The sequence below is a fragment of the Terrimonas sp. genome (assembly GCF_003075435.1).
Lineage (GTDB): Bacteria > Bacteroidota > Bacteroidia > Chitinophagales > Chitinophagaceae > Agriterribacter.
In genome coordinates this window covers 1-57,671 of sequence record NZ_QCZJ01000018.1, presented here as the reverse complement: position 1 = coordinate 57,671, position 57,671 = coordinate 1, and the positions used below count along the sequence as shown (strand labels likewise).

At 39.5% G+C, this 57,671-nt stretch carries 60 protein-coding genes and 1 tRNA gene (1 of these 61 running past the window's edge); 42 read left to right on the top strand and 19 right to left on the bottom strand.

Annotated features, from left to right (window positions below; genetic code table 11):
• A protein-coding gene (locus DC498_RS17960; RefSeq protein WP_116875532.1) for a toll/interleukin-1 receptor domain-containing protein crosses the window boundary here: on the top strand, window positions 1-361 show its 3' end. It extends 671 nt beyond the left edge of the window; only the last 361 of its 1,032 coding nucleotides appear in the window; its start codon lies off the left edge, out of view; the stop codon is at window positions 359-361.
• Window positions 362-414: 53 nt separating this feature from the next.
• Here the strand turns inward: DC498_RS17960 and DC498_RS17955 are convergent, their stop codons facing one another.
• Window positions 415-1,338, bottom strand: a complete 924-nt coding sequence (locus DC498_RS17955) for an SPFH domain-containing protein (protein WP_116875583.1) — start codon at window positions 1,336-1,338, stop codon at window positions 415-417.
• A 130-nt stretch (window positions 1,339-1,468) separates the two neighbouring features.
• Between DC498_RS17955 and DC498_RS17950 the strand changes: the two genes are divergently transcribed.
• Window positions 1,469-2,446: a YpdA family putative bacillithiol disulfide reductase gene (locus DC498_RS17950; protein WP_116875531.1), complete on the top strand. Its 978-nt coding sequence runs from the start codon at window positions 1,469-1,471 to the stop codon at window positions 2,444-2,446.
• Between the two features lie 47 nt (window positions 2,447-2,493).
• On the opposite strand, the gene DC498_RS17945 is transcribed toward DC498_RS17950, so the two are convergent.
• The 3 genes from DC498_RS17945 to DC498_RS17935 all read right to left on the bottom strand — a co-directional run bounded on the left by DC498_RS17945 (window position 2,494) and on the right by DC498_RS17935 (window position 5,094).
• Entirely contained in the window at window positions 2,494-2,991 is a 498-nt protein-coding gene (locus tag DC498_RS17945; protein ID WP_116875530.1) for a hypothetical protein, read from the bottom strand.
• A 438-nt stretch (window positions 2,992-3,429) separates the two neighbouring features.
• Window positions 3,430-4,041 carry a 7-carboxy-7-deazaguanine synthase QueE gene (locus DC498_RS17940; protein ID WP_116875582.1) on the bottom strand — a complete coding sequence of 204 codons (612 nt, stop codon included), beginning with the start codon at window positions 4,039-4,041 and terminating at the stop codon, window positions 3,430-3,432.
• A gap of 180 nt (window positions 4,042-4,221) precedes the next feature.
• Window positions 4,222-5,094: a bifunctional 5,10-methylenetetrahydrofolate dehydrogenase/5,10-methenyltetrahydrofolate cyclohydrolase gene (locus tag DC498_RS17935; RefSeq protein ID WP_116875529.1), complete on the bottom strand. Its 873-nt coding sequence runs from the start codon at window positions 5,092-5,094 to the stop codon at window positions 4,222-4,224.
• Window positions 5,095-5,151: 57 nt separating this feature from the next.
• Between DC498_RS17935 and DC498_RS17930 the strand changes: the two genes are divergently transcribed.
• Both DC498_RS17930 and DC498_RS17925 read left to right on the top strand, forming a co-directional pair.
• Window positions 5,152-6,339 (top strand): pyridoxal phosphate-dependent aminotransferase, encoded by a 1,188-nt coding sequence (locus DC498_RS17930; protein WP_116875581.1) that lies wholly within the window; start codon window positions 5,152-5,154, stop codon window positions 6,337-6,339.
• 64 nt (window positions 6,340-6,403) lie between these two features.
• Window positions 6,404-7,348, top strand: a complete 945-nt coding sequence (locus DC498_RS17925; RefSeq protein WP_116875528.1) for a hypothetical protein — start codon at window positions 6,404-6,406, stop codon at window positions 7,346-7,348.
• Between the two features lie 31 nt (window positions 7,349-7,379).
• Here DC498_RS17925 and DC498_RS17920 read toward each other — a convergent pair whose 3' ends face one another.
• The 3 genes from DC498_RS17920 to DC498_RS17910 form a co-directional block, all read right to left on the bottom strand.
• Window positions 7,380-7,691 carry a DUF3467 domain-containing protein gene (locus tag DC498_RS17920; protein WP_116875527.1) on the bottom strand — a complete coding sequence of 104 codons (312 nt, stop codon included), beginning with the start codon at window positions 7,689-7,691 and terminating at the stop codon, window positions 7,380-7,382.
• Window positions 7,692-7,764: 73 nt separating this feature from the next.
• Window positions 7,765-9,810: a ComEA family DNA-binding protein gene (locus DC498_RS17915; RefSeq protein ID WP_116875526.1), complete on the bottom strand. Its 2,046-nt coding sequence runs from the start codon at window positions 9,808-9,810 to the stop codon at window positions 7,765-7,767.
• Window positions 9,807-10,634: a hypothetical protein gene (locus tag DC498_RS17910; protein ID WP_116875525.1), complete on the bottom strand. Its 828-nt coding sequence runs from the start codon at window positions 10,632-10,634 to the stop codon at window positions 9,807-9,809. The genes DC498_RS17915 and DC498_RS17910 overlap by 4 nt, the downstream gene beginning before the upstream one ends.
• Window positions 10,635-10,861: 227 nt before the next feature.
• Between DC498_RS17910 and leuC the strand changes: the two genes are divergently transcribed.
• The 4 genes from leuC to leuB all read left to right on the top strand — a co-directional run bounded on the left by leuC (window position 10,862) and on the right by leuB (window position 15,788).
• Complete coding sequence (leuC, locus tag DC498_RS17905) at window positions 10,862-12,274, top strand: 3-isopropylmalate dehydratase large subunit (RefSeq protein ID WP_116875524.1); 1,413 nt, start codon at window positions 10,862-10,864, stop codon at window positions 12,272-12,274.
• Window positions 12,275-12,359: 85 nt separating this feature from the next.
• Window positions 12,360-12,956: a 3-isopropylmalate dehydratase small subunit gene (gene leuD, locus DC498_RS17900; RefSeq protein WP_116875523.1), complete on the top strand. Its 597-nt coding sequence runs from the start codon at window positions 12,360-12,362 to the stop codon at window positions 12,954-12,956.
• A gap of 73 nt (window positions 12,957-13,029) precedes the next feature.
• Window positions 13,030-14,601 (top strand): alpha-isopropylmalate synthase regulatory domain-containing protein, encoded by a 1,572-nt coding sequence (locus DC498_RS17895; protein ID WP_240628044.1) that lies wholly within the window; start codon window positions 13,030-13,032, stop codon window positions 14,599-14,601.
• 116 nt (window positions 14,602-14,717) lie between these two features.
• Window positions 14,718-15,788, top strand: a complete 1,071-nt coding sequence (gene leuB, locus DC498_RS17890; RefSeq protein WP_116875522.1) for a 3-isopropylmalate dehydrogenase — start codon at window positions 14,718-14,720, stop codon at window positions 15,786-15,788.
• A gap of 74 nt (window positions 15,789-15,862) precedes the next feature.
• On the opposite strand, the gene DC498_RS17885 is transcribed toward leuB, so the two are convergent.
• Together DC498_RS17885 and DC498_RS17880 are read right to left on the bottom strand one after the other, a co-directional pair.
• A complete protein-coding gene (locus tag DC498_RS17885) occupies window positions 15,863-16,312 on the bottom strand; it encodes a DUF1573 domain-containing protein (RefSeq protein ID WP_116875521.1) in 450 nt (149 codons plus the stop codon).
• A gap of 10 nt (window positions 16,313-16,322) precedes the next feature.
• Entirely contained in the window at window positions 16,323-16,778 is a 456-nt protein-coding gene (locus DC498_RS17880) for a DUF1573 domain-containing protein (protein ID WP_116875579.1), read from the bottom strand.
• A 172-nt stretch (window positions 16,779-16,950) separates the two neighbouring features.
• Between DC498_RS17880 and DC498_RS17875 the strand changes: the two genes are divergently transcribed.
• From DC498_RS17875 to DC498_RS17850, 6 genes are all read left to right on the top strand, one after another.
• Window positions 16,951-17,445 (top strand): TlpA family protein disulfide reductase, encoded by a 495-nt coding sequence (locus DC498_RS17875; RefSeq protein WP_116875520.1) that lies wholly within the window; start codon window positions 16,951-16,953, stop codon window positions 17,443-17,445.
• A 46-nt stretch (window positions 17,446-17,491) separates the two neighbouring features.
• Window positions 17,492-18,421, top strand: a complete 930-nt coding sequence (gene mdh, locus DC498_RS17870; RefSeq protein ID WP_116875519.1) for a malate dehydrogenase — start codon at window positions 17,492-17,494, stop codon at window positions 18,419-18,421.
• A 184-nt stretch (window positions 18,422-18,605) separates the two neighbouring features.
• Window positions 18,606-19,175 (top strand): hypothetical protein, encoded by a 570-nt coding sequence (locus tag DC498_RS17865; protein WP_116875518.1) that lies wholly within the window; start codon window positions 18,606-18,608, stop codon window positions 19,173-19,175.
• A 128-nt stretch (window positions 19,176-19,303) separates the two neighbouring features.
• On the top strand, window positions 19,304-19,579 hold the full coding sequence (locus DC498_RS17860) for a hypothetical protein (RefSeq protein WP_116875517.1): 276 nt from the start codon (window positions 19,304-19,306) through the stop codon (window positions 19,577-19,579).
• Window positions 19,580-19,722: 143 nt separating this feature from the next.
• Window positions 19,723-20,913, top strand: a complete 1,191-nt coding sequence (locus DC498_RS17855; RefSeq protein WP_116875516.1) for a DUF1624 domain-containing protein — start codon at window positions 19,723-19,725, stop codon at window positions 20,911-20,913.
• Between the two features lie 423 nt (window positions 20,914-21,336).
• Window positions 21,337-23,901: a glycoside hydrolase family 78 protein gene (locus DC498_RS17850; RefSeq protein WP_206197678.1), complete on the top strand. Its 2,565-nt coding sequence runs from the start codon at window positions 21,337-21,339 to the stop codon at window positions 23,899-23,901.
• Between the two features lie 9 nt (window positions 23,902-23,910).
• On the opposite strand, the gene DC498_RS17845 is transcribed toward DC498_RS17850, so the two are convergent.
• From DC498_RS17845 to DC498_RS17820, 6 genes are all read right to left on the bottom strand, one after another.
• Window positions 23,911-24,438, bottom strand: a complete 528-nt coding sequence (locus tag DC498_RS17845; RefSeq protein ID WP_116875514.1) for a hypothetical protein — start codon at window positions 24,436-24,438, stop codon at window positions 23,911-23,913.
• A gap of 67 nt (window positions 24,439-24,505) precedes the next feature.
• Window positions 24,506-24,982, bottom strand: coding sequence for a GNAT family N-acetyltransferase (locus DC498_RS17840; protein WP_116875578.1), 477 nt, complete (start codon window positions 24,980-24,982; stop codon window positions 24,506-24,508).
• Between the two features lie 159 nt (window positions 24,983-25,141).
• Complete coding sequence (locus DC498_RS17835; RefSeq protein ID WP_240628043.1) at window positions 25,142-26,200, bottom strand: glycosyltransferase family 9 protein; 1,059 nt, start codon at window positions 26,198-26,200, stop codon at window positions 25,142-25,144.
• 122 nt (window positions 26,201-26,322) lie between these two features.
• Window positions 26,323-27,555 (bottom strand): MFS transporter, encoded by a 1,233-nt coding sequence (locus DC498_RS17830; RefSeq protein WP_116875513.1) that lies wholly within the window; start codon window positions 27,553-27,555, stop codon window positions 26,323-26,325.
• A gap of 12 nt (window positions 27,556-27,567) precedes the next feature.
• Window positions 27,568-28,536, bottom strand: a complete 969-nt coding sequence (locus DC498_RS17825; RefSeq protein ID WP_116875512.1) for a DedA family protein — start codon at window positions 28,534-28,536, stop codon at window positions 27,568-27,570.
• Between the two features lie 110 nt (window positions 28,537-28,646).
• Window positions 28,647-30,119 (bottom strand): dicarboxylate/amino acid:cation symporter, encoded by a 1,473-nt coding sequence (locus tag DC498_RS17820; RefSeq protein WP_116875511.1) that lies wholly within the window; start codon window positions 30,117-30,119, stop codon window positions 28,647-28,649.
• Between the two features lie 162 nt (window positions 30,120-30,281).
• On the opposite strand from DC498_RS17820, the gene DC498_RS17815 reads away from it, so the two are divergent.
• The gene (locus DC498_RS17815; protein ID WP_116875510.1) at window positions 30,282-31,925 is read left to right on the top strand and encodes an amino acid permease; all 1,644 of its coding nucleotides are present in this window, start codon (window positions 30,282-30,284) and stop codon (window positions 31,923-31,925) included.
• A 198-nt stretch (window positions 31,926-32,123) separates the two neighbouring features.
• Here the strand turns inward: DC498_RS17815 and DC498_RS17810 are convergent, their stop codons facing one another.
• Entirely contained in the window at window positions 32,124-32,885 is a 762-nt protein-coding gene (locus DC498_RS17810) for a 3-keto-disaccharide hydrolase (RefSeq protein WP_240628042.1), read from the bottom strand.
• 297 nt (window positions 32,886-33,182) lie between these two features.
• Between DC498_RS17810 and hisG the strand changes: the two genes are divergently transcribed.
• The 8 genes from hisG to DC498_RS17770 all read left to right on the top strand — a co-directional run bounded on the left by hisG (window position 33,183) and on the right by DC498_RS17770 (window position 41,664).
• The gene (gene hisG / locus DC498_RS17805; RefSeq protein ID WP_116875508.1) at window positions 33,183-34,034 is read left to right on the top strand and encodes an ATP phosphoribosyltransferase; all 852 of its coding nucleotides are present in this window, start codon (window positions 33,183-33,185) and stop codon (window positions 34,032-34,034) included.
• A gap of 16 nt (window positions 34,035-34,050) precedes the next feature.
• On the top strand, window positions 34,051-35,328 hold the full coding sequence (hisD, locus tag DC498_RS17800; RefSeq protein ID WP_116875507.1) for a histidinol dehydrogenase: 1,278 nt from the start codon (window positions 34,051-34,053) through the stop codon (window positions 35,326-35,328).
• 18 nt (window positions 35,329-35,346) lie between these two features.
• Window positions 35,347-36,402 carry a histidinol-phosphate transaminase gene (gene hisC / locus DC498_RS17795; protein ID WP_116875506.1) on the top strand — a complete coding sequence of 352 codons (1,056 nt, stop codon included), beginning with the start codon at window positions 35,347-35,349 and terminating at the stop codon, window positions 36,400-36,402.
• A 99-nt stretch (window positions 36,403-36,501) separates the two neighbouring features.
• The gene (locus DC498_RS17790) at window positions 36,502-36,921 is read left to right on the top strand and encodes a c-type cytochrome (protein ID WP_116875505.1); all 420 of its coding nucleotides are present in this window, start codon (window positions 36,502-36,504) and stop codon (window positions 36,919-36,921) included.
• Between the two features lie 346 nt (window positions 36,922-37,267).
• Window positions 37,268-38,410, top strand: a complete 1,143-nt coding sequence (hisB, locus tag DC498_RS17785) for a bifunctional histidinol-phosphatase/imidazoleglycerol-phosphate dehydratase HisB (protein ID WP_116875504.1) — start codon at window positions 37,268-37,270, stop codon at window positions 38,408-38,410.
• A gap of 337 nt (window positions 38,411-38,747) precedes the next feature.
• A complete protein-coding gene (locus tag DC498_RS17780) occupies window positions 38,748-41,183 on the top strand; it encodes a TonB-dependent receptor (protein ID WP_116875576.1) in 2,436 nt (811 codons plus the stop codon).
• A gap of 66 nt (window positions 41,184-41,249) precedes the next feature.
• Window positions 41,250-41,326 (top strand) — tRNA-Pro (locus tag DC498_RS17775).
• An 86-nt stretch (window positions 41,327-41,412) separates the two neighbouring features.
• On the top strand, window positions 41,413-41,664 hold the full coding sequence (locus DC498_RS17770) for a hypothetical protein (protein WP_116875503.1): 252 nt from the start codon (window positions 41,413-41,415) through the stop codon (window positions 41,662-41,664).
• 2 nt (window positions 41,665-41,666) lie between these two features.
• Here DC498_RS17770 and DC498_RS17765 read toward each other — a convergent pair whose 3' ends face one another.
• On the bottom strand, window positions 41,667-41,873 hold the full coding sequence (locus tag DC498_RS17765; RefSeq protein WP_116875502.1) for a hypothetical protein: 207 nt from the start codon (window positions 41,871-41,873) through the stop codon (window positions 41,667-41,669).
• A gap of 220 nt (window positions 41,874-42,093) precedes the next feature.
• On the opposite strand from DC498_RS17765, the gene DC498_RS17760 reads away from it, so the two are divergent.
• The 19 genes from DC498_RS17760 to DC498_RS17665 all read left to right on the top strand — a co-directional run bounded on the left by DC498_RS17760 (window position 42,094) and on the right by DC498_RS17665 (window position 55,221).
• Window positions 42,094-42,450 carry a hypothetical protein gene (locus DC498_RS17760; RefSeq protein WP_116875501.1) on the top strand — a complete coding sequence of 119 codons (357 nt, stop codon included), beginning with the start codon at window positions 42,094-42,096 and terminating at the stop codon, window positions 42,448-42,450.
• Between the two features lie 49 nt (window positions 42,451-42,499).
• On the top strand, window positions 42,500-42,739 hold the full coding sequence (locus tag DC498_RS17755; RefSeq protein WP_116875500.1) for a hypothetical protein: 240 nt from the start codon (window positions 42,500-42,502) through the stop codon (window positions 42,737-42,739).
• Window positions 42,740-42,783: 44 nt separating this feature from the next.
• A complete protein-coding gene (locus tag DC498_RS17750; protein WP_116875499.1) occupies window positions 42,784-43,071 on the top strand; it encodes a hypothetical protein in 288 nt (95 codons plus the stop codon).
• Between the two features lies 1 nt (window position 43,072).
• The gene (locus DC498_RS17745; RefSeq protein ID WP_116875498.1) at window positions 43,073-43,357 is read left to right on the top strand and encodes a hypothetical protein; all 285 of its coding nucleotides are present in this window, start codon (window positions 43,073-43,075) and stop codon (window positions 43,355-43,357) included.
• 592 nt (window positions 43,358-43,949) lie between these two features.
• Window positions 43,950-44,165, top strand: coding sequence for a helix-turn-helix domain-containing protein (locus DC498_RS17740; RefSeq protein WP_116875497.1), 216 nt, complete (start codon window positions 43,950-43,952; stop codon window positions 44,163-44,165).
• Entirely contained in the window at window positions 44,158-44,436 is a 279-nt protein-coding gene (locus DC498_RS17735; RefSeq protein WP_116875496.1) for a hypothetical protein, read from the top strand. The genes DC498_RS17740 and DC498_RS17735 overlap by 8 nt, the downstream gene beginning before the upstream one ends.
• A gap of 273 nt (window positions 44,437-44,709) precedes the next feature.
• Window positions 44,710-45,915 (top strand): Lin1244/Lin1753 domain-containing protein, encoded by a 1,206-nt coding sequence (locus DC498_RS17725; RefSeq protein WP_116875494.1) that lies wholly within the window; start codon window positions 44,710-44,712, stop codon window positions 45,913-45,915.
• A gap of 143 nt (window positions 45,916-46,058) precedes the next feature.
• On the top strand, window positions 46,059-48,101 hold the full coding sequence (locus DC498_RS17720; RefSeq protein ID WP_116875493.1) for a hypothetical protein: 2,043 nt from the start codon (window positions 46,059-46,061) through the stop codon (window positions 48,099-48,101).
• Window positions 48,102-48,184: 83 nt separating this feature from the next.
• Window positions 48,185-49,282: a hypothetical protein gene (locus DC498_RS17715; RefSeq protein ID WP_116875492.1), complete on the top strand. Its 1,098-nt coding sequence runs from the start codon at window positions 48,185-48,187 to the stop codon at window positions 49,280-49,282.
• Window positions 49,279-52,011, top strand: coding sequence for a hypothetical protein (locus DC498_RS17710; protein ID WP_116875491.1), 2,733 nt, complete (start codon window positions 49,279-49,281; stop codon window positions 52,009-52,011). Before DC498_RS17715 ends, DC498_RS17710 begins: the two co-directional genes overlap by 4 nt.
• 3 nt (window positions 52,012-52,014) lie before the next feature.
• Entirely contained in the window at window positions 52,015-52,257 is a 243-nt protein-coding gene (locus tag DC498_RS17705; protein ID WP_116875490.1) for a hypothetical protein, read from the top strand.
• A 17-nt stretch (window positions 52,258-52,274) separates the two neighbouring features.
• Complete coding sequence (locus DC498_RS17700; protein ID WP_116875489.1) at window positions 52,275-52,580, top strand: hypothetical protein; 306 nt, start codon at window positions 52,275-52,277, stop codon at window positions 52,578-52,580.
• A 72-nt stretch (window positions 52,581-52,652) separates the two neighbouring features.
• Window positions 52,653-52,988, top strand: coding sequence for a hypothetical protein (locus DC498_RS17695; protein ID WP_133176886.1), 336 nt, complete (start codon window positions 52,653-52,655; stop codon window positions 52,986-52,988).
• Between the two features lie 29 nt (window positions 52,989-53,017).
• Entirely contained in the window at window positions 53,018-53,284 is a 267-nt protein-coding gene (locus DC498_RS17690; RefSeq protein ID WP_116875487.1) for a hypothetical protein, read from the top strand.
• A complete protein-coding gene (locus tag DC498_RS17685; protein WP_133176885.1) occupies window positions 53,253-53,801 on the top strand; it encodes a hypothetical protein in 549 nt (182 codons plus the stop codon). The genes DC498_RS17690 and DC498_RS17685 overlap by 32 nt, the downstream gene beginning before the upstream one ends.
• Window positions 53,802-53,865: 64 nt before the next feature.
• Complete coding sequence (locus tag DC498_RS17680) at window positions 53,866-54,171, top strand: hypothetical protein (protein ID WP_116875485.1); 306 nt, start codon at window positions 53,866-53,868, stop codon at window positions 54,169-54,171.
• A gap of 107 nt (window positions 54,172-54,278) precedes the next feature.
• Entirely contained in the window at window positions 54,279-54,716 is a 438-nt protein-coding gene (locus tag DC498_RS17675) for a hypothetical protein (protein WP_206197677.1), read from the top strand.
• Window position 54,717: 1 nt separating this feature from the next.
• Window positions 54,718-54,972: a hypothetical protein gene (locus tag DC498_RS17670; protein ID WP_116875483.1), complete on the top strand. Its 255-nt coding sequence runs from the start codon at window positions 54,718-54,720 to the stop codon at window positions 54,970-54,972.
• Between the two features lie 6 nt (window positions 54,973-54,978).
• The gene (locus tag DC498_RS17665) at window positions 54,979-55,221 is read left to right on the top strand and encodes a hypothetical protein (protein WP_116875482.1); all 243 of its coding nucleotides are present in this window, start codon (window positions 54,979-54,981) and stop codon (window positions 55,219-55,221) included.
• Window positions 55,222-55,233: 12 nt separating this feature from the next.
• Here DC498_RS17665 and DC498_RS26215 read toward each other — a convergent pair whose 3' ends face one another.
• Together DC498_RS26215 and DC498_RS17660 are read right to left on the bottom strand one after the other, a co-directional pair.
• The gene (locus tag DC498_RS26215; protein WP_165813883.1) at window positions 55,234-55,407 is read right to left on the bottom strand and encodes a hypothetical protein; all 174 of its coding nucleotides are present in this window, start codon (window positions 55,405-55,407) and stop codon (window positions 55,234-55,236) included.
• 391 nt (window positions 55,408-55,798) lie between these two features.
• Window positions 55,799-57,232 (bottom strand): tyrosine-type recombinase/integrase, encoded by a 1,434-nt coding sequence (locus DC498_RS17660; protein WP_116875481.1) that lies wholly within the window; start codon window positions 57,230-57,232, stop codon window positions 55,799-55,801.
• Window positions 57,233-57,671 lie beyond the last annotated feature (439 nt).

The following is a 57,671-nucleotide window of genomic DNA, read 5'->3' as shown; positions in this document are numbered from 1 at the left end:
TAAATCCAATCCGAATATAGTTGTTAAAGACCCTGAACCGGTGCAGGAAGAGAAAATTGCTGATATTCCCGCAAACGTGGGTGGTGCATGGTATGATGCTGCTAATCAATATACCATGTACATTACTCAATCAGGTAATACGCTGGAACTGAAAAGTGTAAGTGTGGCTGGTATTACTACAGGAGAAGGCGTGGGGACTATTGATGGCAACAACATTAACTTTAAAGTTCAACTTTATAATGTTGGCGTTATATCCGGCTCAGCCGCCGTTCCGGGGGATAATAATGTTTTAAACGGAAAATTTATAATCACCAATAATGGGGCTTCATATACAGAACCCTTTTACTGGACCAGGCAGTAAAAGGGTTCTTATTATTTTCATTTAAGGTTATGCACACACCCGGAAAGAGAAACTTACTGCTTATCCGGGTTCATTAAACTCAATATCTGTTTCATTGTTTTTTGCATACCCTCGCTGCTGCCATCCAGGAAAATGGTATTGCCTTTACCAACTTCAGCAAAGTTTTTAATGGCTTCAGTCCACATGCTGAATAGAATTACATTAGTGTCAAGGTTTGCCTGTTTCATTTGCTCCGCAGCCTGGCTCATACCTTTTGCTACTTCTTCGCGGAATAACGCCACACCCTGTCCACGAAGCTGTGCTGCCTGTCTTTCTGCTTCTGCAGCTATTTTAATGGCATTACCTTCTGCCTCCGCAGATTTTGTTTTGGTGATGAGCAAAGCCTGCCCTTCATTTTCAGCAGCAGCTTTCAGGTTATTGCTGGCAACCACTTTACTCATACTATCCAGGATCATTTTATCAAAAGTAATATCATTGATCTGGAGGTCTAATAAATGATAGCCCCAGTCTTCCAGCAGGTGGTCGATTTGCTCCTTTACATATTCCACAATTTCTTTGCGTAGCCCTAATATTTCTGCCTGCTTTTTTGTAGCAACAAAGGAGCGTATTGTTCCTTCAATGGTTCTGGTGAGCGCCTGCATAAGGTCACGCTCGCTGATAAATTTAAAGGCTACTTTTTTTATGGTTTCTTCTTCCGCGTTTTGTACGGCATACAGCAGCATGCTTTTAAAGTACACATTTGCCTGGTCAGATGTTACGGCCTGAAATTCCATTTCAACCGAACGGTTTTGTATAGAAACACGACGGTATATCTGTTCTAATAGAGGGATTTTAAAATTCAATCCGGGCTTAAGTATACGCCTGTATTTTCCAAACATGGTAATAACTGAAATAGTGCCCTGGTTAACGGTAACCAAACCACTAAAAATGATGATGATAATAACCAGTATCCAGGCATAGTTAAAAAATTCGCTCATAAAAGGGGTTTTAATAAGTTGAAAATAGCGTTTTTTTTGATCATACCTTTGCAAACAATATTGATTGCAACCTATAGGCGCTCCCTGCATAGGTTTACAGGAATTATTTTAATCTAAAAGAGGATATTACATGAAGCTTGATATTATCATTATTGGCGGAGGACCTATAGGACTGGCCTGTGCACTGCAAGCTAAGAAGCACGGCCTGGAATATTGTGTACTTGAAAAAGGTTGTCTTGTTAATTCGCTTTACAATTATCCCTATAACATGACATTCTTCTCTACATCTGAAAAGCTGGAGATAGGAGGAGTGCCGTTTGTTTCCATCGCTTCAAAACCTACCCGCAACGAAGCATTAGAATATTACAGGCGTGTTACTTTGGCTAATGACCTGAATGTACGCCTGCAGGAAAAGGTACAATCTATTGTGCCTGTAAACGGAGGTTATGAAATCACTACAACAAGAGAAAAGTATATTTCAACATACATCGTTATTGCAACCGGGTTTTATGATTTGCCGGTATTGATGAATATACCCGGAGAAACGCTGCCTAAAGTAACCCATTACTACAAGGAGCCTCATTTTTACGCTATGCAAAAAGTAGTGGTGGTGGGCGCTAATAATTCCGCGGTAGACGCGGCGTTGGAAACCTATCGCAAGGGAGCAGATGTAACAATGGTTATTAAACAAAATGAAATAGGAAAAAGGGTTAAATATTGGGTGAAGCCTGATATAGAAAACCGGATCGCCGAAGGAAGCATCAAAGCTTTTTTCAATTCAACTTTATCAGCTATTTATGAAGACAGGGTTGATATAAAAACACCTGACGGTATGGTTACCATTCCGAATGATTATGTAATTGCTGCAACAGGTTATCAACCGCAATTTGATTTTTTGAAAAAGGCAGGCATTACTTTATCTGATGATGACATATTAAAACCGACATATGATCCATTAACTATGGAAAGTAATATGAAAAATATCTACCTGGCCGGTGTGGTTTGCGGGGGCATGGATACACATACCTGGTTTATTGAAAACTCAAGGGAACATGCGGATATTATTATAGCTGATATCGCAGGTAAACAGAGAGCAGCCGCAATATAAATTTGTAAAAAGTATAACGGGTTTTGTGATTCTTCAACTTTTGTAACCTATCTCACTAAGGTTGCATCAAAAATGTGCAAAGCTTCATTGCTTATGCCATCAAATGAATTACAGCCATAAAAGGAAAATATATTTTTCCCTTCATAGGTTTGTAAAGACATTTCCGCATAGCTGTTTATATTTTCGGAATAGTCTTTTGCTTTCCCGGTAAAATAATATTCAATATGGTCATTTGCCTGGCTGACTTTAAACAACCTCATTTCATAAGTTTTATATTTCAAATCAGAAGAAATATTGGAAATGATTTCCAGTTGATTTTTTTCAATATACTTAATTGAAAATGTTCCTTCCTGGTTTTCTATAGCTTTTTGCTGTATGGTTTCGCTATTTGTTTTTGACCAGGAAAATGCACCTCTGTATTCGCCGATGATGTTTCTGCTTTCGTTGTATTCTATCGGATGTAATGCTGTGTCAGTAGCACTGTTTTCTTTTTTGCATGAAAAGAAAGTAAACGAGAACAACGTGATAAAAAGAAATGTTTTCATGGATCAGAATAAATGTTGGACAAGTAAACGGGGGTATATATTGCATATTGTAATGGCGATTTCCTCTTCTTTAACCCTGATATTTGCTTATCGAAAGTATAGCGCATCTTAACCGGAATTTTTAACTATCCGGCGAAATAACAAGAGCATAATATTTTTTGCGGAATATGTATTTTATCGGATGATAAAAGCTGCCGGGTACATTTTCGATGCAATTCTTCAAAAGAGCTTTTACAAAAAAAGGCGGCATTTGCTGCCGCCGTTGTACCCTGGTGTTATATATTAACCGTCCCGTTTTTTTAATTTGATATCTGTCGTAAATGTATAGACGAAGTTTTAAGATTCTTAAAACATTGAGCAAACGGTTGAATTTTTCGAGTGATTGGTAAAGAAAAATGAAACAGAAAATGATCTTTACAATTACCTAATGGTAAATGATTAAGGAATATTAAGATATTTATGTACCTGCAGGCTGAGTTGCCATTGCGGATGTTCCTTAATATATGCTATAATAAGTGGTGTCATAACCTGTGCTTTGCTCCATTCCGGCTGAAGATACAATTTGCATTTACTGCTTACCTGTTTTTCAAACTGCTCAGCCCATTTAAAATCAGATTTATTATATGCCACTACTTTCAATTCATCCGCTTGCGAAAGTATTTCAGGCAATGGTGCTTTAAATTTTTTGGGTGATAAGCAAATCCAGTCCCAGGTTCCGGACAAAGGGCTGCTTCCCGAAGTTTCAATATGTGTTCTGAATCCAGCTTGCTTTAATGAAGTAGTTAATTCATCGAGATGATGCATTAAAGGTTCGCCACCGGTAACCACAGCAATTACATTATTGTTTTGAGGAGAAGCGCATTGCCCGGGAATTTCCTTCAATGCTTCTGTAATAATAGTGTAAGTTTCTTTTTGCGGATGGGCATTTGCATTCCAGCTTTCTTTTACATCACACCAAACACAGCCCACATCGCAACCGCCAAGCCGTATAAAATACGCAGCCTTACCCTGGTGCATACCTTCGCCCTGCAATGTGTAAAATGCCTCCATTACAGGAAGCGTTTGTTTTTCTATATCAACTACTGTTTCCAAACGCACGTTTTGTTTTAAGTTACAGGTTTTGGGTTTGAAGTTTCAGGTTTTCAGTTTAAGGGTAACGATATACTACGTCAACTTTAAACCATAAACTGCAAACCACAAACTTTCCCCAATCTCAAATTTCAAATCTTTTCACTTTCCTTCCGCTGCAAGCAATGTGTTTTTCATCAGTGCGGCAATGGTCATAGCACCTACACCACCAGGTACAGGGGTTATATAACTGCATTTAGGGGCTACAGCTTCAAAATCCACATCGCCTTTAATAGCGTATCCTTTCTTTTTGGTTTTGTCTTCTACTCTTGTAATACCTACATCAATTACCACTGCGCCTTCTTTTACCATATCCGCTTTCAGAAACTCCGGTTTACCTAAAGCGGCAACGATAATATCGGCCTGCAAACAAATTTCTTTCATGTTTTTTGTATGCGAGTGGCATAAAGTTACCGTGCAATTGCCAGTTGCCGTATTCTGGCTCAGCAGAATACTCATTGGTCTGCCCACAATATTACTTCTGCCGATCACCACAGCGTGTTTGCCTTTGGTTTCAATATTATAATGCTCTAGCAATAATAAAATGCCATAGGGTGTGGCAGGGATATAGGCAGGTTGCCCCTGCACCATTTTGCCTATATTGGAAGGATGAAAACCGTCTACATCTTTTTCAGCGGCAATGGCATTGATTACCTTTTCTTCCGAAATCTGTTTGGGAAGCGGTAGCTGAACCAGTATACCGTCAATAGCGGCGTCCGCATTTAGTTCCTCAATCTTTTTTAATAAAGTGGCTTCATCTATGGTATCTTCATAGCGGATCAATGTAGACTCAAAACCTATTTCCCCGCAGGTTTTTACTTTTGAAGCCACATAAGTTTCGCTGGCGCCATTGGTACCAATTAATATAGCCACGAGGTGTGGCGTTTTTTTACCTTCCTGCTTAAGTGTATCTACTTTCTTTTTCAGGTCATCCTTTACAGCCTGTGAAACTAATTTACCATCCAGTATTTGCATGGCGCAAAGGTAGAATTGAAAACCCAAAGATCAAAAGGCAAATCATATCTTTGTAATATGTTATCCATCAGCAACAGGGGGCGGGTAATGCCCGCTTCTCCCATAAGAAAATTGGTTCCTTATGCGGAAAAAGCAAAACAGAAAGGAATTAAAGTATATCATTTAAATATCGGCCAGCCTGATATAGAAACACCAGCGCTTGAATTGGATGCCGTTCGGCGGTCAAATTTTAAAATATTGGAATATAGCCATAGCGCAGGCAATGAAAGCTATCGCCGCAAGCTGACAGGTTATTACCAAAAGCAACAAATTACTGTTGATTATACTGATATTATTATTACCACCGGTGGTTCTGAAGCTATCTTGTTTGCCATGATGAGCTGCATGGATGCCGGTGATGAAGTGATTACACCTGAGCCGTTCTATGCTAATTACAATGGTTTTGCTATTGAAGCAGGGGTAAAGGTTATACCTGTTCCATCTTCTATTGAAAGTGGTTTTGCATTACCTCCCATAGAGGATTTTGAGCAAAAGATCACCAGTCGCACCAAGGCTATTTTAATCTGCAATCCCAATAATCCTACAGGGTATTTATACAGCCGCGAAGAATTGGAAATACTTAAAACAATAGTAAAAAAGCATAACCTGTTTTTGTTTTCAGATGAGGCTTACCGCGAGTTTTGCTATGCAGGCGGGCATTTCAGCGCTATGCGTTTAGAAGGTATTGAAGAAAATGTAATACTGCTGGATACCATTTCAAAAAGATATAGTTCCTGCGGGGCAAGAATCGGAGCAATGATCACAAAAAATAAGCAGGTAATTGAAACAGCGCTCAAGTTTGCGCAGGCGAGGTTAAGCCCGCCTGGTTTTGGTCAGATTGCCGGGGAAGCTGCACTTGATTTACCTGATAATTATTTTGACGCTACAAAAGCGGAATACAAATTAAGAAGAGATACGCTTGTAAAAAGGCTGAATGGTATACCGGGTGTTTTTTGCCCGGATCCCGGCGGTGCTTTTTACGCGATGGCTAAGCTACCGGTTGATGATAGTGATAAATTTTGCCAGTGGATACTCGAATCCTTCTCATACAATAACCAGACCGTAATGATGGCGCCGGGAACCGGTTTTTACAGCACACCCGGTTTGGGAAAAAATGAAGTACGCTTTGCCTATGTGCTGAATGTGGATGCCATAAACAATGCAATGGATTGCTTGGAGAAAGCGCTTGAGGAGTATGAAAAGTGAGATGATAAAGGTGAAAATTCGATGCTTTAGCATCTCATATTTACCCTGATTCTGACATGGTTTTATGACAACTATAATTGCCCGGCGGCATTTTTACAAATTTTATCTCTCTATTATCTTTGGAACATTATTTTTTGTGACTCTTGCGACATTTTTACTATTTATTTATATTAAGTCTGTCGGAAAAGAACAATTAATGCCTTCCAGAATATTGATGCCTGTATTTAGCATTGTATGCTATTTTTTTGCAGCATATACTCTTTACCGGTATATAAAAAATGTACCGAAGATTGAGCTGAATAAAAATTTTATCGCCTTTAACAAAGAAGTGTTCGCACTATGTGATATCAAATCAGTTGTATTTACAGGTAAACGCCCATTTAAATATCTTGTTGATTTTCCAATGGAGGCAGCTACATTAACGTTTAATTCAGGAAAGACTAAGTATATATTTGATGAAATGTATGCTAATTCAGCAGAAATAAAATCATTTTTAAAACATCAGGTAATTGATAAAGCAGCGTTTTTTCCAACTATAGTCCCTTTGCCTGATAGTAATATTGTGGAAGGAGATTCTTATGTAATATTCAGAGGTGAGCAATTGACATCCATACGAGGACTTATGTTATGGGGGTTTATTGTTTTTATTGTGTATCTTCTCATAAGTGTTAAAAGTCCTAACCCTTCTGCTTCATTTTTTATTGTGTCTGGATTTGCGGTATTCTGGTTTATCCTGTTCTCTTATCAAATGCATTATTTTAAAGTTTCTGATAATTATTTTATAGTTCGTAATCACAATTTCTTCTGGAAGAAAAAAGTATATAAAATTTCAGATATAAAAGAAGTGACATTTGAAACTCAATCAAAAATGCCCTATTGTTTACGAATAATAACAAAGGATTTCAGGAATGAACTTTATCCTGCTTCGACGTTAAGCGACGCTATGTGGTTAACGTTAAAAGAAAAATTAGAGGGCTACAATATCAATGTTAGGAATGAATGTGTATAGAAGATACGTAGGCATTAAATAATGTGTATTCCTACGCCTGTGCCGTTGGTCCTCCAAAATTCATCGGTATCTGCACTTCTTCAATATCCTGTATGGGGCCATTAGCTGCCTCAAAGCGTTTTACATTATCAATAAGCGCTTTCATAAAACGCTTGGCATGTTGAGGTGTGAGTATTATTCTTGATTTTACTTTGCTTTTGGGAGTGCCGGGCATCACATTTACAAAATCCACTACAAATTCAGCATGACTATGTGTTATAATGGCCAGGTTGGCATAAACGCCTTCTGCTACTTCTTCTGAAATTTCTATATTTAACTGGTTCGGTTGTTGTTGATCTGCCATGATGGAAGTTTGTGCAAATGTATATAACAGATATGTAGTGTAATCAAAACTTATATAAAAATCTGTTGCCGACTTAAAAATTAGCAGATAACAATACTCTTATCTCAGATTTTGTGTTGCCTGTAATTTCGTCTAAGCCGCTGCCAATGCTGGTTTTATTATTGTAAATGGATTGCCCCCATTTTATCCAGATGCTTACTGATTTTAGTATGCTGTATTTCAGGTTGAGATAATATCTTACGCCTTTATCATAAAATACCGGTACTGCATAATAGTATAATACATCGTTTTCATAAGCGTATAACCGGGAATTATAACTATCGCTTTCAAAATACTGCAACCTTGCATTGATGCTGAAACTATTTATTTTGGGTTTAAAGAAAACATCAAAAAAACCGAGGAAGCCTTTCTCCTGATTATCATTTTCCCCGGAATACCATAGCAATTCAAATCTTTGCCGGATGCTCCATGCCGGATTTAACTGGTAATTGATCTGCGTACGCCATGAACGGTTTGTAAAGTTAATGACCTCATTTAATGCGTTATCTGTTGATTTATGGTTAAGAGGTTTATTTATTGAGCGAAATCGTGTAGAAACTTCTGCCTGCTTTGAAGGCATATAAGTGCATTGCAGGAAATATTCCTGCCCCCGCGATGGCGCGTCAACCCGGTATTTCAGCCATGCGAAAGAAAATAAATCGGTATATGCATCTATCCTTATCTTGTATACCGGGCGCATATTTATGCCGGCATATAAACCTCTTTCATTTGTTGGTAAAGTGTTAACCGTAAATGCATTGCCAGAAAGCGATTGAAATTTTGCAGAGATGTTCCTGTAGAGAAACATAATATCAACTTTGCGGTCTGCACTAACCAGCAGACCATTCAGCGTAGCCATATTGTTATTTTTATCAACAGCCGTTTCACCAAAAAAATGAATGTTGCGATAGGAGAAACTGTAGTCAGTACTATAATTCAGCCAGTTCTTACCGGAAAAAGCATACAGGTTATAAGGCACTTCCTTTTTTTGAATAACACTACTGAATTGATACCGTACCGCATTTATACCTATCTGCCATTTATTAGTTGCATACTTAATATTGCCTCCATAGCTGGTGAGTTGCAAGTTGCTTTTATCTTCAATCTCAGCCGGCGTTCGGTGATAGCCGGATATATGAATAGATGAAGCGATATCTTCTGAAAGTGTGTCTGTGCTGGTAAGATTAGCATCCAGTTTCCGGATGGAAATAAATCCTGTTGCCTGCCAGTGATTGATGCCTACAGTCACTGCCGCGCCCCTGTTAAAATAATATGAACCGGCAGCGTTGTAAGGTTTTAATACTGCAGATTGTCGTTTAATGTTTGCCGCATCGCCGCCTTTACCAAAGGACAATCCCTGCCAATAGATCAAACCTTGCCCCATATTTACTGTATAATCACCCAGCGCAACAGATTTGATGAGTCCGGTACCTTTTGCAAATAAATGAAAGGAATAGAAGTCAAATCCATACTTTGAACTTCCTTTAAAAAAAGTTTCACCTGCGTCTTTGGCTGCCGTTACTCCATATTGCAGCAAATTTTTGTATTGATATTTGTATCGCATCATCATCCGCGACGGGTCGCCTGCATAAAAGCTTTGCCCCGAGTCTTTGGATGAGTAACCATCACTTTGTTCAAGCGTTCTTGAATAGCGCATTACAATACTGTGTGTTCCTTTTTTCAGCCTGTTCTTAAAATCTTCTATTACGGTAATTGCATTTGTTATGGTAATGTAGGATAGTAATTTTTGTATAGTCGGGATATCCCATTCCGGCACAGCCTGCAGCTCATATATGCTGATAAGCTTTCCCAGTAATTTTCTATAGCTTATAAAATTTTCAATCTGAAGCGGGTTTAAAATTTGTAATGATTCCAGGTCTTCCACATTGGCAGTATTAAGGTTCAAAGGGCTTTTTTTAAGGTATTCCATTTGCTGCATCCAGCTATCATCGGTTGCTTCCATATCTTCATTTTGCTCCGTAATGTTTTCCATTTGCTGTTCCATACCGGCAACAGGCTGTGTTTGCGCATACACATCCAAACATAAGAACATACCTATTATGGCAAGCGGGCATTTCATTCCTTTTCCTGTTTTTTAATGCCATACAGGAGTAATATACCAGGCGATATGCCTAGCTGCTGATGCATGCTCACGGTGACATCTACCCGTAGTTCTTTAAACAAACAACCAATACCTGCATACCAGGAATGATTGGATGTAACAATGCCTGCCCTTGCAAAAAGCTGTGTAACCGGCTTATATTGAAATGAAGCATGAATGCCGGTTGTGCTTCCCTGTTCTTTTATTACTTCTATACCACTAAAAAATGAAGTTGAAAAATCATATCCCAGCCCTGCTTTATATACCGGCATCAATTTTTCTGCTGTGTGCCTGCCTAATTTGCTGCTGAGCGGGTTGTAAATATTAATGCCTGAGTGTAATTGCTCCGTAATATGGAAAATAGCGCCTGCGTCAAAATTAAAGGCAGAAGCTTTGCCGTATGACGGAATACGCAGGCTGAAGTAATTGAATTTGATACCAATATCAACTTTATCACTCAGCTTTCTGCCATAACCAACAGATAATTCTGATTCATTGTATGCTTTGTAGCCGTAATAATTGGCAGACAGGGAGAAATTTCCTGAAGCAGTTGTTTGGGCAAGAATGGCTGAATAAAGCCCCAGCTCCGTAAGTAAAAATCTTTTTTCACCATATACCGCTGCACTAAAATTTTTTACTGCCGCAAGCGCTGCAATATTATTATTGATTGAAAATACATCTGAAAAATTTTTACTGTAAGCCCCGGAAGAAGTATACCAGGCAACCACCGGTGAGCGGGCATTTTGCGATTGCGTGCAGATAGCAATACAACAAAAACAAGTAAGCAGGTTAGCGCTTTTCATGTAATGGTGTTTACAGGTTAAGGTAAGGATTTTCAGTTCAAAAACCAAAGGGTCTCAAAAGCGAAGAACAGCACATTGATATTGTTGTCTTTTTTTGATCCCCTAAAACAAACAATTGTTAGCTTTACACTGAATTTTAACGCTGCAAAGCTTAAATAGCCCAAATAAAATATTATTATTCGGTTATTATTTAGGAAATTTGCGCCTCTCTTAAAAATTATTCAGCTATGAGTAACAAGCCTTCCACCTTGTTTGATAAAGTTTGGGATGCCCATGTTGTAAGAAGTATTCCCGATGGCCCTGATGTGTTTTTTATTGACCGTCATTTTATTCACGAAGTTACCAGCCCCGTGGCTTTTCTCGGTATTGAAAATCGCGGTATTTCGGTTTTATATCCGCAGCGCACTTTTGCTACGGCAGATCATAATACCCCCACTATTCACCAGGATCAGCCGGTTAAAGACCCGCTTTCTGCAAAACAGTTGGCTGCGCTTTCCAGCAATGCTGAAAAATATGGTATTTCCATCTGGGCATTAGGAAGCCCTAAAAATGGCATTGTACACGTGGTTGGCCCTGAAAACGGGATTACACTGCCGGGTATGACAATAGTGTGCGGAGACTCGCATACATCCACACACGGCGCTTTTGGCTGTATTGCGTTTGGTATTGGTACTTCCGAGGTGGAAATGGTGCTGGCTTCTCAGTGTATCATGCAACCAAAGCCAAAGAAAATGCGCATTGTTATCAATGGCAGGCTTGGTAAAGGTGTATTACCCAAAGATGTGGCTTTATATATAATCTCGCAGATTACAGCAAGCGGTGCTACCGGTTATTTCTGCGAATATGCCGGCGAGGTTTTTGAAAACATGAGTATGGAAGGCCGCATGACGGTTTGTAATATGAGTATTGAAATGGGCGCCCGTGGCGGTATGATAGCGCCTGATGAAACTACTTTCAATTATGTAAAGGGCAGAGATAAAGCACCTAAAGGTGAGGCTTGGGATAAGGCACTGGCTTACTGGAAAACATTAAAAACAGATGCCGGCGCTACATTTGATAAAGAACTGGTTTTTGATGCTGCCGATATTGAACCACAAATAACATATGGTACCAACCCGGGCTTAGGAACCGGCATTACACATTCCATTCCTAAAGCTACAGAGGTTAAGGATGGTGAAGCTTCTTACAAAAAATCTTTGGCTTATATGGATTTCCAAGAAGGTCAGCCATTGATCGGCAAGAAAATAGATTATGTGTTCTTAGGAAGTTGTACCAATGGACGCATTGAAGATTTTCGTGCCTTTGCCAAAGTGGTGAAAGGCAGGAAAAAAGCAGATAATATTACCGCATGGTTAGTACCCGGTTCGCATATTGTGGAAGCGCAGATAAAAGAAGAAGGCATTTTAGAAATTTTGAATGAAGCAGGCTTTCAGTTAAGGCAACCTGGTTGTTCTGCCTGTCTTGCTATGAACGATGATAAGATCCCCGCTGGGAAATATGCGGTAAGTACAAGCAACAGAAACTTTGAAGGCCGCCAGGGCCCCGGGGCACGTACATTGCTTGCAAGCCCTTATGTGGCAGCGGCGGTTGCGGTAACAGGTGTAGTAACGGATCCAAGGGAGTTGTTAAGCGAGGCGTAGGGCTAAGGGTAATTAGCTATCAGCCATCAGCGGTCAGCTTTCAGTGGTAAATCTCAAATTTCGAATCTCAAATCAGCAATCTTTTATGGCTTACGATAAATTCACAGTATTAAGAAGCACAGCGGTTCCAATGCCGATTGAAAATGTAGATACAGACCAGATCATCCCGGCAAGATTTTTAAAAGCAACAGAAAGAAAAGGTTTTGGTGATAATCTTTTCCGCGACTGGCGTTATAATAGTGATGATACCCCCAAAAAAGATTTTGTACTGAACAATCCTATCTATTCAGGGAAAATACTGGTAGGTGGAAAAAATTTTGGCAGCGGCAGCAGTCGTGAACATGCGGCCTGGGCTATTTATGATTACGGATTTCGTTGCGTGGTATCCAGCTTTTTTGCAGACATTTTCAAGGGAAATTCCTTAAATATCGGTATACTGCCTGTAACGGTTAGTGAAGCGTTCCTGGATAAAATATTCAAGGCTATTGAGGCTGATCCAAAAACAGCTGTAGAAGTGAACCTTCCTGAGCAAACCATTACTTTACTTGCTACAGGTGAAAGTGAAAAATTTGATATCAACGGTTATAAAAAACATAACCTGATGAATGGTTATGATGATATTGATTACCTGCAGGCAATGAAAGGTGATATAGAATCTTTTGCGGCTGCAAGTTTATACTAAAAGCCCATTCCCCTTCTCAAAGCCTGCATGCTGGCAGCCAGGGAAGGACTTATTAAATATCTTTAATTATACAATGACATCCCAGGACATAACGGTTACCAGTTCCCCTCTCCTTAGAAAAGGAACTGGGAAAGAGGTTAGATACATTGAAATAATGGATACAACCCTGCGTGATGGTGAACAAACCAGTGGTGTATCTTTTTCTGCCTCAGAAAAACTAACAATAGCCCAGTTATTGCTTACTGAAGTAAAAGTTGATCGTATTGAAATTGCTTCAGCCCGTGTATCAGAAGGTGAATTTGACGCAGTGAAAAAGATTACTGGCTGGGCTAAAGCGAATAATTATTTACATAAAATTGAAGTGCTCACTTTTGTGGATGGCGATACATCTATTGAATGGATGCAGAAAGCCGGTGCTAAAGTGATGAACCTCTTAACGAAAGGCTCGCTCAATCATCTTACACATCAATTAAAGAAAAAGCCTGAAGAACATTTTGCTGATATAGCCGCGGTTATTGCATTGGCTAAAAAGAAAGGTATTGAAACCAATGTATATCTTGAAGACTGGAGCAATGGTATGCGTCATTCAAAAGATTATGTGTTTCAATATTTAGACTTTATCGCTACACAACCCGTTAAAAGAGTTATGCTTCCTGATACACTGGGTATACTGATTCCTTCGGAAGTATATGAATTTGTATCTGAAATTACAGTACGCTATCCTGAAATACATTTTGATTTTCACGGACATAACGATTATGATCTTGGCACAGCTAATATACTTGAAGCAATAAGAGCCGGTGCGCATGGCTTGCATCTTACGGTAAACGGTATGGGCGAGAGAGCGGGGAATGCACCGCTTGCCAGCGCTATAGCAGTATTGCATGATTTTATGCCGGATATTAAAACTTCCGTAGTTGAAAAGTCATTGTATACTGTAAGCAAACTGGTAGAAACTTTTTCCGGTTTTCGTATCCCTGCCAATAAACCCGTTGTTGGGGAAAACGTATTTACACAAACCGCGGGCATACATGCAGACGGCGATAAGAAAAACAAATTGTACTTCTCCGACCTGATGCCGGAGCGCTTCGGCCGCCAGCGCAAATATGCCCTGGGTAAAACAAGCGGAAAAGCAAATATTGAAAATAACCTGCAGCAATTAGGTATACAGCTCTCTGACGCGGACCTTAAAAAAGTAACGCAGCGTATTATTGAACTGGGTGACAGGAAAGAGGTAGTAACACAGGCTGACCTGCCTTATATCATATCTGATATACTCGATAATGCTATCCAGGATAAAGTAAGTATTGATAATTATGTGCTCACGCATTCAAAGAGTATGCATCCTTCTGCAACCGTAAGGGTTACCGTGCATGGTGATTCATACGAAGAGCATGCGCAGGGCGATGGGCAGTATGATGCGTTTATGAATGCATTGAAAAAGGTATATAAGCAAAGAAAACAGGAGTTGCCGGTGCTAACAGATTATATGGTGAGAATACCTCCGGGCGGTAAAAGTGACGCATTGTGCGAAACCGTAATTACCTGGAAGCATAATAACAAAGAGTTTAAAACCCGTGGGCTCGATAGTGACCAGACGGTTTCAGCGATAAAGGCAACGCAGAAGATGCTGAATATGGTGTAAAAGCCATCAGCGATAAGCAATTCATGGTTTATGGTTCTTTGTTTATAGTTGAAAGACTACAAACCATAAACTACAAACTATAAACTACAAACCACAAACTTGTAACCATACCTAAAATGACAAAAAACATTCTCATTGTTCCTGGCGATGGAATAGGACAGGAAGTAACAGCAGTTGGCAAAAAAGTATTGGATAAAATAGCGGCAAAGTTCGGTCATACATTTACGTATGATGAGGCCTTGATAGGGCACGTAGCTATTGAAGCAACAGGAAATCCTTTGCCGGATGAAACACTGGCAAAAATGAAAAAGTCGGATGCGATATTATTCGGCGCGGTGGGTCATCCGAAATATGATAATGACCCTACCGCGAAAGTAAGGCCGGAACAGGGTTTGCTGAAAATGCGTAAAGAGCTTGGATTATATGCCAATCTCCGCCCGATCAAATTATTTGATGAATTACTGAGCGCTTCAAGCATAAAACCTGAAGTACTAAAAGGTGCTGATATATTATTTTTCAGGGAGCTTACCGGCGATATATATTTTGGTGAGAAAGGGAGAAAAAACAATGGCGACACCGCTTTTGATTTAGCTGAATATAGTCGTTACGAGGTAGAGCGCATTGCCCGTAAAGCATTTGAAGCTGCCAGGACAAGAAGAAAAAAATTATGTTCTGTTGATAAAGCCAATGTATTGGAAACTTCCCGCCTGTGGCGTGAAGTAGTACAGAAGACAGCGCTTGATTATCCTGATATTGAAGTGGAGCACCAGTTTGTTGACGCTGCTGCCATGATACTGATCAAAGATCCCCGCCGTTTTGATGTGGTGGTAACGGCTAATTTATTTGGTGATATATTAACTGATGAAGCATCACAAATCGCCGGCTCAATGGGTATGCTGGCTTCGGCATCCATAGGTGATGGCACAGGCGTATATGAACCTATACACGGTTCTGCGCATGATATTACCGGTAAAGGGCTTGCTAATCCGTTGGCATCAGTTTTATCTGCTGCTTTACTACTGGATATATCTTTCGGGATGAAAGCAGAATCTGAGGCAATCATTAATGCGGTGGATAAAGTATTGAAAGCCGGCTTCCGCACCAGAGACATAGCAGATGCGCAAACGCCTGCTGATAAGGTTTTAGGTACAGATGCGATGGGGGAAGAGGCGTTGAAAAACTTATAATCTTTGAGATTATTATTCTAAACAAAAAAACCTTTGCTTTTGCAAAGGTTTTTTTGTTTAAGAGAGTCAGGTGTCTATTTACTTCCCCCTTTATTATCTTTCTTTTCAGCAACATATTTTGCGTATGCTTCTGCATTCAATACTTCACCGGTTATTTTGAGCTCCAGCGGAATATCAATACCCTGGATCTTTACATATACTGTTTTATCGAAAGTACCGGCAGCCGCTGCATTAAAACCGGCTTTGATCACATTGCTTTTTCCTTTGGCAATAGGTTGCTCAGGCTTTGTTGGTGTTGTGCAACCGCATGATGCCCACGCATTTTCTATAATAACAGGTTTATCACTGATATTATTAAATGCAAAATCATAAGTAACCGGGGTTCCTTGTTTGATCTTGCCAAAGTCGTGTTTCTTTTCTTTAAAGCTGATCAAATCTTCTGCCTTAACCTTTGCGTCTGTGTTTTGAGCTACAGCCCATGATGTAACTGCAACTGCTACTAATGTAAAAAGTAGTTTTTTCATTGTTATAGTATTAATTTATATTTTTTAATAATTGAACACTTGCATTAGCGGGTGCAGCTTCGGAAGGCGTTTGCCAAACTTCACCTTTTATTATAAACTGTTTTGTTTTGCCTGAATCATAAAAAACGGTAATTGTTTTTTCGAACGGTCCACCCATTGCGGCATTATAGCCTACGGTTATCTGCTTTGTTGCACCAGGTGCTATAGGTGTGTGATCCCATTCAGGAGTAGTGCAACCACATGAAGCCTGCACGTTTTCAATCTGTAAGGGTTCTTTTGTTGTGTTTACTACCTCAAAAATGTGTTTAACCGGCTTTCCCTGTGGAATTTTTCCAAAGTCGTATTTGGTTTCTTTCAGAAGCAATATTTCCCTGTTATTATCAACAGGAGCAGTTTTAGCTGATTTTTGTGCTGAAGCAGCAAGCATCAGTAAAACTGAAAACGTGAATAAGCAAACTTTTTTCATCATACAATTTTTAACCGTATAGAGGCATTCATGATAAAAAACGACGATACAAATCTACATATTGTTGCGTAACTATGTTAAAATCATATTTATATCAGCATATTTTTAACAACATGCAGTTAACTTGCCGGTTTCATATTACATCTTATCTTCAAACAAAAAAATCCAGCTAATGAAGCACTTGCTTGTGTTTGTAACATTACTCATGGTATCAGGCTATTCCTTTGCCCAAAAAGACAGCGCAGCTCCAGCTTATACATATTTTCCTTTGCCCCAGTTTTCTGTGCTTTTACCGGATAGCGCCACCTGGTATACTAAAAAAGACCTGCCTAAAAATAAGAAAACCCTTGTTCTGGTTTTTAGCCCGGATTGTGAGCATTGCCAGCACGAAACTGAAATGATCAAGGCCAATATCGATAAGTTCAAACGTACACAAATTTTGATGGTAACACCCATAGCTTTCGATAAAACCAGGAAGTTTTATGATAAATACAACCTGAAAGATTATAAGAATATTACCGTGGGTTATGATCCAAAATTCTTTTTTACCGGTTATTTTAAGCTGAAGATGTTTCCTTTTATTGCCATATACGATAAAAAATATGAGCTTATCAAAACATTTGAAGGAACCGCTAAAATGGATGATTTGCTGGAGTATGTTAAATAGTTTATTTTGCCTTAAATTTTTATAATACTTAAAACATATAGCAACAATGAAAGTAACGGTTGTAGGCGCAGGTGCCGTTGGCGCAACATGTGCAGATAATATTGCCAGGGCAGCACTTTGCGAAGAATTGGTTTTACTGGATATTAAAGAAGGTTTAGCTGAAGGAAAGTCTATTGACATGATGCAAACCGCAACTTTACTCGGGTTTGACACAAAAATTACCGGTGTAACCAATGATTATTCCAAAACAAAAGGCAGTAGCGTAGTTTTAATAACTTCCGGTATTCCCCGCAAACCTGGAATGACCCGTGAAGAGCTGATCGGTATCAACGCCGGTATAGTAAAAAATGTTACCCAAAACATATTGCAGTATTCTCCTGATGCTATTATCATCATCATCAGTAATCCTATGGATACAATGACATACCTGGCACTTACATCAAGTGGATTGCCCAAAAACAGGGTAATTGGTATGGGTGGTGTGCTGGACAGCTCAAGGTTTAAATATTATCTCAGCCAGGCTATTCCTGCTTCTCCAAACGATCTTAAAGGCGTTGTTATAGGCGGGCATGGCGATACAACAATGATACCGCTTACAAGGCTTGCAACATACCAGGGTACACCGGTTAGCTCATATTTAAGTGAAGCGGCGCTAAAAAAAGTTGCGGCTGATACAATGGTAGGCGGCGCAACGTTAACAGGGTTGATTGGCACTTCAGCATGGTATGCGCCAGGTGCATCAGGTGCCGACCTTGTAAAGAGCATAGTAAGAGACGAAAAAAGATTAATGCCCTGCTGTGTTTATCTTGATGGAGAATATGGCCAGAAAGATATTTGCCTTGGCGTGCCTGTAATTATAGGTAAAAACGGCTGGGAAAAAATCGTAGACTTTAATTTGAACGATGACGAAAAGGCACTGTTCGCTAAATCTGCCGATGCTGTGAGAAATATGAACAGCGTGCTCAAAACTTTATAAGTTTTTTACACTATTAATTATACTGATTAATGTATATTGCCGCAGTTTTTGGCTGCGGCATTTTTTTAATTTCTTTTTTCAGAATTTACGCTGCTGTTTTAATAATAATTCAATACCTGTTGCAACCTTTTAGCCTTCATTTAATATCCTATGTGGTAACAGTACCCAATTTAAAATTGTGCGCATGAAACTTATTTTACCCGTAGTATTAGTTATTTGTTTATTACTGAATGTTGGTTATGCCCAACAGATTCCTGCTAACCGTAATCCTGCTTTAAACAAAACGCTCAGTCCGAGCTCAAATGAAAGAATAAGTCCTGAAAAGAATCTGAAAATAAATCCCCAGTTTAACTGGAACCTGAATCCTTATTCAAATGCCGCTATTAACCCCGGCAGTAACGCGCTCATCAATCCCAAGCTGAATACAAAAGTGAACCCTCACTATAATGAAGTGATCAACCCTTTGCGTACGCTTAGCTTAAATCCTGTTATGAGCGGTACCTGGGTAGGGTTTTATATGTATGATAAAAATGACAGGCTCACCGGTTATGCTGTTTGGGCAGACCAGATGGTTATTTTAAACTTTGATGTAAAAGGTAAGTGGACGGGGTATATGGTTTCTGCTGATGGCAAAACATATAACTGTTTTGACCTTAATGATGAATGGACCGGCATGTTTGCCTGCACCGATTCGGATAGTGGTATCAACCTGTTTAATAAAGAAGCTGTATGGACAGGGGAATTTGGTAAATAATTCATCTCTTTACTGCATTTTAGCCTTAGGTAAATTACTGTGAATACAGTGTGTGGTTTTAACACATGACACCTGTTGTTTAATAATTTTGAATAGCAGGTATCGTTTAAATCATACAGTAGTATCCTATGGTTAAGTATCTTAATTCCCCCTTAAAAATAACAGGCAGCCTGCTTATGCTGGCAGGTTTTTTTATTGCAGCGTTTACATTTGGCCAGTTTTTGTTTCTCGGCTTATCTGTTTTTTCCCTGGGTATTTTAATTCATATTACTGCGGCTATACTTATTCGTTCGGTAATGAAAAATAACCTGAAAAGAATATTTGAAATGCTGCTGGTTTTATTCATTGTATTTTTCTTTTCAATTCTTGTTATGGATTATTTAGGGATCATTGGCATAGCCTGATCAAAATTGCTAATCCTGCCTTATTGCAACTTTTTACTGCATACAGTATACCCCATATTGCTGTAATTTCTTTTGCATATTATATGATATTTTTTTAAAAGATGAGTACTTTTGGATAATGCCATATACGGCATACATGCAATATGCAACCAACATTAACCGCAGAAAGAAAAAGAATAACATCTATAGATCTGCTCAGGGGGCTTGTAATGATTATTATGGCACTTGATCATACAAGAGATTTTTTTCATAAAGAGGCTTTTACAGGTGACCCGCTTGACCTGGCTAATACGTCAGCGTTTTTATTTTTCACGCGGTGGATCACTCATTTTTGCGCGCCGGTTTTCGTATTTCTTTCGGGCATGTCGGCATGGTTATTAGGTATGCGTAAGCCGAAAGGTGAACTGTGCCGCTTTTTAATCAGCCGTGGCGCCTGGCTAATTTTAATAGAGGTATTTGTTGTTACATTCGGTATCACCGGCGATATTCATTATGGGTTTATTGTATTGCAGGTGATATGGGCAATTGGAGTAAGCATGATTATATTGGGGCTTGCTATCTGGTTGCCGTATAATTTGTTGCTTGCGTTAGGAATTGTAATTGTATGCGGGCATAACCTGCTTGATTTTGCCGAAAAAAATGCAGGAACCGATTTACCCTTTTGGTGGTATTTGCTGCATAAACAAACAGTTGTGCCTTTATGGAATAATCATTTGCTTGGAGTTTTTTATCCGCTTCTTCCATGGATAGGATTAATGATGCTTGGTTATTGCTCAGGTAAAATCTTTGCTGCTTTTGATTTGAAAAAACGCAATACTGTTTTGCTTGGAGCTGGTATTGGTATCCTGGTTTTTTTTATTGCATTACGCTTCATCAATGTATATGGAGACCCTGTGCCGTGGACTGTGCAAAGCAATAATCTCTTTACATTACTTTCATTTGTGAATGTGCAGAAATATCCGCCATCGCTGCTTTATTTATGTCTTACTATCGGAGCAGCATTTATTTTTCTGGCTCTTGCAAAAACAAATGGCTGGTTGAGCAGGATCATAATTGTTTTCGGAAGGGTCCCTTTTTTTTACTACATTATTCACTTTTATTTGCTGCATGCTTTATCTTTTATAGCATATTTATTAAGAGGTCATTCGCTTGCAGAAGGTATGGCAGGTGTGCCGGAATTGCCCTTTAAGTTCATTAAGCCAGGTGAAGGTTTTTCATTGCCCGGAGTATATATAACCTGGATATTGGTGGTAATTATTTTATACCCATTATGCAAATGGTATGATCATTATAAGAATAAACATAAAGAGAAATGGTGGCTGAGCTATTTATAAGTTTATGATCGTACCTGTAACACTGCATTATAAAAACAATTTATTCACGATACAAAGGGAAAAAAACACTTTTGTGCTATACCGGATAAAATTTCGTCGCCAATTTGCAGCAGCAGTTGAAGCATGGGGTTTTGGAGATGAGTGCCAGAATGTATGGAGCAAATGGTCAGGTTTGTTCCTCTTTAGTTAGCAAAAAAGGTTTACAATTTTCAAGTTGTAAACCTTTCTTTTTGTTGTTACTTCCTGTCATTGCGAATTCAGAATTATTTCAGATTAAATGCTTTATCAGTTAATTTGCCGCTATATGATTTTTTATTAAAGATATTTAGAGCCATGTGTAACCGGTTTCCCAAAATTATGCTTACCGCTTTAATACTGCTATTTTGCGTGCAGTACACGTTTTCTCAAAAAAGCATTTTATCAATGAAATGTGAATATGTTGAAACGCCATTGAGCATCGAATTGCAAAACCCACGACTGATGTGGCAGATAACCTCTCCATTTAACGCTGCCAGGCAGGTTGCTTATAATATTGTAGTGGCTTCATCAAAAGATAAATTACAGCCGGAGACAGCAGACATATGGCATACCGGAATAAAAAATTCCGGTGACCAATTGGTGTATTATAGCGGTAATACATTGATGCCTCATACAAAATACTGGTGGAAGCTGGAGGTATGGTTGAATAACGGAGGGAGTGTTACAAAAGAAAGCTGGTTTGAAACGGGAAAAATGTCGCCGTCTGACTGGACGGCTTCATGGATAACAGATGAATATGACACTGCCTATGCTCCATCGCCGATGTTTCGTAAAGTTTTTGATGTAAATAAGCCTATTGCCTCAGCAAAATGTTATATAAGCGGATTAGGATATGCTACACTTTCTTTTAACGGAAAATCATTAACGAAAAATAGTCTTGATCCGGGCTTCACTGATTATAACAAGCGCGTTTTATACATGACCTATGATATATCTTCTATATTGAAGACCGGGAAAAATTGCATAGGTGTGCAATTAGGAAACGGATGGTTTAACGAACAAACGCCTACCGTATGGAACTTTCACCAGGCACCCTGGCGCAAACGCCCGCAAATGATTTGTGAGATGCATATTATATATAAAGACGGGACTAAGGATATTATACAATCGGATGAAACCTGGAAAACATCTACAGGTCCGTTGCTGTTTGATAATATACATATAGGTGCTACGTATGACGCACGCCTTGAGCAAAAAGGATGGAATACGATTAACTTCAATGATGCCTCATGGAAACGTGCAACCGTAACAAAAGCAACCGCCCCCATTATTGAAGCGCATATTATGCCTTCGGCAACAACCACGGATACTATTAGTGCTGTTAATGTTAAAAAGATAAATGATACCTGCTATGTTTTTGATATGGGACAGAATTTTGCAGGTGTTCCTTTTTTGCAGATAAAAGGAGCAAAAGGTACACAGGTGAAATTGAGACATGCTGAAATGCAGTATGAGGATGGAAATATTGATCAGCGTAATATCAGCATGCATCTTCGTCCGCGTAATGCAAGAGAAGTAATTCAATCCGATATTTATATTTTGAAGGGGGAGGGGACTGAAACTTTTATTCCCCCCTTTACTTACCATGGTTTCCAGTATATAGAGCTTACTTCTGGTAAGCCAATATCGATTGCAGATGTAAAATTGCAGGCTTTAAAAATGCATAGTGATGTAAAGGAACAAGCCTGGTTTAATTGCTCTAACTCATTACTGAATGATATTTATGCTATCTGCAAAAATTCTTACTTGAGCAATTTATTCGGACTACCAACGGATTGCCCTACCCGCGAAAAAAATGGCTGGATGGCAGACGGTTTTATGGTGCAGGAAGCAGGTATGATCAACTATGATTCGAGGAATATATATGCCAAATGGGTAAAAGATATGGTTGATGCACAATCGGCAGACGGTGATGTGCCGGGCATTGTGCCTACATCATGGAAATGGGATTCAGAGTGGGCCGGGCCAATATGGGACGCGGCTATTTTTATCGTTCCCTCATTGCTGTACAAATATTCGGGTGATGAAGAGAGCATGAAAAATATTTATACTACTGCTAAAAAGTATCTTGAATTTGCTACAACTACAGAAAATGAAAAGGGATTATTGACCAAGGGGCTTGGAGACTGGTTATATTATAAAGCTATTACACCTGTTGATTTTATGGTGTCCTGCTATTATTATAATGATAATATACTGATGGCAAAAATGGCAAATATACTCGGTAAGGAAAGTGAGGCGAAGCGATATGAAGAAAAAGCAGTGAAGATCAAAGACTCCATCAATAAATATTTTTTTGATCCGGTGCAGGTATCATACGGCAATAAAACACAGTTATCCTATGCACTGCCGTTGTATATGAATATTGCACCTGAACAATACCGTAAGCAACTGGCGAAAAATCTTAACAATACGCTGGCGGCAAATAATTACAGTCTTGATTTCGGATTTATCGGCAGTATGATCGTGCCTGAAGTATTATCAGATTTCGGTTATGCCGAATCGGTATATAAAATGGTTACAAAAGAAACCCTGCCTTCCTGGGGCTACTGGATAAAAAATTTCAATGCTACCAGCTTATTCGAAACCTGGGATGTGAACCGCAATATTGGCGATGCTTCGCGCAATCATCCTTCAATGGGCGCCATATCAGCCTGGATGTACAAAACACTGGCAGGAATAAATACAGATGACGATGCACCGGCTTTCAAAAAAATAATAATTAAACCTGCATTTGTCAGTGGCCTTGATTTTGTTGATGCCAGTTATATGTCTCAATATGGTTTAATTAAAAGCAGCTGGGTACGTAATGGAACAACAATTTCTGTAAAGGTTACCATTCCTGTAACAAGCCGGGCAACAATTATATTGCCGGGGCAGGAAGAGCAGGAAATTGGCGGCGGAGATTATAAGTTTATTGTTAAAGAAGCAGATGTAAAAACGAAATAGCGTTGTTTATCAGAATAATCTTACGCCCAGGGATAGGCAGATTGTGCCAAAATCTTTTTTTGTTGCAGTTCGGTTAAATACATTGATATAAGAAATTCTCCCGGTGAGCCGTTGACTCCCGGAAAAATAAAATCCGAATGAAGGTTTAATGCCTGCAAATGTTTTTCCTCCAATCAAACTTGGCCCGGCTACCAGGGATACATATATTATTTTGTTTAGATTATAAGATGCTCCGCCAAATAAATTTATCGCCCCTTCAATATCTGCTTTTTCAGACCCATCCTCATTTATTCTGTATATTTTATCATCTTCAAGGTATGCATCTGCTGTAAAGTCTGTGATTGGTTTAAACTTCGCTTTATTATTGAAGAAACATTGTAATCCCAGGCCAATGCCCCAGGGATTATTTCCTATAGTTTCATCATAAATAGTTTTATTGAACTGACCTGATAAATGGAGAGAGGTATTGTGTTGTATTTGACTAAAAGATTTTGCAAAAATAAAAGAGGATAACAGCAACAGAGAAATCCTTTTCATATAGGACATTTTTTATAGCGGTTGCTTACTACATACGCACAATTTTTTTGATACGTTTGTATAGATATTATATTTTTTTGATCATCCAGATATTGCAGGACGTATGCCCCGACTTGCCTAAAGATTTATCCAATTTTATAAACCCCTGCTTTTCATATATACCCAACGCATCGGAAAAAGCAGGAAAACTTTCAAGATATACTGTTGAATAACCAAATTGTTTAGCGGATTCAATGCTTTTTTGCATTAATGCTTTACCTATGCCTTTGCCTCTTGCGTGTGCAGAAAGATAGAACTTTACCAATTCAACACAGTCATCAGGTAAACCTTCTGTAGGATAAACGCCACAACAGCCGACAATTTCTCCTTCCGTTTCAGCTACCCATAAAATGGATTTTTCTTTTTGGAATAACTCAAACAAATGATCTGTTGTTTCATCTGAATATACGGATCCACATTTCGGCGCATTATATTCTTCAAATACAGCCCTGATCATATTGGCGAGAAGTGTATTGTCGGTGATTTTTATAGCCCTGATGTTCATAAATATATCTATGGAAGGTAATATAATTTTGATCAAATGGATAAAGCCGTGAACCTGTAAAACCGGTTATTATTGATGCATTTACATGGCTGTCATTCAGTAAATAATATTGTTGCAAATCTCAACAGGTTTTTCATCCTTTAGGGAAAAGGTTGTTCATCAAAGTCCGCAATCTTTCATTACTTCCCTGGTCATCGCGTCCATATCCTGCAACTGCATACATTTAAAATGCTTTTTGGGGCAGGTTTTTGTGCCGTAGTTTGAACAGGGCTGGCATTTTAAGCCCGGAACAATATAATTGGTATACCTGGGTTGCATTGCGCTTCCGTAATATGGCTCTACATCTAATTTAGGTGATGTTCCGCCCCATACTGCCAATACTTTTTTCTGAAAAGCGCAGGCGATATACTGGAAACCTGTGTCGTGAGATACGATAAGCTTTGCCTGTCTTACAATATCAGCAGATTCATTAAGCGAAAATTTACCACAGGCATTATATACTTTAACCGGGTCAACGGTGGCTATCGCATCTCCTTCAGGAATATCTTCTTTGCCGCCTACCAGTATAATCGGATGCTGAATATTACCGCACAGTTGTTTTAGTTTTTCAACAGGTAGTTTTTTGGTATAGTAAGATGCGCCGATAACAACAGCAATATATCCCATACGGTGCGACATGGGCAGGTCGTCTTTTTTAATATATTCCTCTGCAGGAATAAAATAATCTAATCCTTTGCCGTCGTCTTTTATGCCCAGTGGTTTCAAAGTGTTCAGGCTTCGTTGACTGATGTGAATACCCGGCATGGCATTGATGCCAAACTTTGTAAGCAAAAATTTTTGAAGACTAAGCTTCCGGTAGCTATACCATTTTGTTTTTGTATCTGTTTCAAGATATAGCCTTAACGTCCTCAGGTTTTTATGCAGGTCAATAATATAGTCAAATTGTTCTTCCCTTATCGCTTTGATGGTTTGGGAAAAATCTTTGCCAAAATAATGGAACTTGTCAATATACGGATTGGCAATGGTAACAGCCCTGAACTTTTGTTTGGTAAGAAAATGCAGTTCTATTCCTGGCATTTGTTGTTTCAGGCAGCGTATGGCTGGTGTTGTTAAAACAATATCGCCTATGGAAGAAAGGCGGATGACTAGAATTTTGATCTTTTCTCTTCCCTTAAATGCAGATCCTTTAGCAATAATTTGTTCAGGCGTTACAGGCATGGTTCAGCGAAGGTAAAACGGGAGATTGGAGATTTGAAATTTGAGTGGGGTTTTTAGTTTATGGTTTGTGGTTTATAACCCAAACCAAACTATAAACTACAAACTAAAAGCCTGTAACTAAACTACTCCACATAATTCAGGTCCTTTCCAAAGGTTTCTTTAGTAAGTATTATCGCGAGGGTACCGATTGCCATAATAATAATCGCTGTTATCCATCCACCGGTATAGTAGCTATCGGTAATGCCCCGTAGCCATTGAAATAAGGGAAGAATAAATATTGCGAGCATACCACGCACCATATTGGGAATAGTGGTAGCAGCCGTGGCTCTTATATTGGTGCCAAATTGTTCGGCACCCATTGTAACAAATATAGCCCAGAAGCCTGTGCCGAAACCAAGCCCGGCGCATATCCAGTACATTCTGCTGGCAGAGCCACCCCATTGCGTTGTGAAATACAGTACCATGAATACTGCCGTGATAGCGTAGAACAAAAACAACGCCTGTTTTCTGCTTCTCATCCATTGACTTACAAAACCTATAGCAATGTCTCCAAGCGAGATAGCCGCATATGCATACATTATAGACTTACCCGGATCAATTTTTTCCGTAATGCCCATTTGTTTTCCAAACTCACTTGAAAATGTTACAAGCACACCAATAACAAACCATGTTGGTAAACCGATGAGTATGCCGGTTATGTATCGCCTGAACCTGTCGCGGTTTGTAAAGAACATCAGGAGATTTCCACGCTGTACATCCATTTCTTTTGCCTTATGAAACATGCCGGATTCAAAAACAGATATGCGTAATAAAAGCAGTAATAATCCCAGTCCTCCGCCAATAAAATAGCAGGTACGCCAGTGAAAATTTTCTTTCATTATAAATGCCACCACAGCACCGGTAAGTCCTATGCCTGCAACAAGTGAAGTAGCAATGCCTCTTTTTTCTTTGGCTGTTAATTCAGAAACAAGTGTTATACCTGCGCCCAGCTCTCCTGCTAGACCTATGCCTGCAACAAAACGTATGAGTTTATACTGGTCTACTGTTTGCACAAAACCATTGGCAATATTGGCAAGCGAGTATAATATAATAGAACCAAACAATACACTCAACCTCCCTTTTTTATCGCCCATTACACCCCATATAATACCGCCAATCAGCAAGCCCCACATCTGCCAGGTAAGAATACCTTCCCCATCAGTTAAAATTTGCTCACTGGATAGTCCCATATCGTTTAAGCTGGGCACACGTATAATACCAAACAGCAGCAGATCATATATATCTACAAAATATCCTAATGCGGCTACAAGTACGGCTACATTAAAAATGGAAGCATTCGTTTTTGGCTGAGACATGAAATGGAGTTTTTATTGGGCGGTTTTTTCTTTTTTCTTTCCAAAAAATAATTTCCAGAACACCGGTAATGTTGTTACCAGCACAATTACAATTACTATAGCTTCAAGGTGATCCTGCAATTCAAATCCAAATTGTTTTCTTACCCATATTTGCAAAAAGTGCCCGGCAAATATCATGCTTATCACCCATGCTATACAACCTATAATATTATAGAACATGAATTTTTTCCTGTCCATATTTACTATACCTGCCACAATAGGAGCGAAAGTGCGTATGATGGGTAAGAAACGTGCAAACACTATTGCGCCGCCACCATGTTTTTCAAAAAAGTCGTGCGCATCATGCAAATATTTTTTCTTAAAAAGAAAACGGTCTTTCCAGTGAAACATGGATGGCCCGATCTTTCTTCCGAACCAATACCCCAGCATATTACCGATAATACCCATCAATGATATAAGCCCGACCAGCAAAAAAAGATCTACCCATTCATTCTGAAATCTTTCAATGCCTATAGCCTCATAAAACTCATGCATCAGATCGCTGCTATAAATACCTGCAACAAACAGGAGACTATCGCCTGGCAGAAAGAAACCGACAAACAATCCTGTTTCCGCAAAAACAATAAAAAGCAGCAACCAAAAGCCTCCATTTATAATATAAAACTTTGGATTGAGCAGATCCTTCCATGTAAATTTTTTATGAAGATTTACCACAGGTTTTGCCTGTAATGCAGCAACATTGGTTGAAACTGTTTCAAAGCCATCAGCGCTTACCATTATGGAGTCAGTATTATTAATGGTAATGCCGGTAAATCCTGCTTTATCCGGAGTGTACGTTGTTTCTTTTCCACCCTGGGAAACCACAACGGTTGTTAATCCCTCTCCATATTGATTAATAAACTGAACGTTAATTTCTTCCTGCGCTATTACCATGCATCCCATGAGCATAAATATCGCCAGACTACAAATTCTTTTAATCATAAATTATTATTGATATACTATCGGCCGCAAAAATGCAATTTCTATGGTAATTTGCCGCTCTTTTGCTGAGTTTCTTTTAATAATAATTATTGTTTGTTAACACTTTATTATTATTCCGCTTCAAAAGCAAGGGCTTTCTGGTCGTCAAATTCTCCTTCTGAACGGGCAATTACACAACTGGCTAATGTGTTACCGATAACATTTACAGAAGTTCTTGCCATATCCATCAGCTCATCAATACCATAAATAGCCATTATTGGCCAAAGCGGAAATTTAAAGGTTGCTGCAGTTGCAATTAATATTACCAGCGATGCTCTTGGCACGGCGGCTACGCCTTTGCTGGTAAGCATCAGCGAAAGCCCGATCATGAATTGCTCGCCAAAAGTGAGCTGTATGCCGGCAGCCTGCGCTACAAATATGGAAGCAAGTGAGAGATATAATGTAGTACCATCCAGGTTGAACGTATAACCGGTAGGAATTACGAACGAAACTATTTTTCTTGGAACGCCAAACTTTTCCATGTTTTCCAAAGCAATAGGCAGGGCTGAATCCGAACTGGTTGTTGCAAAAGCGATGGAAGCAGGTTCTTTAACTGCCTGTATAAATTTTTTAACAGGAATTTTTGCTATGAATAAAGCAATGGGCAGTAAAACCAGCAGCAAAAATGCAAACAGCGCCAGGTATAATGTAAGTAATAAAAGAAAGAGATTTTTTAATATATCAATACCTAAATGACCAACAGTAACCGCAATAGCCGCGCCCACACCAAAGGGCGCGAAGTACATAATGATGTTGGTAAATTTAAACATCGTTTCCGACAGGCTTTCCGTAAATTCAAGCAAAGGCCTTTTTTTCTGTTCGCTCAGCATGGCAAGCGAGATACCAAATACCAGACTGAAAAATACTATAGGCAAAACATTTCCTTCGTATATGGATTTAATGATGTTTTCAGGAAATATATCCAATATATGATCCTGCCATGTTTTAGGGGCTGCATCAGGCAGCCGCTGAAGCAGGTCCGGCGGGTGTGCAATATGAGCGCTGTCTAATACCGCTATCATTTTTTCCTGCATCTGCTTTTCTGATGAATGCGGCAGTTCTTTCAGCAGTTTTTCAGGAACCGTAATACCTTCGCCGGCTTTGGTGATATTGATAAAAATAATGCCTATAACAAGCGCGAAAGTAGTAACCACCTCAAAATACAAAATTGATTTCCAGCCCATGCGGCCTACCTGTTTTAAATTAGAATGACTGGCTATGCCAACCACCAGCGTGGAAAACAACAAGGGAGCCACAATCGTTTTTACCAGCCTCAGGAAAATTTTACTTAAGAACTGCAGGTTAAGTGTGAACGCAGGAAAATCAAGTCCAAGCTCCACACCCACAGCCATAGCAACAAGTATCCAGGTAGTAAGCGATTTTTTATACAGCGCAAATACAACAAGACTTACAATTACTATCCACCTGCTTATAAACAGCAATTGTTCAGGTAGGGTTATCCAATTTTCAAAATGAATAAAATGAAGTATAGCGACAACGGTGAATATTGCCAGCGATAGAAAACCAACAGTACGTCTATTCATATAATAAAAGCTGGTAAAGTTTCAAAACTAACAGAAAGTTATTGCAAATGAACAATAATTGTTTTTTTTTGCTGATCATAGTCACAAAATCACCATCTTTTTATTGGTTTTGGGGAGAAATGTTTACTTTTCAATTTCATTCATAAAAAATATAACTGGCGTATGAGTTTATTTGCAAAGAAACCCCTTGCCGGACTAATTGCGGAAGCAGAAGAAACCGGTTCGCATAGTTTAAAACGTACCCTTGGTCCCTGGTCGCTTGTTGCACTTGGTATTGGAGCAATTATTGGCGCGGGATTATTTTCTATTACCGGCGGGGCTGCTGCTAACCAGGCCGGCCCGGCTATTACCATTTCATTTGTTGTTGCTGCATTAGGTTGTGCTTTTGCAGGATTGTGCTATGCAGAATTTGCATCAATGATACCTGTTGCAGGCAGTGCTTATACATACAGCTATGCTACAATGGGCGAATTTATTGCATGGATCATTGGTTGGGACCTTGTGCTGGAGTATGCTGTGGGCGCAGCAACGGTAAGTATAAGCTGGAGCCGCTATCTCATTAAATTTTTAGAAGGTTTTGATGTACACCTTTCACCTGCTTTTACCGTTGGACCATGGGACGGCGGTATTATAAATTTACCTGCTGTTTTTATAGTTGTGTTAATGAGTTTGCTATTGATTAAAGGAACGCAGGAAAGTGCAACCGTTAATGCGGTTATTGTAGCGTTGAAAGTTGCGGTTGTTTTAATATTTATTTTTTTAGGATGGAAGTATATCAACAATGATAACTATGTGCCTTATATACCTAAGAATACCGGCACTTTTGGGGAATATGGTTTCAGTGGAATAATACGGGCAGCCGCCATAGTATTTTTTGCCTATATAGGCTTTGATGCGGTGAGTACCGCTGCGCAGGAAGCCAAAAATCCTAAGCGTGATATGCCGATCGGCATTTTAGGCTCACTTGTAATTTGTACTGTGCTCTATTTGCTTTTTGCTCACGTAATGACAGGTGTTACCAACTATACTTCTTTTAAAGGGCAGGATGGTATAGCGCCGGTTGCCGTGGCAATTGAACATATGGGCACAGCCGACGCTTCCGGTGTTATTCACCCGGATTATCCCTGGCTTAACAGGGCAATTATTGTTGCCATTCTTGCAGGTTACGCTTCTGTAATATTGGTGATGCTGCTGGGACAAAGCCGTGTATTTTTCAGTATGAGTAAAGATGGTTTGCTGCCAAAAGTGTTTTCAAATGTTCATCCTAAATTTCAAACGCCGGCACGCAGTAACCTTATGTTTATGCTGTTTGTAAGTTTGTTTGCCGCGTTTGTGCCTGCCCGTGTGGTAGGAGAGATGACGAGTATAGGAACACTATTTGCGTTTATACTGGTGTGTATTGGCGTGTGGGTGATGAGGGTAAAAATGCCTGATGCGCCCAGGGCATTTAAAACACCGCTCGTTCCCATTGTACCTATATTAGGCGTGGCAACCTGCTTTTTTATGATGGCGTTTCTACCATTGGATACATGGATCCGTTTGATCGTATGGATGATCATAGGATTTGATATTTACTTATGGTATGGTGTAAAACATAGTCACCTTTCTTCTGGTTCGCCCAAAACTGTTCCGCAGGGAAATAAAGTGGTTGGAATTACAGGTTTAATATTGGCATTATCACTTGCTGTAATTGCCTTTATACATCATGATCAAACCAAAGGAGAAGATACAGGCTTGTTTTACTTTTCATTGATATTTGCAGCAGTACATGCACTGTTGTATATATCGAGGATAAGAAAGAAATAAGCAAAGTGTTGTATGAACAGGATATAAGTTTTCATATCAATTACTATAATATAAAAGCCACTTTCAATGAAGTGGCTTTTATATTATAATGTTATGTCAGCTAAAGTATGCCGGTACATTGCCGATAAACGTGAGACGTAAGATAAACTTTCACGTCTCACATTTCACGCTTGACATAATAATAGTTAAGAATAGTTGCTAAATAGGCCTGATCCATATATTTCTAAACGCTGTAGGATTACCGTGATCCTGGAGAGAAATCGGTTCTTTAGCATTATGTTTTTCGTAATTAGGAGTGCCGATATATTGTGTAGCTCCCCAGATCGTTGTATTGTTCTGTATCAAAACGCCGTTGTGAAAAACGGTTATACGGGCAGGTGATTTTAGCGCGCCATCTTCATAAAATACCGGTGCGGTAAAAATAATATCATAGGTCTGCCATTCGCCGGGACCGCGTGACGCGTTTACCAGCGGGGGGAATTGCTTATACATGCTTCCTGCCTGCCCGTTTGAGTAGGTACGGTTTTTATATGAATCCAATACCTGTAATTCATACCTGTTCATCAGAAATATGCCACTGTTGCCGCGTCCCTGGCTTTCGCCTTTAACTTCCGCAGGGGTGCGCCATTCAATATGCAGCTGGCAATCGCCAAAAGCTTCTTTGGTTTCAATGCCGCCTGTGCCGCCGGCAACAACCAGCGCACCGTCTTCAATTTTCCATTTAACAGCGCCGCCATCTTTTTGAGCTTTCCATTTGGAGGCATCTTTTCCATCAAATAATACAATGGCATCAGAGGGAGGATCAGCATTGGTTTTGCCCGGGGTAACTAGTCTTACTTCAGGTTCCCAGTATTCGGTTAACTTGGGGTCGCCCTGCCTGGGCGCTTTTTGAGCAAAAGCATATAAACTTCCTAACGCCAGGCAAGCACTCATGGCAAATTTTGATAATCGGATGATCATAATCACGAAATATTAATTTGTATAAAATGGTTACAATTTATACAAATATATGGAGTACATATACATAGACGGACGGGCAATTGAAATTAGGTTGTTAAAGCAAATCATCCATTTAAAATTTTGCCGGTTAAAAACTGTACCTTACCTTTGCGGCGGAAAATTAAAAACATGATTCATACAGTACATCATCACCATCATTTCTTACCACAGGGGTAAGCCGGTGCTGTATGTACATTTTAAATACAACATTATAGGGCTTACTGATGTAAGCCCTTTTTATTTATAAAACTTTATACGATGCTTAAACTGGCAGTGCAAAAATCCGGCAGACTACACGATGATTCCATGCGGCTTTTGAAAGAATGTGGTATTGGTATTTCAAACGGTGCCAATAAATTAAAAACAGAAGCAAGCAATTTTCCCTTGCAGGTGTTTTTTCTGCGTGATGATGATATACCGCAATACGTGGAGGATGCTGTGGCTGATATTGGTATTGTGGGTGAAAATGTAGTATACGAAAAAAACAAGCCGGTTGAAATAGTAGAAAAGCTGGGCTTTGGCGCCTGCCGCCTCAGCATTGCCGTGGCAAGAGGGGAGAACTATACTTCAGTGCAATCCCTGGAAGGGAAGCGGATTGCTACCAGCTATCCTTTTCTTACGCAACAGTTTCTTGCAAAGAATAAAGTGAATGCTGAAATACATGAAATAAGCGGGTCCGTTGAAATAGCGCCGGGCATAGGTCTTGCAGATGCTATATGCGATCTGGTGAGCAGCGGCTCTACCTTACTTACCAACGGGCTGAAGGAAACAGAAACTATTTTGAATTCAGAAGCAGTGCTGGTCCGTCATAAAAAATTCAATGCTTCGCAGCAGCAGTTGCTTGATAAACTTTTATTCAGGATACATGCGGTAAAAAAAGCAAAGAACAATAAATATATACTGCTCAATGCACCCAATGAAAAGCTGAATGAAATAATCTCCCTGTTACCTGGCATGAAAAGCCCGACGGTGCTTCCGCTTGCAGATAAGGGCTGGAGCTCCGTTCACAGCGTATTGAGTGAAGATGAGTTTTGGGACAAGATTGAAAGGCTTAAAGCCGCAGGAGCACAGGGTATACTTGTAATTCCTATTGAGAAAATGGTGATGTAATTATAATCAACGATCAATGAAAGTTATTATTAATCCTGAAAGAAAAGATTGGAACGCACTGGTAAAACGGCCTTCATTGGATACTTCATCGCTTGAAAATTCAGTAATGGAAGTACTGAATGCCGTAAGGCAGAAAGGCGATGAAGCTTTGAAAGCGTTTACAAAAAAGTTTGACGGGGCTGAGATCGAAGACTTCCGGGTATCTGAAAATGAAATAACAGAAGCAGGCGCATCTTTGAGTGCAGAAATAAAAAACGCGGTGCTGCAGGCTAAGGAAAATATATTCCGCTTTCACATTGCACAAAAAGCTTCAGCAGAAAAAATTGAGACAATGCCGGGCATTACCTGTTGGAGAAAATCAGTGGGGATAGAAAAAGTAGGTCTGTATATTCCCGGAGGATCTGCGCCATTATTTTCTACGGTATTAATGCTGGGCATACCGGCATCAATTGCCGGTTGTAAAGAAATTATACTTTGCACTCCGCCCGGTAAAAATGGTACAATCAATCCGGCCATTTTATTTGCTGCTCAAGTTGCAGGTATAACAAAGATATTTAAAGTAGGAGGCGCGCAGGCAATAGCTGCTCTAGCTTATGGTACAGCCACTATACCATCTGTATATAAAATTTTTGGACCAGGCAATCAGTATGTAACCTGCGCCAAACAAATGATAGAGCGTGAAGGAATTGCTATAGACATGCCGGCAGGACCAAGCGAGGTTTGCGTACTGGCTGATGAGACCGCCGATGCCGGCTTTATTGCTGCTGACTTATTATCGCAGGCTGAACATGGCCCCGACAGCCAGGTATTACTTGTCTCAACATCTGAAAGTCTTGCAGAAAAAGTGAATCTTGAAATAGAAAAGCAACTGGAGTTATTGCCGAGAAAAGATATAGCGGTTGCAGCTCTGTATAACAGCAAGGCAATTATTGTAAAGCATATGGAAGAGGCAATATCCCTGATCAATGAATATGCACCGGAGCATTTGATCATCAGTTGTAAAAACGATGAAAGTATAAGTGAGCAAATTATAAATGCCGGTTCTGTTTTTCTCGGTAATTATTCTCCTGAAAGTGTTGGCGATTATGCCAGCGGTACCAATCATACATTGCCAACCAATGCTTTTGCCAAAGCATACAGTGGAGTAAGTGTAGATAGTTTTGTGAAAAAGATCACTTTTCAGAAATTATCTCAGCAAGGACTGGAGCGCATAGGCGATACTGTTATTACAATGGCTGAGGCAGAAGGTTTGCAGGCGCATGCAAACGCGGTAAAAATCAGGCTTCAAAAATGATGTTTAAAAAGTAATGCAATGAATTTTAATATAGATGATCTTGTTAGAGAGAATGTAAAAAAGCTTGTTCCGTATTCTTCTGCCCGCGATGAGTTCAGTGGTGAGGCAAATGTTTTTTTGGATGCCAATGAAAACAGCCTGGGTTCGCCATTAACCAAATGGTATAACCGCTATCCCGACCCGCATCAGCAAAAAATAAAAGAAAAGCTTTCAAAGATCAAAGGCATTGCTGCAAAAAATATTTTTATTGGTAATGGCAGCGATGAATGTATTGATCTGCTGTATCGCGCATTTTGTAACCCGGGAAAGGATAATGTAATTATTTGCCCGCCAACTTACGGTATGTACCAGGTAAGCGCTGAAATAAATGATGTTGAGATACGGAAGGCGCCATTGCTTGAAAATTACCAGCTCGATCTTGTGCACATGGAAACACTGGTGGATGATTTTACAAAGATCATCTGGTTATGTTCTCCTAATAACCCTACAGCAAATTCATTAAACCGGGAAGATATAGAGATGGTGCTGAATAATTTCCCCGGAATAGTGGTGATTGATGAAGCGTATATCAATTTTTCCCGTCACCGTTCATTTATACAGGAACTGGCAGAATATCCTAATCTTGTGGTGCTGCAAACATTGTCAAAAGCATGGGGGCTTGCCGGTTTAAGGCTCGGTATGGCATTTGCGGGTGAAGCGATAATAGATGTTTACAATAAAATTAAGCCACCTTATAATATAGCACAATCGACCCAGGATATTGTTTTACAGGCTTTGGATAATGTGGAAGAAGTGAATGAAATGATAAGGGTAATTGTTGCTGAGCGGAAATTGCTGGAAGAAAAACTGTCTGCGCTTCCGCAGGTGCAGCATATTTATCCGTCTGATGCCAATTTTTTACTCGTTAAGGTTGTGAAAGCAAAAGAGGCCTATCATTATTTGCTTAGCAAAGGCATTGTTGTAAGAGACAGAAGTAATGTACAATTGTGTGAAGATTGTTTGCGTATAACGGTTGGTACGCCGGATGAGAACAGGATACTGGCAGATGCGCTCCGCGATTTTACCGTGGCGTAATGTTGTATTATATTACCGCCTGTATAGTTTAAATATCCTATCTGAATAGTTTGCGTACTTTTGTATTGAGATCAATAACTGGTTTTCCATACTTGTTTTATGCGAAGAAGGTTAATACCTGTAAATGTTGTAATTGCTTCATTGCTGTTTGTGCTGCTGAGTTTTGAGCCAGACAGGCATACGCCCCCTGCAACGGTTATGGAAAGGGGTAATGACTTGTATTTGCAGCAATGTTCCGGTTGTCATGGAGAGCGTGGTATTGAAAAAGATAATATTCCGGTATCACTGGTAAAAGCAAAATGGGTAATGGGTCCCAAGATGCCATTGATAAAATTTCTGGTGAATGATTCTGCTGTCACAGTCAAAGGAACCCGGTTTCATAAAGATATACCGGCATATGTGCAGTTAAGCGACCGCCAATTGTCTGATATACTCACCTATATACGCAATAGTTTTGGCAATACTGCAAAGCCGGTAACGCCTGCTGATGTAAGAAAAGTAAGAGAAGCGAAAAATTGAATTTACATCTGTTTTTGATTTGTTTAAGATTGCGTATAAAGTTATCGAATCATTAACCTTGCAGGCGGGATCGAAATGACGGACAAGCGTGTTTGTATTTTGCTACCAGCACTGAATCAAAATGTATAATTATTCAACTCCTCGCCGTCATTGCGAGCCCGCCTCAACCATTTATAAATATCAGGGTGATGTGCGGGCTAAGCAATCTTGATTTTTTATAAACCTTTCTGTTGGCTAACCAATAGATATTTCTCTTTTGAGATTTAAAAATTTTTCTAAAAACGAAATCCCTGCTCCCTACCTGCATGCCTAATGTTTTCTTATCTTGCGCCCTCAACTTTTTACAATGGCTAAGCGCATTTTATTTATTGATCGTGATGGTACACTTATTAATGAAGCCCCACCAGATTATCAACTGGATTCGTATGATAAGCTGACTTTTTATCCGCACATGTTTGAGTACATGACGAAAATTGCTACTGAGCTGGATTATGAACTGGTAATGGTTACCAACCAGGACGGGCTTGGCACAGATAAGTTTCCTGAACATACATTTTGGCCATTGCATAACCTGGTGATGAAAAGCCTGGAAGGGGAGCAAATACATTTTAGTGCCGTGCATATTGACAGAACTTATCCGCACGAGAATGCACCAACCCGCAAGCCGGGTATTGGCATGCTTACCGGCTATCTTAATAATGGCGCTTATGATATTCCTAATTCGTATGTAATAGGCGACAGGATAACAGATATACAACTGGCAAAAAATCTTGGTAGCAAAGGCATATGGATAAATAATGACGCGGGGCTTGGCGCCGCGGAAATTTCTGATAAGGTTTCTGAACTAAAAGATACCATAGCGCTTGAAACAACCAACTGGAAGGAGATATATGAGTTTTTAAAACTTGGTTTAAGAAAGGTAAATCATGAGCGTAACACCAACGAAACAAGGATCAGTATTGAAGTAAATATGGATGGCAGCGGTAAGACCGATATTGCAACAGGTTTAGGTTTTTTTGATCATATGCTGGAGCAGATCGCACGCCACGGAAAAATAGATTTGAAAGTACATACAAAAGGAGACCTTCATATTGATGAACATCATACTATAGAAGATACCGGTATTGCCCTGGGAGAAGCATTTGCCAAAGCGCTTGCTGATAAAACCGGTATGGAAAGATATGGTTTTGCGTTGCCGATGGATGAAGCTGATGCAAAAGTGCTGATTGATTTTGGAGGAAGGAACTGGATTGTATGGAATGTTGAATTTAAAAGAGAAAAAATAGGAGAGGTGCCTACGGAAATGTTTTTTCATTTCTTTAAATCATTTTCCGACGCAGCAAAATGTAATTTGAATATTGAATGTCATGGTGAAAATGAGCATCATAAAATTGAAGCCATTTTTAAAGCATTTGCCAAAGCTATACGTATGGCAGTGCGACGCGATCCGATGAGTAATTATTTGCCGAGCACCAAAGGAGTACTCTAAGATCACGTTGCTGAAAGTTTATCTGCCGCTCTGATCTTGATAACTTTAACAAGATAACTTTACCGGGTAATACTGAACTGAATTGAAAAGCCTTTATTGAATCATTCGATTTAATAAAGGCTTTTTATTTTTGCCTGGGAAAATCACAACGGTTCATGTAACAATTTCAATACTCCATACGTAAAATAGCAAAGCTGAATTTTTTGCGGGCGTATAAAACCATTTGATTGTTGTTTTGTATCGCTTACAGCCTGATTTTACCATTTACAGTTAATTGCTTTTTTATTATCTGTTTCAAAAATATGTTTGCTCAGTATTAAAACACACCAATTATTTTATGAAGGCATTGTTTATTGTGATGTTTTTATTTGTCACCCAGCATATCTGTGCCCAGCATATTTCCGGTACAATACATAATGAAGAAGGCAAGCCGTTAACCAAAGCCACGGTTTCTTTATTACTGGCAAAAGATTCTTCTGTACAAAAGTCTGCCACAACTGATGAACTTGGAAACTTTCGTTTTACAGACATAAAGCATAGCACTTACATAGTAATTGCCACTGCCGTGGGATATAATGCACATTATTCAACCACTTTTGATTTTAACGGCACTGATCAAAATGTTCCGGCACTTGTACTAAGTAAAACCAGCACGGTTTTGTCTAATGTTGTTATTACATCTAAAAGGCCTCCGGTAGAAGTTAAAGCAGGTAAAACGGTGATCAATGTTGATGCATCACCAACCAATACCGGTTTGAATGTGCTGGAAGTGCTGGAAAAATCTCCCGGCGTATCTGTTGACAATGATGGTAATGTAAGCCTCAAAGGAAAGGGTGGAGTGCTGATACTGATTGATGGTAAACAAACCTATCTCAGCGGGCAGGGCCTTGCTGCTTTTTTAAAGAGCATCCAGGCAAATTCGCTCGACCAGATTGAGATAATGACAAACCCGCCTGCAAAATATGATGCAGCCGGAGGAGCAGGTATAATAAATATCAAAACAAAAAAAGGAACAATAAAAGGTATCAACGGCAATATGAATTTTAATTATGCCCAGGGCTTTTATCCAAAATATAATGGCGGGGCTAATTTTAATTACCGCAATAACAAAATCAATATTTTCGGCGGATATAATGGCGGCGTGTGGGAGGGCTTAAGTATATTAACCATCAACAGGAATTTTTACAGGGAAGAAGCGCTGTCCGGTTCATCTGATCAAATCACCAACCGCCATAACAAAAGCAGCTGGCATAATATGAAATTAGGTGCCGACTATTATTTTACACCAAAAGATGTGATAGGAGTTGCAATAAACGGGAATATCAATCCCTGGAAAAACTGGCAGAAAAGTATTTCGGAAATAAAAGATGTTGACCATGTTGTGCATTCTTCTTTTGTGTCGGATGCGTACAATGCCAACAAATCCAGCAATATAACTACCAATATTAATTACAAGCATACATTTGATTCAACAGGCAGGGAAATTTCAACCGATCTCGATTATGGTTACTATGAAAGTAACGGGAAAAACCTGCTGTCAACAGAAATATATAACCCCGACAACAGCAAACGTGGTAATACTATTTTACTCGATGGTTTGTTTCCTTCTGTTATAAAAATATATACAGGTAAAATTGACTATGTACATCCGTTTAATAAAAATGAAAAACTGGAAGTAGGTATGAAAAGCAGCTATGTTGATATAGATAATAATGTGCTATACCGCAGGGATACAAGCACCGGCTGGTTTCCTGATGAAACAAGAAGCAATCATTTTTTGTATAAAGAAAATGTAAATGCTGTTTATGCGATATTCAGCAAGAGTATTAAGAAATGGGAATTAAGTGCAGGATTGCGCGTTGAAAATACCAATGCCAAAGGCACACAGGTTAAAAGTGATTCAGGTTTTACCAGGAACTACACCAATCTTTTTCCGAATGCGGCGGTAATGTATAATGTGAATGATAAAAACCAGGCAGGTCTCAGCTATAGCAGAAGGATCAGGCGCCCGGATTATGATGCGCTGAACCCGTTCATATTTTTTCTTGATTCACTTACATACGGGCAGGGCAACCCATACCTGCAGCCGGAATTTTCCAATAATATTGAGTTGAGCTATACCTTCAACAGGTTTTTAACTGCTACCGTCAACTATACGCAAACTGATGACATCATTACTGATATTTTAAAACAGAATACAGAAAAAGGAACAACTTTTCAGACCAAAGAAAATTTCAGTACAATGAAGCAATGGGGGCTGACTATTACAGCCAATAAGCAAATAGTAAAGTGGTGGAATATGAATGTTTATTTTAATTTTTTTGATAACAGGTATAAAGGGCTTTATAATAACGGCAATGAAAATTTTCCTGTACAGGTGAAAGCAACAGGACTAATGTCGAACATGACCAGCAGTTTTACTTTTGCAGAAACATGGACGGCAGAGCTGAGCGGTTGGTATACCAACAGGATATCAGAAGGCTTGCTGATAGGAGGAAATATGGGAGCGCTGAATATAGCGCTTGCAAAGCAGGTGCTTAAAAAGAACGGAACTATAAAGATTGGGGTAAGAGATATTTTCCGAACGCAGAATTTTAATGGCTATTCGCGATATGCTGACGTGGATTTGAGTGTACATAACGACAGGAGGAAAGATAACAGGCAGTTCCTGGTTTCATTTACATATAAGTTTGGTAAAAATAATATTGCCCCGGCGCGCAGGAGAGGTGGTGCAAGCGAAGAGCAAAACAGGGTAAAAAGCGGTGGTAATTAGCCCTCAAATCATAAAATCATTTGTTCATCTATCTGAATCCGGATATTTTTGTTCTCCAAAAATTTTCGGGATGTAGCGCAGCCCGGTAGCGCGCTTCGTTCGGGACGAAGAGGCCGCTGGTTCGAATCCAGTCATCCCGACCATAAAAAATCTGAAAACCGCATCCACACTGTGTTTGCGGATTTTTATTTTTGGAAGGTAGCAAATTAGGTAACTAAAAGTTTCGAGTATGGACAAGAAGAAACTCATTCAATATTATGAGCACCTTACAGCCAATCTGGATCTTGCCAACAGACATCTGAAGTTGGCGCAGGAGGCCGCAGATAATTTTCGGAAATATTTAGAGATGGATGAAATGGATGAAAAAAAGGAAAAGGCTTTAGCGAAGAAAAAAGAAAAAGCAGAAAGATTTAATAAATACCTAGCTGATTTTGACGCAGCTTGGGCGAAGCGAAAAAGGCAAAATAAAGGTAAAGGATAACTTTAGGACTTCTTTTTTACCGCTTTGTTTGCCGTCACTTCATAGCCGTTCGCAATCAGGATCTCTACTATTGCTCCCGGCTTCAGTTCATTACGGTTATACCTGGATTGATACAATCTATATTTCCCTCCAATCGAATCCCTTTTTTTTGCTATAACCTTAAATTCCTTCGACTGAATGAGTTCTTCAAATGCTTCAAAAATAGTCATGGAGCGAAAGTAAAAAAAATATTTGGAAACTTTTTGTTTCAAATATCAAATAATATACTACTTTTGACGGAAACATTATGTTTCCATCGCATGCAACAATTAAAATTCATCAATAAAGACTTTCGCCAGGTCCCGGCTCCCTCTGGGGGTGATAAATCTGGTAAAAACAAAAACCCGCTGCTAGGAACAGCGGATTTATTAATCACATAAACTCTCATTTATGCAAAACAAAAGTAAGAAAAGACATTCTATTCCAAAACTCTTTCGGTTTGAAACTGGTAGATCTCATTTAAAGCAAGATCGGGCACCTTCATACAAGAAACAACTCAATGAGCTTTCACAACTGCCAGGGTGCATGAAAGAGACTCAGAAGTTGCAAAAAGCTGTAGACAATTTTTTTATGAATATGCCCGCTAGTAACATAAAGCGATTATGTGAAATGATTGATGATGTTACCCAGGATGCTCTATATAGTATTGACGATAGCGGAGGAAATACTGCTGGAATCACATTTAAATTAATGACCGGCATAAAAGAATTATTGGTGACGCTAGATCCATATGCAGAAAACAAATAAGGCCCGTTTTTAATCCTACCTAATTACTTCACTTTTAAAATCAAAACTCATGTCTGATTTCAAAACAAAAAACATTGATGAAATCTTAACGGAAATAGATGCAAATCATGACAGCGTTCATGCTGCGGTAGCTAAAACATTCGGTATAGCTGCATGGTATTCAGAATATATCTCATCGGATGCATTCTGTAAACTACCTCATGAATTAAAGCGGGAATCGCTCAGGGTGTATGATGGAGTTCGTCGAATACTCAGAATAATAGAGCAGAATCAAACACATATTTTATAAGCCCTCTTTAATCCCCTTTTTACTTCATCTTAAATTCAACTACAATGAACAAAATATTAAGTGATACAGATACATATCAAAAAATGACTTCAAAAAACAAGGCATCATTACCGGAGGAGTTGCAAGAAAAGGTAGATGAGTTCTATTCTACTTTCAATGATGAGGATATGAGTGAAGGGATAGATAATATAATTCTATGTTCTTTGTGCGGGGTAGATATTAAAGGCAGCGGAAATAGTGAAGAAATTTATTTCTTTTTGCGCAGTGTCAAGGAGCTTCTGAATGACCTCAAAACGTATAAAACAATCTACGAACCAAGAAAAATCAACTGAAATGCAAGCTCAAAACAAATTATTTGAAAAAGAACGGACCGTTACATTCACCGAAGAAGAAGCAGAGGTGATTTCACGTATTCTTTTTTCTTTCTGCCCGGCTGATGCAGCCGAAGCATTGGAAGAAATTGCGCAAAATCTCTTAAACGATACAGAGAAGTTACATAGCGACATCGGTCAACATTATTTTTTACTGAGACAGTTGAAAGAGTTTCATGCCGCGTTGTTCGAGAGGTTGAAACCGATTAGAAGAGCTTACCATGAAGCTGAGGTAATGGAAAATTAATAACCAATTAAAATCAAGATACTTTTATGAAGAAGAAGAAGAAGAAGAAAATAAAGCGCCAGAAGAAACTTGAAAAAACTCTTCAAGTGATATCCTGGATATGTTCGAGATAATTCAAAGCCTGGAAGAAATTCCGGGCTTTTTTATGGGAGATCTAAATTAAATAAAATCCCGAGATTTAATCTCGGGACCGCTATGCCGATAGACCCTATGAAAAACACCATAAGCAAATTAAGCATTTTCGTTAGTTCTCGGGTGATATTCCCGAGTAATTTTTAAAATAAGTATCTGTTTTACAACGGCATCAGAGTGGCGTACAGTGAGTAGGTATCTAAAGGGGTATCATGGTTAAATGGGTTATGCACAGGGTGTGGAAAAATATACAAAGTCAATCATTATTTATTCTGGATTAATCTTAATTAACTTTGATGCAGTCGGAAAAAGGACTGCCTGACGTACAGTCATCAACGCACCTCACTCGCTTATTTTTTGTAAAATAAAAAAAATAGCACTCCTTAGTCAGCAATGCGAGCTGAATCAATAGCATCCATCAGGATGATCAACTTCCCAATACGGGACAATCAAACAAATAATGACAAACGTTGTTGATGCATCAGACGCATCAGATCTGTTGACTAGGCGTGCCGTAGCTAATATGCTACATATTAGCCTGGTTACCCTCAATAAGCATACGCGTAATGGACTACTTCCGGCCTATAAGATAGGCAGAAGGGTGCTATACAGGCGTGGCGACATAGTGCCAGCGTTGGATAAGATAGCCCGGGCGGAGGCGGCACAATATGAATAGCTCTATATTGCTCACTATCTCCTCTGATGAATTAAAAGCCATGATGATTGAAGTCTTCAAGGAGCTGTCCGCCAAGTATCCATCTGCGGCAGAAAAAGATGAAATTATTGACCGGGCTGAGCTTTGCAAGCGCCTTAACTTGGTAGAGCCAACTATAATTAAATGGGAGAAAAAAGGTAAAATACCTTCACTTCGTGTAGGTAGTGCCGTTAGATACAGCTGGTTCAAAGTGCTTAATGCGCTTGAAAAAAAAGGAGGTAAGCCATCATGACCACCCCCAACAAAAAAATAAAGAAGCAGCACAAAGATAATTCTTTGCCGACAGAAATCATACTTGATTTTCTTCGGTTGCGCCCCGCTACTGCAGCAATGGTAGAGCAGGCTACTAGAATAAGGCATTGCTGCATTTGTCGCTATAAGCGCCGACTACAGAAGGATAATAAACTGTGGGAGTTGTTTAAGGCTCCATGTAAGCGGACCGGCTATAGCGCCTGGTATTTAACGACGAATCCGGCAATTGCTAAATCCTTAAAAGAAAGGCGAAATGGCTAAAGACGCATTTTGGTTCAAACACGATTCTAACGCCTCCGCGGATCCGAAGATGGTCGCACTAGTTGCACAATATGGCATGGCCGGGAAAGGCATGTACTGGACACTGATAGAGATATTGAGAGAGCAAGAGAACTATCGCTATAATATCGCGCAAAAATTTGCTTACGCTTCCCTGGCTGACGCACTTAAATTAAAAACAGACGACTGTAAGAATTTTATCAATGATCTTGTAAATGAATTTGAACTTCTCAAATCGGATGGTGAATCTATTTGGTCCGATTCGCTGCTCAGAAGAATGTCAGAGTGGGACACTAAAAAAATGGCTTTATCCGAACGAGGAAGAAGAGGCGCAGTGGCAACAAATGCAAAAAAAGCGGCACAAGCGAATGAGCAGCCCGGCACAAGCGACCAAAAAAGCCGCTTAAGCGTCGGCACAAGCGAAAAAAAAGCCAGCTATAAGATAAGAGAAGAAGAGATAAGAGAAGAAGAGATAAGAAGTGAGTGTGAGAATAAAAATGCACACGCACACACAAGTTCTTTTTTTGAAAATTCTTTTAGGAAAAAAACGGAGTTTGAGGCATTCGCTGAGCGAATAGCGAATAAGTACCCTTCCGTTGCCGAACTTGAAAAACCATTCACGGAGGAAGATTTCAATTGGTTGACGAATCGCTATTCAGATCGTCACGTAATCGATTTCATTCTGCAGGCCATGGAAAATGATCCGAAGCTGGTAAGCAAAAACAAATCTGCCCTGCACGCTTTTAAAAAATACATCGCAAATGAAAAAAATCAGGAGGTAAAAAAGGCTATGGCGGTGTGTGACCAAGCCTGGGAACAAAAAAAATTATTGAAAAAAAACGAGCCCGATGAAAAAATGGTATCAGAAATTCCACCAGCAGCGAAAATCGTGTATCCATTTGGGGGAAATTTTTTAAACCTATGGCAACAGTGGAAAAATTATCTGAACACAAAAGAAAAGACTTACAAATCTGTACAGGAGGAACAGGCGGCACTAAACTTAGTTTCTGATTATTCGGGCGGCGATGAAAATAAAGCCGTGGAAATTATTCTAACTGCAATGCATAGAGGCTGGAAAGGGTTTTACCGGCCACAAGAAAAAAAAGAACAGCAACCAACTGGCGCCAATGTAAGCGCGAAAAGTTTGATAGGAAAGATCATGAATTTCGATGATCCTTAATGAAAATTTCGCTACCGAATTCACTACCTAACTAAGTTTTGTTAACACAACTAATTGAAAAACAAAAACAACAAGTAGGGTTTATCTCCCGATACCAGGGCGAAAGCCAACAAAAAAACAAACAATGAAAATGAGTTTTAATCATGGCTACAGAAAATATAGTCATCGAATTTGTTACCGATACCTCCCAAATTGAGGGCACCATACCCGCCCTGGAAAAAATCGGGAAAATTTCAAAAGATGATGCAGCATTCATTCAGAAAATGGGCGAAAAAGCTACTACAGCTTTCGCCTCAGCTGATGCCGGTGCGAAGGGCACCGCTAAGACTTTAAATGATCTTCAAAAAAATATCCTTACGCTCGGAAAAAATCTTGAAGAAGTTTTCGTTAAAACGCTGAAAAGAAGTTTTGAAGATGCGGGCATTTACCTGGTGAACCTGAAAAAAGAAATGGGCCTACTCGGTAAGACATCAGCTTTTGATAACCTAAAAAACGCCATCAACGAAACAAATAAAAAGCTCTATGAAACTGCCGCCCGAATGGAATCACTTCGCAGAAGAGGGTTAGCCGGCAGTGAAGCTTACGTGAAATTGGAAAAACAATTGTCAGAGAGCCAGCGGGAAGCAAGTAAGCTTGCCACTTCAATGGAAAACGTTATGAAATCCGTTGATGGTTTTGGAAATAAATCCGAACAAGCTTCCGGAAAAACAGCATCCCTGAAAACAGAGATCCGGCAAACAACTGAAGAACTTGCCAGAATGCTGGCAGCTGGTGAATTATCAGCGTCTCAAATTTACGATATGGCACAAAGTGCCGGCGCTGCGAAGGAAAATTTGGATGATGCAAGGAAAGCAGTGCAGGTCCTTTCCCAGGATTCAACAGAGTTAACTTTTGCTGCCACCCTTCAGGGAGTTACCGCTTTATCTGCCGGTGTACAAGGATTGATGGGTGCGCAGGCATTGTTTGGCAGCGAAAATGAAGATCTGCAGAAGACATTGGTGAAGCTGAATGCCATCATGGCCATCACCCAATCTTTGCAGCAAATTAAGATCGCCCTTGATAAGCAGGAAGCTTTATCACTCGGCGCAACCGTTGCCGGCAATAAAGTGCTTGCTGTTGCCAATAGGCTCACAGCTTCAACCTATGCAGCTTTAGGGGTATCCGTAACTGCAACCTCAACCGCGTTTAAAGTTTTGCGCGGCGCCATTATAGCAACCGGTATTGGGGCGCTCGTTGTTGGCATCGGCTATGCCGTAAATAAAATCATGGAGTGGACGGAAAGCACTAAAAGCCAGACTGAAGCTCAGGAAGAACTGAACCAAAAGCTGGAGGATTACAAGCAGAAACTTGATAAGGCCTTCAATGAAAACAAGACTGAAAAGGCGCGTCAGTCTTCAATTAAAGCCATTGACCGGGAAATTAAACTGCTGGAAGCACAAGGTAATGCTGAAGAAAAAATAATGGCGCTGAAGCAGAAAAGGGCTGATGTAGAATTACAATCATCCAAGGTAAGAGCTGCAACGCTGTACGACTATACAGAGGTGGTTGAAGAGGAAGCAGAAAAACAGAAAGATATTGAAACCGATCTGGAAGCTGAAAAAATTAAAGCTACCAAAGAGAGCGCTGAAAAAAGAAAAAAGATCAATGAAGACGCTGCTAAAAAAGCGTTGGAGCTTGCTGAGCGCAATGCGGAAGCAGCCTTTCAGATTACAGAGCGCCACCTGAAACGCGAAGCAGAGCTCGCGCAAAAAATATCTGACGACGGCAATAATTCAAGCGATATCCGCTTGCTGGCCCTGCAGGATTTCTTCGATAAAAGCCAGTCTTTGATTGATGCGCAGGAAAAAAATGAGTTGAGAAAAAAAGAGCTCACAGAATCGGAAAAGAAAAATATTGAGGATAAGTATTACATACAGCGCCTGAGTTTGCTTGATGAATTTAATACCAAACGCACGGGCATCATCGCGAAGAAATGGGAGGAACTGGAGGAAAAAATTAAAAAAACGTTTGACGGCATCACAAATGAGTTTTCGCATGACCTCGATAACGAACTGGCCGGCCTTGAGACCGTGTTTAAAATGCAGCTTATTACTTTGAAAGAGTATGAAGAAAAGAGAGCCGAAGTTCAGGAAGCATATGCAAAAAAAATACGCTCAATGAAATTAAGCGCCTGGAAGAGGAAATAGCAAACAGAAAAAAATATAACCAGGATGCTACCGACCTGCAAAAGGATCTGTATGCCGCCAAAGATCAATTAAGGCAAATAGATTTGAACAAGGAGAAAAAAGCAAGCGATGATTCAATCAAGCATGCTGAGGAAAACCTGGATGATTTCATTCACAAATTGGAACTCGCGCAAAAATCTCAATTTGAAACAATCAATCTTCTTGTAAATTCAATCGATGCAACAGTTCCGGACACTGATGCCCAAAAAGTATTGACCGGCATCGCAAGCCTTTATGTCAAGATAAAGGAAAATATTGATACGGTTGCAATCGCACAGGAGAAGTATAATCAGGATTTAATTTCTGCCAAAGAACTTGAAAAAGTAAAACAAAAAGCTCAGATAGATACTATCACCGGTGCCATTGCTATCGGTCAGCAGGCAATCAATGGATTATATGAGGTCGCTGCTGCTAAACGCCAGGAAGAATTGCAGCGCCAGCTGGATATGCTTTCAACCCAGCGTGATGCAGAACTCGCCAATAAGAGCCTAACTGAAGAGCAGAAGTCAGCTATTGAAGAAAGGTATCGCCAAAAGGAGATCCAACTAAAAAAGGCTGCTTACTTGAAGGAACGCCAGGCAAAGATCAGTCAGGCGGTTATCAATGGCCTTCTTGCGGTTACTAACGCGCTGGCAACGGCTCCAACAATTATCGCAGGAGTTGCTCTCGCTGCAGTAGCTGCTGCGACAACGGCGGTGCAAGTATCTAAAATAAAATCAGAACCAATCCCACAATTTAAAAAAGGTACCCGTAAGGCGCCCGAAGGATATGCGCTTGTAGGTGAGGAAGGTCCTGAGCTTGTTAGGTTAAATGGCGGTGAACGTATCTGGTCTTACAAGCAATCAGAAAAAATACAGGAGGCATGGAAGGGCGGATCAACACTCACTCCTGATCAGATCCTTGCCGGATATTCTCCAAAAGCTGATAATGAGTTAATACATGCCACTTCAACCAATAAGTTTGGTATGATGAATATTGATTATGAACTGATGGCAGAATCAATAGGGGATTCAGTTGCCAAAAAATTAAAAATTCCCGAAGCTGTACAAGTTCACAACGTAATTGATGAGGATGGACTTGCACTATTCGTACAGAAAAAAGGGAACAGAACAAAAATTTTGAATAAATACTATAAAAAATGAACTGGCGATTTTCTTTGCTTGATCGTGCCGGCAAAAGGACGGTTATTGACGAGCCTGTAGGATGGGATGCCACCAAAATTGTTATTAACAGAGATAAAGAGCTGCATGGGCTTTTCTTCGATTATCAAGGCAATGATTTTAAGTTTTATGATAAAAGAAAAGGTGAAAGCGGAACCTTTGACGTACCATATGACGAACCATTTTCGGCAGATAAGCCAGGAGGTGCATTCGGAATTATTAAGGATGAATATGACAACTATGGTGTACAAGGGAATCTCGTGTTGATTATAGAACAGAAGTGCAGCAATGATTTTGTGGAGCTGTACCGCGGTACGCTAGCGTTTCGTGAGTATGAAGATACCTGTGGCGATGAATGTTTCTGCCGGATACCAATTGAAACAACGTCTGATGTAATTACGCTCAATAACCGCTGGGACCAAAAGGTAAATCTTGAATCCTTATTATCATTTGACCAGGTTACAAACCTTGAACCCTATGCATTTCTTGGTAAAAAGATTGAACTGAAAAGCAAAGGTGTTTACATGCAGAATAAGGCAACCCTGAATGAAAACAAGGAGTTGCTGGTTAAGCTTAGTGATATTGGTTTTTTATTTCCTCCAAATGCACCAGACAACCGGTATGCGTGGTTTAATATGGTGCTTCCTTTTAATAATACAGACTTATCTGAGTTCGGAAATTTTAATCCATCAACCGATATAATGAATACGTTTATCGGGCATGGAACTTATAATGCCAATGTTTTGCCCAATGGCGCCACCGATGCCAAATACATTACAAAGGGAGACGATCAGGGCCTTCCAAATGAAAATGTAACAACAGTTTATTTTGATTGGGCGCCTACTCCGTACACAATGTATTTCAATCCGGATAACCCAAATAATCTGGATTTCGTAAGGTCATTTAACCTTGAGGTTTCTGTTAATTATACGGTAAATGTAAAAGATGCATTAGTAAAAGCCTGGCACAATGCTATCCTGAAAAGGAAAGCTGATGGAGAAATTGAGGTTATTGATAACAACATACAAGTGAATCAATCAACCTTAAATTTTAACGGCTGGGAAATTGATACAGATCATACGGTTAATTATTCAAAGGAGCTGGTTAATGTAACACTTGAAAAAGGGGAATATTTATTTTTCTGTGTTGCGGGGTTAATCCGCTTTTGGTCAGGAGAACTCGAAACCGGAGAAGCGTTCAAAATAACAGTAAATTCCGGATCAATAAATATTGATACACTAAGCTTCTCTCAGCCCACAGCTGCGAAGCTATTCCTTGTAAACGAAGCATGGAGCCGCATTGCCGAGGCTGTTACAGATGGGAAAATAAAAGCGTATAGTGAGTATTTCGGTAGAAAAGACAGCCAACCGTATAGTGTAGAAAGTGATGGTTGCGGTAGCCTGGAAGCGATTACCAATGGCCTTTTCATCCGGGGAATTGAGAAAAAGGAGGATAGCAATGTTATATTCTCTCAATCGCTCAAAGATTTGTGGGATGGGCTTGATCCTATTCATCATATAGGTGTTGGCATTGAAAGGGATTTGCGTAGGTCAGGTTATAAATGGCTTCGCGTGGAACCATGGAAGTATTTTTATTCCCAGGATATTATTTTAACGCTGGATGGGGTAAATTCTATTACAAGAAAGGTGCAGGAATCTGAGCATTACAGCACTTTCACTTTTGGCTATGAAAAATATGAGGCGGAGGAATATAACGGGCTTGATGAATTCCTTACGCAACGTTTTTACCGCACAACGCTCAGTGAAGTTAAAAATGAGCTCAACAGGTTAAGTAAAATGATCGCATCCGGATATGCTATTGAGATCACTAGACGTAAGGGAAATAAAGATAGTAAGGACTGGAGGTTTGACAATGATACTTTCATTATATGCTTAAAAAGAGGGTTGCCGGCGCTTCCGGCCGAGCAGTATAATGTAAGGTTCTACCATACAAGCATAAGATTTGCCGGAATTACTGAAGCTCCCGCATGGGCAATTATTGGTCAGAAGATCACCATTTCAGGAGCTCAGACAAGTGGTAATAATAAAACATTCACCATCAATAATGCATATGTTTCAGGCGGTGATTTTTACATAAGTGTTTCGTCATACCCGGTTAATGACAGCACCGTTCAGCCTGTAACGGTTACTCCTGTTTATGATAGTGATGCATTGACCATTGAAATGGGCAACATAACAAACCCTGGAAGTATAATTGATCCTGATACTATTTACAATTTCCGGATATCACCCATCAGGAATGCGATGAGGTGGACGGATAAGATTTTCAGCGGTTACAGGTCCATCAATTCAGGAAGCCAGGCAATATTTATGGAAGGAAAAGGGAACTATTTTGCTTCAGGCTATATGAGCGGAAGTTGTGTTATTGAACTGCAGGCCATTGCAGAAAACGAAACCATAGATATTACAAAGTTTGCCGAAGCTTCATTTGCTATTCCGCCATTACGTCCGGAGCGTATCAGTTTTGATTATCCCATGTCGGTAGCTGATTTCAAAACAATACAGGAAAATCCATATGGAGTCATCAAAATTGTTGATTCATGCGAAGAGCTGGCCTGTTGGATTGATGAAATAAATTATACGCCTGAGGAAGGAATGGCAAATTTTAAATTAATACCAGCCTATAACAATGATGCATTCATTGTTCCACAAGGAATATTTGCAACTGAATTTATAACAACTATGCAGTAAAAAATGAACCCGGTTAAAAAAGAACCAACAAAAATTGTTTTCCTTGAATTAAAGGTGCCGCTTGGTTTACCGCCAGGAAAATATCTGGTAAAGCAAGAACAAATCATACTTCCGGGCATTGATTGGAAATTGATATACGATGCCGGGCTGATTGTAATGAGAGAGGCTACCTATGAAGAAATAACTGAATTCATTGAAAATAATGAAGGCGGAAAAGGCGGGGTGGTTTGCCTCGAATATTTATAAAAGTAAAAATCTGAAAAATGAACACAACAACAGAAAAGAGCCCGGAAATAATATTGAGAAATTATGATTGGGAACATGCCGGACATACCACAACACTTAACGGCAAAGAGGTTAAATTCTTTCTAAGCCCCAAACATCCGGATAAGCTATTAAAGCTTTACCCGAAGCTTAATGGTTTTATGATTTCGCACAAGGGAAATACATTGCGTCGAAACGGACTAAAATATAGCGGGATGGATGGAAGAACAGGAGCTATTATCCCATTCACAAAAATTTCCGATCTGGAAGAAAAACTAAAATTTTTTGACGAAGCGTACAAGTAAAAATATTTTAACTACTTCAGGGTTACTAACCTATAACACAAAAATTAAAATTCACTTTTAAAAATGCCGCTTGTGAAAAACACATCATTTTTTTTAAATCAAAATCAACAACAAATGTCACACAAAAACAACCAGCATGCAAATTTTAATGCAGCTGCTATGCTCGTAGCGGGTCAGGGATTCGGGCGTGCAAATCCTTCTTCCGGTGGGGAAGCTGTCCTGCCCTATACCCCGCTCACCGGCGATGCAAGGCTACGACGCCTTTGCCAGATATCCGCAACCGATGAGTTGGAGGAGCGCCGGAAAATGGCAGAAAGAACGATCAGAAAAGAGTATCCGGGAAATGCCGGACCAAATGAAGATATTTCGATTGAGGCCAGCATCATATTGGCGGATTATCAGAAATAAAAAATATTCAGTAACTCAAAAATTTGAACATGTATAAATCAATAGCAGAAGCGCAACATGCGCAAGGTCCTTTCGGCGACCAAAAACTAAATGAATTAACCTTTAACTACGTCAAGGAAACAGATCCTGCGAAGAAATCAGAAGCTTACAAGAAGCTGGAAAAATTATATCCAGGTTCGTGGGGACCCAATAACACCATCAGCGAGCAGGCTGATTTTCTTATTGATAGCTACAATGACTCACTAAAAAATACCGAAGATGAAAATGGAGAGACTTTCGGAGATGATCTCACGTAATGGTGAGGTGTACGAGCTTCCCGGAATTAAAGAATATGCGCTTGAATATTCGCTTTTGAGTGACGCTCTTGATAATGCTAGCATCAATGAAAAAGACTACAATCAAAAATTAAAAGAGTTTCATGATAAAGCCAGTGAAGCGTATGGCAATATCAATTTGTTTTTCGACTGGATGAAGGAAAACGGCATAACGCACAATGACAACACTTTTTTTACTAAAGTGCTCAACGTTTCGAGACTGAAAAATGTCTATGAATTAAATGTCAGCCATGGATTAATATTTTTCACCCAGCCTGAACCGGCAAATTTTTCTGAGTTGGTTGAAAGGTACTCAGGCATAGGGTTAACGAAAGATCAGGCTGAAAGCGCTATTCATATTCAACTGGAAAATGTTATAGCCGTGGATGAAAATAATCCTTTACTCAAACACCTTCAGAAAACAAATATGAATATCTACCAGCCGAAGACATTAAGGGAAGTGGTTGAATTGTGGGATAGCATTCAAAAGCCGAACTGAGCAATGAGACTGCTGCAGCTTTGATGCGGTGGCAGTCTTTTTCTAAATTAGAAAAAAGTAGAAAATGACACCAAGGAAACGAGGCAGGAAGACTGGAGCAAAAAAAACCGGCGGAAGAAAGAAGGGAACGCCGAATAAAGTCACATTGCCATTACGTGATTTTATAACAATTTTCCTAACCGAAAATCAGCATAAAATATCTGCTGACTTCAAAAAGCTTACGCCTTATCAACGCATACAAATCTTTGAAAGGTTAGCTAAATATTCGCTGCCAACTCTTCAATCAATTGATGCAAACATTAATGTTGACAAGCTTAATGATGATCAACTGGGGGTATTGATAAATCAAATCAAACAAACATTAAAATGATCAGCTACCAGATTAATATATCAAGTGCAATAACCAGGATAAACGATAAGTTGCAAGCGCTCAGGAATTCAGCGATATTGAGGGAAGATGTGCAGAATCTTTTAGTCATGATGACTGAGAGAATTCACAAAAAAGGCATTGCCTCTGATGGTTCACAAATAGGAACCTATTCACCGGCTTACATGAAGGTAAGAACCGGAAATTATGGAAACAGTACCAGGTATAAAAGAGGCGCAAAGGCAGGCAGGACAAAAGATGCCGGTGTTTATTCGAGAGGAAAAAATAAAGGTACTCCAAGACCTCAATATAAAAGATCAGCAGATCCTAAGATAGTGGTATCACTCACCCGGGGGCTTGAAAATGACTGGCACACATTTCCGGTCAAAAATGGTTGGGGCATAGGCTTTCACTTTCCAGATAATTTCCAAAAACTAAAGTGGGTTGAAGCCAGGAAAAAGAAAATTATCGGTTTACCAACTTCTGAGGAAAGGGAAATTTTATTAAAAAGGATCCGCATTCAGGTACAGCAAATTTTAAACAGTTAACATGGAGAACAGATGGTATGCCGAACAGGCTGTAAAAGCAGCATTAGCCGGCGATAAAGAAAAAGCCAGTTATTTTATTGACCGTATGAATGAATCCGATCCAGAGCAAACTTTAATGTTTTTGCACGGTAAATATCCTCCTGATACGGTTAATTACAGAGGAAAGGAAATGACCTGGGAAGAATTTGAAGAAATGAAAAAACTTGATGAAAGAATGGGAGTTAAATGGATTCATACCACACTTGACATTAAATGACATTAAATGACCAGAAAAAAAAGCATTGAAATATTACAGGCGGCACTTGCCGGTCAGAAAGACAAGGCGGCTTATCTGCTGCATCATGCAGAGGATCCGGAAACAGCATGCTATATTTTATCGTTTGACAAAGTCACAGCTGTAGGAAATCGGAAAGTATTAACTGCAGAAGAATTGAAACATGAGATTGCAGAAGCTAAAAGGTTTGGAATCGAATGTGTTGAAATTGATTTCAGTAAGGCTCTTTAGTTTCGTCCTACCTCATAAAACCTCAGAAAATAAATAATTGTTGATCAATTCATAATGCCCGGTCCCAAAGCCTTCATCCTCCACAACCCAAACAATTTTCTTGCCGCCATCAAGAGCCTTTGGTACCAGTTCGTTCAGGATATGATCAAGCCCCACCTGGTTTGCACCCTGGCAAAGATCAGCCATTGTCTGGCCTGTTTTTTGAAGATATGTGTTTATGTCATTAATCACGTTTCCAAAGTTATGCAAAGCTGATGATTGAAGGTTTTTTGTCGGTCATTACGCGCATGTGGGATAGGTTGCAATATTTAATTAACATTATTATATTTACATCGGAATTATGGGGGGTATATCCCTCCACTCGGCGAACGGTTTCTTAGGAAAATGTTCGCCGGTTCCATTTATAGGGATTCTGTTACCAATTTTGATACCTATTAGATCATTTAAGAAATTCATTATTGTATATCAATTTGATATAAGGATTTGTGTAGGGAAGAGTACCCGAAAGTATGGCAGGGTTTGCTTGGCGAAAGTAAATAACATAGAATTTTCAATAATATAAGAAAAGATAGCTTTCTTATACCACCTTCAAATTATTCTCCTTCACCTCTCCCCAGGCCTCAGCCATAACCGTTTTCTTACGCTCCTTGGTGACGTTAATATAGCGTTTGACTGCTTTAAATGAGGAATGAGTGGTTAGCGCCATGACGTCCTGAATGGGTATTCCTTTTTCAAGTGATAGCGTTGTAAAAGTCTTCCTGCCAACATGTATTGAAAGCAAGTCATATTTTTTAAACATCCCCAGGGAAACATTTTCCAATCCATAAGGACGTACTATTTCAATTTCAGTATCAATGCCGGCTTCTTTCCCAACCTTTTTTATAAGCTCATTCAGCTTTTGATCAGTAATCAATTGCTGAGTTTTTGATGATAAGGGTAGGGGAGAGCGCAATTCCTGGTACTTCTTTAAAATGTCGTGTGAATATGTATTCAACGGCACCTCTATCCTTTTGCTGTTTTTATCAGAAGCAGGAATAACAATTGTATTATCTTTTCGGATATGCTTGCGTTCCAACTGCACCAGGTCGCCATACCTCAAGCCGGTGAAACATGAAAAGCAGAAAATATCACGGGCACGATCCAGGCTTTTATTTTTCGTAAAATCAATATTGTATACTGCGACAAGTTCCTCCTGGGTGAGGGCAATTACTTCAAACTCAGAATCCTTTCTGATAAGGCTTTTATCTGTATAATCAAGATAATCCGGATTTACCTTGTATTTGTAGGGTGCTTTTTTTGCGTAGCGTAAAAGCGTTTTAAACGTACTGAAGAGCTTTGCCTTTGTAATATTATTGATCTTGCGTTCTGTCTGCTGAGTTTTTTTATTGAAATATGTAAGCCCGGATAGGTATTTAGAGAAGTCTTTTAAAATGTCAGCATCTCCCTCAAAAATAAATCTCACCTTATTTAGCTTTTCATAAGCAAGCATATGGTTCATTACAGTGGTATATTCCTTTATGGTACCTTCTTTGTGATCCTGGCTTTCCTTGCAGAATTTTTCAATAAAATCCGAAATGTAGAATTCAGGCTGTTCTTTTTTTGTTGTTCCGGATTGCTCCTCTTTCATTTTATCCAATACCATAGAAATGGAATACGGTATGCCGTCCAGCTCAAATCTTTTTTCAATTTTTCTGATGCCTTTAATGGTCTTCTCAATATTGTCATTGATCTCATCCACTTCAGTACTGGTCAATAAATCAAATGGAGATCCTGCAGCAATTCGTTTTGCCTCCTTCTTATCAAAATAAGCTGCCCGCTGTTTCTCTTTATCCCAAAATATCGCAAAGAGTTTTCCATCAGGACCTATAACACCTGGAAGTTTGGTGTCAGAAATCCAGTAATATTTTTTCTGCCCCTGTATTTGGTAAACAAGTGTAAGGGGCAATGTATTGTCCTTGTTTGGCTTGTCTGTTCTCAGCCAGATACGAATCGTTGATTTGTCTTTTGCCATGTTGCAGATTTGATACCCTAAAGGTAATAGGTATCAAATTGGGTATCAAATTTTTGGTTAGTTATATTTAGTCCGGTTTAGTCCTATTGTTTAAAGTCAATACTGTAAAGGCTTTCATAAGAGTAAAACTATTTTTAAATCAACTCAATTAATTTATGTTCGAGGGCAGTCATCCCGACTTTTTCGATGTCAAATTATACCAATCCCTGTAAGTCTTCATTGATTTACAGGGATTTTTTTCCCTCCGGCTTTCAGCTGACAGGCTTTTTTTTCGATTTGTTGTTCCTTTAAAATGCAGCTCAGGTATTTATGTAGGGCTTGCTGTTTAACTCCCGGTATTATTTTTTTAGGTTTTTACCAGTAACCGGGTTAGCCGCCTCTTTTTGTATGGTTTCGCCGGAAGGCGAAATTGAAAAAATGCGAAGCATATTTTTTCAAA

Excerpts from the sequence above, each read along its gene's own strand:
- DC498_RS17955 (WP_116875583.1), bottom strand. The coding sequence starts at position 1,338 with ATGAGCGAATTTTTTAACTATGCCTGGATACTGGTTATTATCATCATC.
- DC498_RS17950 (WP_116875531.1), top strand. The coding sequence starts at position 1,469 with ATGAAGCTTGATATTATCATTATTGGCGGAGGACCTATAGGACTGGCC.
- DC498_RS17945 (WP_116875530.1), bottom strand. The coding sequence starts at position 2,991 with ATGAAAACATTTCTTTTTATCACGTTGTTCTCGTTTACTTTCTTTTCA.
- DC498_RS17940 (WP_116875582.1), bottom strand. The coding sequence starts at position 4,041 with ATGGAGGCATTTTACACATTGCAGGGCGAAGGTATGCACCAGGGTAAG.
- DC498_RS17935 (WP_116875529.1), bottom strand. The coding sequence starts at position 5,094 with ATGCAAATACTGGATGGTAAATTAGTTTCACAGGCTGTAAAGGATGAC.
- DC498_RS17930 (WP_116875581.1), top strand. The coding sequence starts at position 5,152 with ATGTTATCCATCAGCAACAGGGGGCGGGTAATGCCCGCTTCTCCCATA.
- DC498_RS17925 (WP_116875528.1), top strand. The coding sequence starts at position 6,404 with ATGACAACTATAATTGCCCGGCGGCATTTTTACAAATTTTATCTCTCT.
- DC498_RS17920 (WP_116875527.1), bottom strand. The coding sequence starts at position 7,691 with ATGGCAGATCAACAACAACCGAACCAGTTAAATATAGAAATTTCAGAA.
- DC498_RS17915 (WP_116875526.1), bottom strand. The coding sequence starts at position 9,810 with ATGAAATGCCCGCTTGCCATAATAGGTATGTTCTTATGTTTGGATGTG.
- DC498_RS17910 (WP_116875525.1), bottom strand. The coding sequence starts at position 10,634 with ATGAAAAGCGCTAACCTGCTTACTTGTTTTTGTTGTATTGCTATCTGC.
- leuC (WP_116875524.1), top strand. The coding sequence starts at position 10,862 with ATGAGTAACAAGCCTTCCACCTTGTTTGATAAAGTTTGGGATGCCCAT.
- leuD (WP_116875523.1), top strand. The coding sequence starts at position 12,360 with ATGGCTTACGATAAATTCACAGTATTAAGAAGCACAGCGGTTCCAATG.
- DC498_RS17895 (WP_240628044.1), top strand. The coding sequence starts at position 13,030 with ATGACATCCCAGGACATAACGGTTACCAGTTCCCCTCTCCTTAGAAAA.
- leuB (WP_116875522.1), top strand. The coding sequence starts at position 14,718 with ATGACAAAAAACATTCTCATTGTTCCTGGCGATGGAATAGGACAGGAA.
- DC498_RS17885 (WP_116875521.1), bottom strand. The coding sequence starts at position 16,312 with ATGAAAAAACTACTTTTTACATTAGTAGCAGTTGCAGTTACATCATGG.
- DC498_RS17880 (WP_116875579.1), bottom strand. The coding sequence starts at position 16,778 with ATGAAAAAAGTTTGCTTATTCACGTTTTCAGTTTTACTGATGCTTGCT.
- DC498_RS17875 (WP_116875520.1), top strand. The coding sequence starts at position 16,951 with ATGAAGCACTTGCTTGTGTTTGTAACATTACTCATGGTATCAGGCTAT.
- mdh (WP_116875519.1), top strand. The coding sequence starts at position 17,492 with ATGAAAGTAACGGTTGTAGGCGCAGGTGCCGTTGGCGCAACATGTGCA.
- DC498_RS17865 (WP_116875518.1), top strand. The coding sequence starts at position 18,606 with ATGAAACTTATTTTACCCGTAGTATTAGTTATTTGTTTATTACTGAAT.
- DC498_RS17860 (WP_116875517.1), top strand. The coding sequence starts at position 19,304 with ATGGTTAAGTATCTTAATTCCCCCTTAAAAATAACAGGCAGCCTGCTT.
- DC498_RS17855 (WP_116875516.1), top strand. The coding sequence starts at position 19,723 with ATGCAACCAACATTAACCGCAGAAAGAAAAAGAATAACATCTATAGAT.
- DC498_RS17850 (WP_206197678.1), top strand. The coding sequence starts at position 21,337 with ATGAAATGTGAATATGTTGAAACGCCATTGAGCATCGAATTGCAAAAC.
- DC498_RS17845 (WP_116875514.1), bottom strand. The coding sequence starts at position 24,438 with ATGAAAAGGATTTCTCTGTTGCTGTTATCCTCTTTTATTTTTGCAAAA.
- DC498_RS17840 (WP_116875578.1), bottom strand. The coding sequence starts at position 24,982 with ATGAACATCAGGGCTATAAAAATCACCGACAATACACTTCTCGCCAAT.
- DC498_RS17835 (WP_240628043.1), bottom strand. The coding sequence starts at position 26,200 with ATGCCTGTAACGCCTGAACAAATTATTGCTAAAGGATCTGCATTTAAG.
- DC498_RS17830 (WP_116875513.1), bottom strand. The coding sequence starts at position 27,555 with ATGTCTCAGCCAAAAACGAATGCTTCCATTTTTAATGTAGCCGTACTT.
- DC498_RS17825 (WP_116875512.1), bottom strand. The coding sequence starts at position 28,536 with ATGATTAAAAGAATTTGTAGTCTGGCGATATTTATGCTCATGGGATGC.
- DC498_RS17820 (WP_116875511.1), bottom strand. The coding sequence starts at position 30,119 with ATGAATAGACGTACTGTTGGTTTTCTATCGCTGGCAATATTCACCGTT.
- DC498_RS17815 (WP_116875510.1), top strand. The coding sequence starts at position 30,282 with ATGAGTTTATTTGCAAAGAAACCCCTTGCCGGACTAATTGCGGAAGCA.
- DC498_RS17810 (WP_240628042.1), bottom strand. The coding sequence starts at position 32,885 with ATGATCATCCGATTATCAAAATTTGCCATGAGTGCTTGCCTGGCGTTA.
- hisG (WP_116875508.1), top strand. The coding sequence starts at position 33,183 with ATGCTTAAACTGGCAGTGCAAAAATCCGGCAGACTACACGATGATTCC.
- hisD (WP_116875507.1), top strand. The coding sequence starts at position 34,051 with ATGAAAGTTATTATTAATCCTGAAAGAAAAGATTGGAACGCACTGGTA.
- hisC (WP_116875506.1), top strand. The coding sequence starts at position 35,347 with ATGAATTTTAATATAGATGATCTTGTTAGAGAGAATGTAAAAAAGCTT.
- DC498_RS17790 (WP_116875505.1), top strand. The coding sequence starts at position 36,502 with ATGCGAAGAAGGTTAATACCTGTAAATGTTGTAATTGCTTCATTGCTG.
- hisB (WP_116875504.1), top strand. The coding sequence starts at position 37,268 with ATGGCTAAGCGCATTTTATTTATTGATCGTGATGGTACACTTATTAAT.
- DC498_RS17780 (WP_116875576.1), top strand. The coding sequence starts at position 38,748 with ATGAAGGCATTGTTTATTGTGATGTTTTTATTTGTCACCCAGCATATC.
- DC498_RS17770 (WP_116875503.1), top strand. The coding sequence starts at position 41,413 with ATGGACAAGAAGAAACTCATTCAATATTATGAGCACCTTACAGCCAAT.
- DC498_RS17765 (WP_116875502.1), bottom strand. The coding sequence starts at position 41,873 with ATGACTATTTTTGAAGCATTTGAAGAACTCATTCAGTCGAAGGAATTT.
- DC498_RS17760 (WP_116875501.1), top strand. The coding sequence starts at position 42,094 with ATGCAAAACAAAAGTAAGAAAAGACATTCTATTCCAAAACTCTTTCGG.
- DC498_RS17755 (WP_116875500.1), top strand. The coding sequence starts at position 42,500 with ATGTCTGATTTCAAAACAAAAAACATTGATGAAATCTTAACGGAAATA.
- DC498_RS17750 (WP_116875499.1), top strand. The coding sequence starts at position 42,784 with ATGAACAAAATATTAAGTGATACAGATACATATCAAAAAATGACTTCA.
- DC498_RS17745 (WP_116875498.1), top strand. The coding sequence starts at position 43,073 with ATGCAAGCTCAAAACAAATTATTTGAAAAAGAACGGACCGTTACATTC.
- DC498_RS17740 (WP_116875497.1), top strand. The coding sequence starts at position 43,950 with ATGACAAACGTTGTTGATGCATCAGACGCATCAGATCTGTTGACTAGG.
- DC498_RS17735 (WP_116875496.1), top strand. The coding sequence starts at position 44,158 with ATGAATAGCTCTATATTGCTCACTATCTCCTCTGATGAATTAAAAGCC.
- DC498_RS17725 (WP_116875494.1), top strand. The coding sequence starts at position 44,710 with ATGGCTAAAGACGCATTTTGGTTCAAACACGATTCTAACGCCTCCGCG.
- DC498_RS17720 (WP_116875493.1), top strand. The coding sequence starts at position 46,059 with ATGGCTACAGAAAATATAGTCATCGAATTTGTTACCGATACCTCCCAA.
- DC498_RS17710 (WP_116875491.1), top strand. The coding sequence starts at position 49,279 with ATGAACTGGCGATTTTCTTTGCTTGATCGTGCCGGCAAAAGGACGGTT.
- DC498_RS17705 (WP_116875490.1), top strand. The coding sequence starts at position 52,015 with ATGAACCCGGTTAAAAAAGAACCAACAAAAATTGTTTTCCTTGAATTA.
- DC498_RS17700 (WP_116875489.1), top strand. The coding sequence starts at position 52,275 with ATGAACACAACAACAGAAAAGAGCCCGGAAATAATATTGAGAAATTAT.
- DC498_RS17690 (WP_116875487.1), top strand. The coding sequence starts at position 53,018 with ATGTATAAATCAATAGCAGAAGCGCAACATGCGCAAGGTCCTTTCGGC.
- DC498_RS17685 (WP_133176885.1), top strand. The coding sequence starts at position 53,253 with ATGGAGAGACTTTCGGAGATGATCTCACGTAATGGTGAGGTGTACGAG.
- DC498_RS17680 (WP_116875485.1), top strand. The coding sequence starts at position 53,866 with ATGACACCAAGGAAACGAGGCAGGAAGACTGGAGCAAAAAAAACCGGC.
- DC498_RS17675 (WP_206197677.1), top strand. The coding sequence starts at position 54,279 with ATGATGACTGAGAGAATTCACAAAAAAGGCATTGCCTCTGATGGTTCA.
- DC498_RS17670 (WP_116875483.1), top strand. The coding sequence starts at position 54,718 with ATGGAGAACAGATGGTATGCCGAACAGGCTGTAAAAGCAGCATTAGCC.
- DC498_RS17665 (WP_116875482.1), top strand. The coding sequence starts at position 54,979 with ATGACCAGAAAAAAAAGCATTGAAATATTACAGGCGGCACTTGCCGGT.
- DC498_RS26215 (WP_165813883.1), bottom strand. The coding sequence starts at position 55,407 with ATGGCTGATCTTTGCCAGGGTGCAAACCAGGTGGGGCTTGATCATATC.
- DC498_RS17660 (WP_116875481.1), bottom strand. The coding sequence starts at position 57,232 with ATGGCAAAAGACAAATCAACGATTCGTATCTGGCTGAGAACAGACAAG.